This window comes from Pseudoalteromonas sp. SR45-1 (assembly GCF_014163655.1).
Lineage (GTDB): Bacteria > Pseudomonadota > Gammaproteobacteria > Enterobacterales > Alteromonadaceae > Pseudoalteromonas > Pseudoalteromonas distincta.
The window spans coordinates 115,344-173,014 of the sequence record NZ_JACJDR010000003.1; the positions used below are offsets into that span (position 1 = coordinate 115,344).

Consider the following 57,671-nt stretch of genomic DNA (forward strand, 5'->3'; position numbering starts at 1 on the left):
TTTACTCAATAGTAGCAGGGTGGATGCTCTCGTACGCTATTGAACCCATAACAACCTTTTTGGGTTTCACAGGCGCAAGCGAATTTTTACATAGCGACTCAGTGCTGCGTAATTTTGTATTTACGCCACTTATGCTTATTTTAACTGCCAGTATTATTTTAAAAGGTGTTAAATCGGGAATCGAAACCTGGTCGCGCCGTTTAATGCCACTGCTACTCGTATTGCTTGTTGGTTTAATTGCCTACATCGCAACACTCGATGGCGCAAGCGAAGGTTTTGCCGCGTATTTAATTCCTGATTTTAGCCAAATACTCGATCCTAATTTAATTATTGCCGCAATGGGGCAAGCGTTCTTTTCGCTCTCGCTAGGTGTGGGCTGTATGATGATTTACGGATCGTATTTACAGCCAGATGCTAATTTACCAAAGCTCACCGCAGGTGTTGCTTTACTCGATACCAGTGTCGCGTTTTTAGCGGGCTTACTTATTATTCCTGCTATTTATGTGGCGCAGCACAACGGTGTAGAGGTATTTAGTGGTGGTAAACTGATTGGCGAAGGGCAACTTATTTTTGCTATTTTACCTGAGCTATTTAGCACCATGGGCGAAATTGGTTTATTAGTTGGTTTATTGTTTTTTGTATTAATGTCTATCGCATCGGTTACGTCAACTATATCGACAACTGAGATTCCGGTGGCGTTTTTAGTCGAAAACCACAACGTTAGCCGCACCAAAGCAACATGGGCCGTTAGCGCCGTTGTACTTGTGTGTGCAAGCGCAATTATACTAAATTTTGATTGGTTATTTGGCTTAGTTATTATGCTATTTACTCAATACCAATTGCCGCTTATGGGCTTGTTTTACTTTATTACAGTAGGGTGGATGTGGCAGCGTGGTAATAAATTACACCAAGCAACAACCGGCGTACATTACTGGTTTGCTCAGTATATTCGTTTTGTTTGCCCAATATTAATGACCTTGGTATTTGCAAATGTTGCGTTTGGTTAAGCTCTATTTAAAGTGAATTTTTAAACAAAAAAAGCGAATAGGGCTCACCTTATTCGCTTTTTTTGTGCCTGTTATCTAGGTATAGCCAAGGTCTTTATAAAATCTCATTAGTTAGAGGCCTACCTTCACTTACTTCAAGCGCGTTAAATACGGTTGTGTTTGCTATTTCGGTAAGTGCTTCTTGCGTAAAAAAGCCCTGATGGCCTGTTACTAAAACATTTTTAAAGCTCACTAAGCGCGAGAATATATCGTCTTGGTTTATTTCGTCGCTGTGGTTTTTAAAAAAGAGCTCCGACTCTTGCTCGTAAACGTCGAGTCCCAGGTAACCTAGCTTTTTAGTTTTAAGCGCGCTAATACACGCGTTACTATCAAGCAATGCACCGCGAGAAGTGTTAATGAGCATAACGCCAGTTTTCATTTTACTAAATGCCTCATCATTTATTAAATGATGAGTTTGCTCGTTCAGTGGGCAATGTAAAGAAATCACATCGCTTTGGCTAAGTAAGGTGTCTATATCGGTAATTGTATAATTGCCAGGTTGCGCGTATGGGTCGCACACTAATACTTTAGCGCCAAAGCCATTTAAAATGCTGCACAGCGCAAGGCCAATTTTACCGCAACCTACAATACCCACGGTTTTGTTGTGCAAGTTAAAACCTAGTAATCCGTTTAAATCAAAGTTGTCTTCGCGTACACGGTTATACGCTTTATGCGTTTTGCGGCTAAGTGTTAGCATAAGCGCTATACAGTGCTCAGCTACGGCTTCTGGGCTGTAAGCCGGTACGCGTAATACTTTAATTTTATGTGCTTTTGCTGCAGGTAAGTCAACGTTATTAAACCCTGCACAACGCAGCAAAATAGTATTAATGCCTTGGCTTGCCAGTTGCTCAATAACGGCGGTATTTACGGTATCGTTAACAAAAACACATATGGCATCAAACCCGCTTGCTAAAATAGCCGTTTGTTCGCTCAGGGCTTGCTCAAAATACGTTATTTTTATAGCGCTGTAATCGCGTGTACTTTGTTCAAAAAAAGGCAGTTCGTACTTTTGAGTACTAAAAAAAGCAATGTTCATGGTAATAGCCTCGACGCTTAAGTATTTGTAGGGTAGTTAACCTTTAATACATTAAACTACTTTACAAGTAAGCGCCCAAGTAAAACGTATTTTATTGATTTAAATTAAGCCTTAATCGGAGCCTTACTTGGGGTAAACAAAGGTATTTTTGACGATACTTTTTTACCACCTTTAGCAGCGTTTAACTTTGCGGCTTGCAGTAGGTTGCTTTCTATTACTTGTATAAGTGTTTCGGGCTTAGTTCGCGGTGCATAACGCGCAACAAGTTGCCCTTGTGAATTAATTAAAAACTTAGTGAAATTCCACTTAATAGCACGATTTTGCGAAATACCCCGCGTATGCGATTTTAAATAATTAAACAACGGGTGTGTTTCTGGCCCATTTACCATTACCTTGCCAAATACCTCAAACGAGATATTAAATTGATCTTGGTAAAAGTCTTTTATGGCTAAATTATCGAGCGGCTCATTTTGGCCAAACTGGTTACACGGAAACGCAAGCACAGTAAAACCATTGCCTTTGTATTGCTGATAGAGCTTTTCGAGTGCGTTTAATTGCACCGAAAAATTACACTTACTCGCTGTATTAACAATAAGGACGGTTTTGCCCTGTAACTGGCTAAGAGAAAAATTTTCGCTGTTGTAAAGTGGTGCATTAAATTGATAAATACTGTCCATAGGTTACCTACTTACCTTTCCCGCTAAGGAAATTTTATAAAGACTTTCATTCGCTTTTTTATCGACCGATTGACATAATCGTGGTCTAGTTTCTAAGTTATCAGTTTAATAGGTCATTTTTATGTCAATGAAAGTCGCATTTATAGGTTTAGGCGTAATGGGTTACCCAATGGCGGGGCATTTAGCAAAAGCAGGGCACAGCGTATGCGTTTATAACCGCACTCAAGCTAAAGCAAAAGCGTGGACTGCAGAACATTCAGGAAGCTTTGCATCAACCCCGCGCGAAGCTGCCAGCAATGCCGACATCGTATTTATGTGTGTTGGTAACGATGATGATTTACGCTCAGTAGTGTATGGCGACGATGGCGTGTTAGCGGGCATGCTGCCGCACACTGTTTTGGTTGATCACACCACAACCTCTGCTGAAGTAGCCCGCGAAGTGGCTGCAAAAGCGGCTCTGCAAAATATCGACTTTATAGATGCGCCTGTATCGGGCGGGCAAGCTGGCGCCGAAAACGGCGTATTAACAGTTATGGCGGGTGGTAGCGAAGCTGTATTTGCTAAAGTACAGCCAGTTATGGCGGCATTTAGTCGTTTTAGCCAATTACTAGGCGGCGTTGGCTCGGGACAACTTTGTAAAATGGTCAATCAAATTTGTATTGCTGGCGCAGTGCAAGGTTTAGCCGAAGGCTTACATTTTGCCAAGCAAGCTGGGCTTGATGGTGAAAAAGTAATAGAAACAATATCTAAAGGCGCTGCCGGTTCGTGGCAAATGGAAAACCGCTACAAAACTATGTGGGCAGGGGAATATGAGTTTGGCTTTGCCGTAGATTGGATGCGTAAAGACTTAGGTATTGCACTCGATGAAGCTAAAAACAACGGTGCTACTTTACCAATGACCGCAACGGTCGATCAATACTACGCCGACGTACAAGCACTAGGCGGCGGCAGATACGACACATCAAGCTTACTAGCACGTATTGAAGCACTGCATAAAAAATAACGTTTACGTTGAGTATGTCGATGTAGACTGCAAGCTTGCTTGCGTATAAAAACGGAATTTTTAAAATGGCGCAGATATTAAAAGCTGCGCTTTTCACGTGAGCAAGCTCTACGTCTACCGCCGGAGTATAAGTTTACGCCTGTTTTGTAGACGCTAAGCTTGCTGGCGTGATGGGCGAAGCCCATAAAAATTCAAACAAAAAACGCGACGCTTAAATTACTATAGCGTCGCGTTTTTATATGCGTTGTATAAGCGCGTCTACACCAAATTACATGCTTTGAGCGTAATTATATAGCGCCTTTAAAATTGTAAGATTTTTTTCGCTGTCGTCATGTTCATGCGCTAAGTTTTCAAGGGTGATCATAAAGTCTTGTGCGTTAATCGACGGTTGATCTTCCCCGTGCATTAACTTGTTTTGGCAATACTGGCGCCATTGGTCAAGCTCTTGCTGGTTTAACGTTTCAGGCCAGTTACGAGCGCGGTATCTAAACAACAACGTATTAAACTTTTTATCTTCAAAGTCTAACTTCAACCCTGCTAATTCATCTGGTTTTGCATCACGAATAATCGCAAACTTAGCTTTATCGGCATGGCTTGTAAACCCAGCGTAAAGTAAGTAGTCAACGTTAGTGGTTGCGCTGTAATCGCCTTGTTCGTTAAACACTTCCGTTACTTTATCGCGAAGGTCGGTATTGGCTTTTAAAATAGCTAAGTTAGCTAAGCACTGCTCGCGGTCAATGCCTAAACGAGCTGCGTTTTCAGGTAATAAGGTTTTAGCTGGGGCTAAAATAGGGCACTTGTTTAAATGCACTAGTTTTAAGCCAACAGGTAAATCGTCCTCGGCTAAATCTACACGTTTGGTGTATAAGCGTTTGCGTAACTCTTCTACGTTTAAATCAATGAGTACTTGCGGGTTTTGGGTTAAATCAAAACAAATAACCGCGTTTTTATTAACCGGATGAAAGCTCATTGGTGCAACCCAGCTTGTACAGCCTTGTGTTGCAGGTATGCGCGACGTGGTATGCACTAGCGGCGTCATGTTAAATACATCAACCAATTCAGCAAGGGCTTTTTTATTACGCAAACCAAAAAAGAAGTTATACAGCTTTGGTTGTTTTTCTTTTATTAGTTTAGCCAGTGCAATAGTGGCGGTTACATCGCTTAGCGCATCATGCGCTGCGGCGTGTTCAATACCATTAGCTACCGTTAAATGCTCTAGCTTAAAGCTTGGGCTGCCATCTTCTTTTAACGGCCACTCAATGCCTTCAGGGCGCAGTGCATAACAAGCACGTACTAAATCAATAATATCCCAGCGGCTATTGTTATTTTTGTATTCATGCTCGTATGGGTCGTAAAAATTACGGTAAAAGCTATAACGGCTTACTTCGTCATCAAACCGAATACTGTTATAACCGGCAACACAGGTGTTTGGCACACTAAATTCGGCATGAATTTTTGCTATAAACTCAGCTTCAACTAAGCCTTTTTTCATCGCCACTTGTGGCGTAATACCTGTAATTAAACACGCCTCAGGGTGAGGTAAGTAATCCGCTTGCGGCTTACAATATTCAATAAGCGGCTCACCAATTATATTTAAATCAAGATCGGTACGAATACCCGCAAATTGGCTCGGCTTATCCTTTTGAGGGCTCGCCCCCCACGTCTCGTAGTCGTGCCAATAGATTGTTGCTTGATTTTGCTCTTGATATGCCATTTGAAAACCCTGAGTAGTTAACTTAAAAGCGCCTAAATACGCGCCAAGTTACTAAAATAATGAATTATTTAGATTATGGCATATGGGCGAAGGAGTTTATAGGTTTGGGTGATAAATGAGGTGTTTAGTGCTTTTTAGTAATGAAATAATAAAAACTGTTTACATAAGTAATCAAGGTGTACTAATATAGGTTCGTGGGTGCTAATCGCCCATTTGCTTTGTTTTCTATCGTGTATTAAACAGAAAAACGACGCTCTAACGAGCGAATCAATAGTAAATTACCATTGATTCTTGACCCGCCTCCGCGCACTTAGGTTCCTTTTGACCTGCAGCTGTTTTAGCTACAAAAGGACACCAAAATAAGCGACGGTTGTCTGGCATTGATTAGAGAGGTCGGCCCAAAGGTCATTATTAAGATTTCTGTAAACGTTTTTATTGGTCTGGCAGACAATTAAGTCAAAACTAATAAGGAACAAAAAATGTATAAGTTAAAACTACACATTATTTACACGAACAAAAATGAAAACACAGATATTAATATTTTAGTAAATGTTGATAAATCTGAACAGCAAAATGACCAGGGCCTAAAGGGTAAACTAGGACTAGTTTTAGACTATTTCCCTTTGGTTGTTCGATTATTAAGTGTCGCACCAGTAATCTTGGATGCAATCTCTAAAATGATTTAATAGCTGATCTCTCTTTTTCACTTTATTTTGGTACCTTATGGATAAGCCTTTATACCCATGCAAGCCTATTGGTTCAATAGAAGTTCTTGCTAAAACTCTTGGTATACACACTAGTAAATTACAGAGTATCTCAAAAAAAATTGAAGAGTCATACACCCCTCACACACTTAAACCAAACTCTAGTACGGGTAAAGTCCGAAGCGTTTTCGACCCAAAATTTGAATTAAAAAAACTCCAAAAACGAATTAACTCAAGAATTTTTGAAAATATCAAATTCCCGGAGTATTTACAGGGTGGATTAAAAGCTACAGCATCTTGCAAACGTGATTATGTAGAAAATGCAGAAATTCATGGACGAAGCAAAACATTAATCAATCTTGATGTAAAAGATTTTTATCCCAACATTAAAGTAGATACTGTAAGAGATATATTTAAAAATTTTTTTCGATTTAGTGATGATGTTGTTGATATTTTAACTGTGATTACGACATATAGAGGTTGCTTACCTCAAGGTGGGTGTACTTCAAGTTACTTAGCTAATTTAGTTTTTTATAACAATGAATATCGTTTATTTAGTTCACTTAGAGGTCGAGGTTTAAGATATACAAGATTACTTGACGACATTACAATTTCATCTAAAACGGCTATTGATAATAAAGTTCGAGAAAAAGCAATTAAAGATGTTGCTGCAATGCTTAAGAAGAAAAATCTTAGGTTAAAATCTAGTAAAACTAAAATCACAGATCGCACTGAGATGCATAAAGATTTTGAGGTGACAGGGCTATGTGTTAGAAGTCGCTTGCCCAACATACCCAAAAAAGAACGAAAATATATTAGGCAATTAGTTTTTAATTGCGAAAAAATCGGTAGAAATGACAAGACAAGTAAAGAATATCATTCATTGTGGAATAAAACCTCAGGATTAGTTACAAGATTAGGGCGGTTAGGTAATACACAAGCTTCAGACTATCGTTCGCGATTATCTGAAGTACTCCCCGAGTATGATGAATACGAGGAGGCTAAACTTGTTAAAAGGTCAAATGCTGCTTTAAAAGTTCCTCAAAGTGAGCACCTAAAATGGGGAGTGATCAAACGGTATAATATTATAATTTATCATTTAGGAATTTTAACAAGAACTAAAACTTTGTTAGCTAGAAATTTGAGAAATAAATTAAAAGAGCATTATAGTCTAGTTCCATCGGTTAAAGATTTTTGGGAAAAATAAATGTCAAAAGAACAAGGATATATAAATGCATTCAATGACTTTAAAGGTTTTGGATTTATAAGAAGGGAAAAAGGTAAAGATGTATTTTTCTCAATTGATGACCTTGAAGATGGTTTTGATATAGATTCCGTATTAGTAGGTATGAGATTAAATTTTAGTATAATTGATACTTCAAAAGGCCCAAGAGCCACAAGTATAAAAATCAAATGAGCAGTTTCTTATCGCCTGGATATAGTTAATAGGTAACTAAGTGTTAGACTAAAGTCTATAGGTTAGATTTATTCACTTGTTAGGTTTGTTTTAATCGTTTGTCGGTTTTGTGTTAATTCTCTAAAGTTTAGTTGTCGGCAACAAGTACGACTAACTTAACAGGACAATAATCATGAAACTTACTCTTATCAAAACTATCGCTCTTAGCTCACTACTTACATGTTCAGCTGCTGCAATGGCTGATCAAAGTGATTACAAATTAATGGTTATTGAAACTGCAACAGCGCCACAGCCACTTGAGCAATCATTTAATAGCTGCGCACTGAATGTTAAGTCAAAAAATTACGCTGAAGCTGAAGCAATTTGTACTAAAGCAATCGCACTTTTAAAAGACGCAGATGGCCCTAAATTTAAAGTACGCCAACTTACATCGTTTGCATTAAGCAACCGTGGTGTTGCACGTTTAAAAGCGAATAACGACACTGCTGGCCTTGCTGATTTATACGAAGCAAATGAAATGTCTAAAAGTGCAATGGTATCGCATAACTTAACTCGCGCTAAAGAAGACTTATCTTTGATAAGCGCTTTATAAAATACTTAAAAAAGTATGATATAAAATAGCGAGAGTAAAAAAGCCCATGTTAGGTTAATTCCTAACATGGGCTTTTTTGTTTTATTTAACGCGTGAGTTAATACTTTAAATACGTTAATTGAGTAGGGTGTGTATTTATAATTACTATTTTGGGTATGCTTGTTTAGGCTACACGAATATAATACGAGATAACCGTATAAAAAATAATAACCTTTCTGCTTTGCTTGTTTTGAGCAAGGCATCATTAAATAAATATTGAGATTTAAACCATGGCACCAGGAACCAGCCTAAGCGTACTTGAAATAAGTGCGATATTTTTATCAATTACCGCGTTACTCACCTATGTAAACCATCGCTTTATTGGGTTGCCAACAACCATTGGCGTTATGGTTATTTCGATGCTTTTATCTATCGGCGCTATATTTTTGGGCTTTTTAGGGTTTGATGATCTTATAGATTACGAAGTGAGCTTGCTCGATCAGTTAGATTTTACTGAAGTTTTGCTTGATGGCATGCTCTCTATGCTGCTTTTTGCAGGGGCGCTGCATGTAAATGTTAGCGATTTAAGACGCTATAAATTACCAATAGGTATTTTGGCCTGTGTTGGTACGTTGCTATCTACGGTTATTATTGCTGGGGCGCTTTATTTAGTACTACCTTTGCTTGGTTTTGATTTAGCGTTTATTTGGTGTTTACTGTTTGGTGCATTAATTTCGCCAACCGATCCGATTGCGGTAATGGGTATTTTACAATCTGCGGGTGCGCCTAAAAGTATTGAAACCGTGATTGCGGGTGAATCGCTGTTTAACGACGGTATAGGCGTGGTCATTTTTGTGCTTTTATTGGGTGTTTTATCAAGTGGTGATATTCCTACAACTTATTATGTAGCGCACACGCTGGCGGTTGAAGCCGGTGGCGGTATTGTTTTTGGTTTGGTATTAGGTGGTATTTTATATTACTTACTCAAAAGTATTGATAGTTACCAAGAAGAAGTACTACTTACTTTAGCGGGCGTTATTGGTGGTTATGCACTTGCAAGCCATTGGCATTTGTCGGGCCCACTTGCAATGGTAATGATGGGACTAATGGTGGGCAATCATGGTCGTAGTATGGCTATGAGCGACAAAACACGCCATTACGTTGATTTATTTTGGGAGCTGATTGACGAAATTTTAAATGCCATTTTATTTGTACTCATAGGGCTTGAGGTCGTCATGATTGCATTTTCGAGTAATTTATTTATTGCTGGTGGCTTAACAATTTTAATAGCGTTACTCGCACGTTTAATCGTTGTGGGTATAACAACCACTACATTTAATAAGCAATTAGAGTTGCCATCTGGCGCATGGAAAGTTTTAACCTGGGGTGGCTTGCGTGGTGGTATTTCGGTTGCACTGGTATTGCAACTACCTGATGGGAACGAGCGCGATATTTTATTAGCTCTCACTTATGCGGTTGTGGTTTTTTCTATTTTAATTCAGGGTTTGAGTATTGGTAAAGTAGCCAAAACTATCCGTTAAATATAAATTGGTTAGACTAAACCTGTTAAATGTAATTTTTAAAAAGCGTGTGAAATAGCTGTATTTCACACGCTTTTTATTTTTCTTATAAAACAAAAGGGCAATTAAAACGTAAAGCTGAGCTGCACACCGCTGTAAATATGTTCTTGTGCTTCCCAGTAGTCGCCATCTATTTGGCGTGCTCGGGTAAATACTTCTATTTTAAATGGCTTAAAATGATAACCCGATCCTATACCTGCGTAGCCGTCTATGTCGTTGTTCGATTTTTCTATTTGGTAGGTGTTATCGCCTCTATCGTTTTTAAAGGCGAGTTCGAACAGATCTAAGCCAAGCTCGGCGTATATAAAAAAGTCATTGAAATAACCAAGCTTCATTCCGTTGTCCCACGTTATAAATTCTTCTTGCTCGCCTTGTTTATTATCGATTACTGCCGCGCCAATTGCGCTTGTAAAAACAACACCAAAGTTACTGTAATTTTGCTTAACCATCATTTCTACACCCGCAGATGTAATGCTGCTATCGCCATTAAATTCTGATTTTATAAACATACCGGTGTTAGGCATGTTGTTACCGAGCAAAAGCCTTGCGTTAGCATTTTGGCTAAATGATAAAAGCGTGCTTAATAAAATAAAAAGAGAAAGTGTGTGTTTCAAAAAAGTTAACCCATTAATGATGAAAAGTTACCAGAGCTGCAATTATAAATACATAACTTAGTATTGCATGTAATTAAATGTATAAATTTGTTTGAATGTTAGTCAGCTATGCCAAAGTAAGGTGTTTAAAATAAAACCAACTAAAAAAATGCATAAATAATTATATACATTTTAAAACGTAAAGTAGCGATTTTAGGCACGTACGATGATGCGTAAGCTATTTAAATATATAGAAAAAGTTCAAACGTATTAGACTAAGGTCTATAGGTTAATTTTCTTCACTTATTAGGTTTGTTTTAATCGTTTGTCGGGCTTGTGTTAATTCTCTAAAGTTCAGTTGTCGGCAACAAGCACGGCTTAACTAATCAGGAATATAACCATGAAAACACTTATCAAAACTATCGCTCTTAGCTCACTATTAACATGTTCAGCTGCTGCAATGGCTGATGCAAGTGATTACAAATTAATGGTTATTGAAACTGCAACAGCGCCACAGCCACTTGAGCAATCATTTAATAGCTGCGCACTGAATGTTAAGTCAAAAAATTATGCGCAAGCGGAAGAAATTTGTACTAAAGCAATCGCACTTTTAAAAGACGCAGATGGCCCTAAATTTAAAGTACGTCAACTTACGTCATTCGCATTAAGCAACCGTGGTGTTGCACGTTTAAAAGCGCATAACGACACTGCTGCACTTGCTGATTTATACGAAGCATCAAAATTGTCTAACAGCACGATGGTATCGCACAACTTAACTCGCGCTAAAGAGGAATTATCGTTATAAAAAACCTTTATAACGTGTTTTATAAAGTGCTTACTAAAGCATAATATAAAATAGCGAGAGTAAAAAAGCCGATGTTGGGTTAAACCCCAACATCGGCTTTTTCGTGCTTATTAACTTTGTATTGTGTTATACCAATCCGCAATAATACTTAATCATTTTGCGGGGCTAAACGTGTCGCTACCTGCTTTAAAAAATTCTCATTTAGAACAACCAAATAGCGAATGTTTTGCCTAGCTATCAACACGTTTTTTCATCCTCAAAATAGATCACTTAATTAAGCGAATTGGTATTATTAAAAAATAATAAAACTGTATTCTGTTATTTATTGTTCAGTGATTTGCATGGTTTTAACTGGTTGTAATTAATAAGTATTTTTACAGGTGTTAGACTAAAGTCTATAGGTTAGATTTATTCACTTATTAGGTTTGTTTTTATCGTTTGTGGTAATTGAGCTAACACTCTAAAGTTAAGTTGTCGGCAACAAGTACGACTTAACTAATTAGGAATATAATCATGAAATTTACACTTTTAAAAACCATCGCTCTTGGCTCATTATTAACTTGCTCAGCTGCTGCAATGGCTAACCAAGGTGATTATAAATTAATGGTTATTGAAGACTCTGTAACTGCAGCACCTGCATTTGAAAAATCATTTAATAGCTGTGCTTTAAATGTTGAATCAAGAAACTACGAAGAAGCAGAAGCTATTTGTACACAAGCAATTGCATTACTTAAGCAAAGCCATGGTCCGCGTTTAAAAGTACGTGAACTTACATCGTTTGCATTAAGTAACCGTGGTGTAGCGCGTATTAAGGCTCAAAAAGACACTGCTGGTATTTCTGATTTATATGAAGCGGTTCAAATTTCTAAAAACTCACTTGTAACACATAACTTAACTCGCGCTAAAAAAGAGTTATCTTTATAAGAATGCTTGCATAAAGCGCTTATAATTTAGCGAGAGTATAAAAGCCCATATTAGGTAGCACCTAATATGGGCTTTTTTTGTATGCTTGCATAACCATAGTTACCTATTAAATACACTCTTTTTAATAAAGCAGTTTTACTGAATAATAGTGCTTTTAAGAGTGATTTTTAAAGCTTTGTTTTACTAATTTATAGTAGTAAGTACTTGTTACCTAAAGCATAGGTCTATAAATATAGAAACATAGGTAAAAATATTATTTTTTGACGTGACTTAACTGTGCAGTAAAACGGGATTATTTTATTTAAGTGGTTGTTTTTAATTGATAATAAAACCTAATACCTTTGACTTTAGTCCGTTTTTATTTAAAAATCGAAATGATATATATTTTATAGTATTAACGACACGTGAATGCTAATCATTGTTTTGTGATAAATAGCTAGATATTACCTTTGTTTTAATTTTTAGTCCCACCTCTACATTACTAATAATTAAACACGGAATAGAGTAGTTATTAACTTGCGCAATAAAAATAAAAAGCGCAAATAAAGGGATTTAAAAATGCAATTCAAACTAAAAAAAATAGCTGCCTTGTTATTCGGGGTGGGTATTAGCCTTTCTGTATTTGCCGAAGATATAGAACTATACGTAAACCATAATGTTGAAACCGACGAAAACCCTCGCGTACTTATTATTTTTGATACTTCAGGGAGTATGGGAACATACATTGATTATCCAAATGAGACACGTTTAACTGCTGCAAAAAGCGCTATGAAGCAATTAGTAGATGATAACGCGACTATTGATTTTGGGTTAATGCGTTTCAATTATTACTCTGGTGGGTATGTAATGGCTGGTTTAGGAGCTGAGCATTCCTCTGTAAAAACTCAACTACAAAATTTGCCAGCGAATGGCCATACGCCCGTTACAGAAACTTTATGGGAAGCTTACTTATACTTAACAGGCCAAAAAGTACATTATGGGTATAGCTCAACTATTTATAACCGCGATTACAAGCGTGACTTAAGTGCTGAAACTGCCACTGATTATAGCCAAAGTAGTTCTTCTTATATCTCTCCTTTTAAACAAGTAATAGGTGCCGATGAGCGCTGTGATAACTCTATTAATTTGATTTTAATGACAGATGGCGACCCCGTAAGTGATAACGAAAGCGATAGTTCTATAAAGGGTTTATACAAATCTACTTTTGGCTCAAATCCTGCTAAAACAAGTAATAGCTATCTAGCCGCTTTAGCTCAGATAATACATGGTACAAGAGATGTTGAGGTGGACTTGTACGACACCACGCCAGAAGTTGCCGATACTGGGCGAGTTTTTACTATCGGTTTTGGTAGTGGCATGAGTACAAATGGTAAAAAACTATTAGAAAAAACCGCTTTATTGGGAGGAGGCGAGTACTTACATGCAGATACATCAACTGAACTTTCTGAAGCGCTTAATAATACAATATCGAAAATACGCGAAGTTAACGATAGTTTTTCATCTCCAACGGTAGCAAGTAACAATGTTGACCAAACTCGTAGCCGAGAGTCAATTTATTTTGCGATGTTTTACCCAGAAACAGGCGCACGCTGGAGCGGGAATTTAAAAAAGCTTAAAGTGTCTGGTGCAAATATTGTAGATTCAACTGATAAAATAGCTTTAGATAATAATGGGTTGATTGATGAAAAAGCACGAACTTTTTGGCTGCCAACTAATAAGCCTGCAGACGGCAATTTAGTGGCTCAGGGGGGCGTAAATTTACTTTTATCAACCCTAGACCCTGATAGCCGTAAAATTTACATAGATAAAACGGGCAGTATTATTGATTTTACTTTTGATAAAGTACAAACCATTTTAAATTTAGCGACAAGTACAGTTACCGATCTTGCCCCTGATTTGATTCCTAATATTGGGTTAACTTTAGAGGAAGATGATATTAGCTGGGCACGAGGAGTTGATGTTGATAATGAAGATGGAGATGACTCATCAGTCGATCAGCGAATCAATATTTTTGGCGACCCTTTGCATTCAAAACCGGTATCTATAGATTACGGCGATGGAAGTATTCATATACTTGTTGGTACCAATGCCGGCTTTTTACATATGTTTGAAGACAAAGGCGATACTGTTGAAGAAAGGTGGGCTTTTACACCTGCAGCCTTATTAAAAAACATTCCGGCTTTGCGGAGTAATCTCGCAAATACAAAAGTGTATGGCATGGATGGCCCTATAAGTGTGTTCTTTAATAATAAAAGTTTAAACACTGATGGTTTAAATGATGGCGTTGTTAAAGCAAGTGAGGGCGATGAAGTTTGGGCATTTACAGGCATGCGCCGAGGCGGTAAAAATTACTACGGCCTGGATATAAGTGACCCAGATAAACCTAAAAAATTATGGAATAAGCCAATTGTTGGTGGCTCTGAAGAATTTAAATATTTAGCACAAACATGGTCTAAGCCCCAAATTGCGTATATTAAAGCGTTTGGTGAGGATCCATTGCTGATATTTGGCGCAGGCTACGATACAAACAAAGATAATGCGATTAGAACAACAGATGAAACCGGGCTAGGTATTTACATTGTTAATGCTAAAACTGGCGAAAAGGTATGGGCGCTCACTCCAGATGAACATGGTTTTACCGGTGAGCACAGTATTGCAGCGGATGTAACTACGCTTGACTCAGATTACGATGGGTATATTGACCGAATTTATGCAACCGATACTGGCGGTAATATTTGGCGTGTAGATATTCCCACCGATGATGAAGATGAGATTACTCACTTTAAACTTGCGGAGCTTGGCAGTACATTAGCGTCACAAGACAGACGTTTATTTTATAAACCGTTAGTTGCTAGAACGCTGTTTAGTAAAGTTACTAAGACCAATTATGATGGTGAAATGATCACGACTCGTTTAGACACCCCGTACGACGCAATTGTGATAGGCAGCGGAAATCGCTCAAACCCACTTGCTACTAATGAGCAAGATCAGCTTTATATGATCCGTGATGAAAACACCTTAACAAAAATATTTACTGAATTTCCAGATCCAATAGTGCCAGATGATTTAATGAAAATGAATGAAGACCCATTTGGTAACGCACTTGATGACGTTGAGAAGTTTGTTAATCTTGAAGTTAAGTTAGCTGAATTTAAAGGGTGGCGATATGAATTAGGGACAGGTGAAAAGTCCCTTGCTGCAGCTACGGTCGTTGGTGGGGTTGCTTACTTTACTTCCTTTACGCCCGCATCTTCCTCATCAACTCAAAACCAATGCTCGTTAACAGGTGGCGGTGGGTCGCTTTATGCCTTTCATTTGCATTACGGAACGAAGGTTTATGACGATGTGAAATTTGCAACAAGTAATGATGTACCAGATACACCACAACTATTTTTTGGAGAAGGACCTTCGTGTGAAGATAGTGATGCCAATGGTAAGTGCGATTGGGATGATGCAACGGATGTAACGCAAGTTAGTCAGTTTTATTTAATAGGCCCTGGGGTTAAAGGTTCTGATAAGCCGATAAAAGCTATTGAAATACTTGGGCCAAATTTAAATGTTGAAGGTGGAAAAGTTAAGCTAGTAAATGGCGCTGAACCAATTGGTTTTGGCTTTAAAACCCAACAAACATATATTTATAAACGCGAAGAAAACGATACTCAGGCACTTTAAAAAAACACAATGCAATAAACATAAGCCACCTTAGTTAGGTGGCTTTTCAATTTTAAGAGCGAATCAAAAATGCTAACGGTTTGCTTATATAATTGGTTTAGAGTTTTCGAAGGGCTCTAAACCAACCCATGTATAATACACATTCATTTACAAAATACTGCCTATCACTCAAGCCCTTTAGATTGGGTGCCTGTAGTCCATATTGGTTAATAATAGCTGGCATTTGTTATATTTAATTAACAAATGTAAGAGCTAAATATAACATCCTGTGTCACTATATAGGTACAGGGCATGTTAACTTGTTGCCATCCCCCCATAAAAATTCAATAAATTTCTGTTGTTTAAATTTATACCAACCTGCATAAATCTTTGAGTAATTTAACAAATTAAATTGCACTATAACGTCGTTAAAATTTTATTTAGAACAACTAGATACAAAAATTTTTGCCTCGTTCTAGCATAATTTTCTTAACGTTAACTAGATCCCATATATAAGCAGATTGGCATTACTTATTTTGTATTAAAGTAACTTATAACAATATGATTTTTAATAATAATTAAAGTGCAAAAAAGGAAGTCTTTGTATGTTTTTTAAAAAAAGTCAGTTAGCTATTTCATTAGCGTTTACGCTAGGCCTTGTTGGATGTGGTGGCGGTGATAAAGCGGCCGTTGTAGAGCCAGTTATAGCTAAGCCAGATCCTATAAAAGTAGACCCCGTAGAAGTTAACACTATCTCTCTTACAGGAAAGGTTATTGATGGTTATGTATCTGGTGCAATAGTATGGCTAGATATTGATGGCGATGGTACTTTTGACGAGCAATCAGAACCTTCTGTAGTCTCTGAAGAATCGGGTAATTATAGTTTTAATTTTACAGAAGAGCAGGCGCTGTGTGTGCCGTATTCAACTATGTATGTTGATGTACCAGTTGGCGCAATTGACGAGGATTTAGGGGAGGTAACACAAGCGTATCAAATGTCATTTCCACCCTCAATTGAGATTTTGACTGATGAAGATATTCGAAATATATCACCTTTAACAACCGTTATTTGGGAGCAGTTGAGCCTTCAATTACAAAAAAGTGGTAACAATAATTTAAGTTGTGATGCACTTAAAGAAAATACTGAGTTACTTGCAAACCTTCAAAGCGAAATAACAAACGTAATGCAAAACTTGGTTGCGCATTATAATTTGTCGACAGAGCAAATTTACTCAGATTTTATCGCTACTAACGACAGCGATGCTTACGACAGAGCACAAGCAATTGTTAAGGGACTAAAAGCGGCCTATAAATTCAAGCAAGAGCTAGATGCTCAGTATCCTGATGCAGAAGAAGTAAGAGCAGTGATTTACCAAGACACAGCAAAAGATGCAGAGTATGGGTTTGAAAATGCATGGTACCGCGATAAAGTTATTTTTGCAGGCGCTGAACTTATTTATGAGCAAGTAAAGCTTCAAAATACAGACGAACTCGACAAAATTGACGTTATTTTGTCTCGATTGGATTCAACAGATACGCCTTGGGGCGAAGAATCGTTAAATGGAAAATTAACAGTTAGAGACGATGTTTACATTAACGCCGATCGTACTTACCGATGCTCTAGCATTGAGAACGTTAGTTTTGAGCAAAGCAATGTGCTTTATGGCGTTACTAATACTAGCCCATCGGTTAACTTTCCAACAGCGGATGAATGCGTTAGTGCTAATTTAGATACACCGTTCGAGCGAGGTTTTAGCATTAGCTATACTGAGTCAGGATCGTTTTACCAAACTGACTTTGCCTTTAGAGAGGAAAATGCCGACTTTCAAACATTATCTGATTGGGTAAATGTTAAAGACAAAGCTACTGACTTAGAAACTCAAGATTTAGTGACCGTACTCGCTGCTATGCCCTATAAGTTTGATGACGAAACATCTATTGATGCTAGCTTTTGGCGTAAATACAAAACCACAGACAACGTACGTATTATTAAAACAATTGAAGGGAAATGGTTTAGAGATACCCGCCGAGAAGATGGAACAACGCTGTATGAATGCGGTGAAAACGGTGTTGATTGGGGGCCATGCGAATAATGTAAAAAGCACTTTAATGAATATTGACTTAGTGCCAGTCAGTTAATAACTGACTGGCATTTTTTGTTTGAAAAAGCTTACTTTTATGTGCGGTTATAACTGTATACCTGATGAACTTTATTTTTAATCTGTTTTTTACTCGGGTTTACTGTAAAATTACTGGGTTAACATTTGTTAAGTAATACTTACAATTGTTATTGCTCATTAAGTATTTAAACTAATTTAAGTAGAGCTTATGATTTTTTATATTATAGGGTTAAGTTTACTTGTTATTATTTTATGCGTTGCACTTTATGTAATTTACAGCAACGTACATAAAAGTCGGGTAAGAAAATCCAAGGAATACAACGTACTGTTTGATAAAGACACGATAGTTGATGAACTAATCACTCAACTAACAGAAAAAAATCAAACACAAGAAAACCAAGATAAAACAGCTAAAGGTAAAGAAGAAATCCTTGCAACATTTGTTGAGTTACATCGCTCTGGTAGCTTTTGCGCACATTTGAGTGAACAGGAAATTATTTACTTTGTTAAAAAGAAATTAAACATGGAGAGTAATAAAAATGGATAGCGAAAAAGCAGTCCCAGCAGTAAAAAATGACTCATTTATGAGTCGATTTGGTCGTCGTAATGTAATTATAGTGTCATCAATTATTGTTGTATTGGTAGTGATAGCAACCCTTACATCGCAAGTTGTTTCGTGGAATGAAGCAGATGAGCGTTTAGTACATCAATCGGCTTTTACAGGTAACTTAACCGTAATAAATCAAGCAGGCCCTTACTTAAAAGCGTTTGGTAGTACATCCGCTTATAAAAAAGTAATTTCGATTAACTTTACGGGCGATGCCGGTGCAACAGCAAGTGCAATTGTGCCGTTAATTCCGATTCGATTTTTAGATACCACAACAGGTGGCGCACGAGGTGTTTCTCGTTTTAGATTGCCAGGCAATGTACCAGCAGCAGAATCGGGTGCTTTACGTGGTTTACTTAAAATACACGAAGAGTTTGGTTCACAAGAAACATTAATATCTAATTTATTAATGCGTGCAACCACTGAAAATGTAAAAGCGTCGGCGCGAATGATGTCGGTAGAGCAGCATTACTCTGGTGGTAATGGTCAATTAAGCCAAGATTTTGCTGATCAATTAACCAACGGTATTTTTGTTACTGAACAAATTATTAGTACGGGTGAGCGCGATAAATCTGACGACTTAGGTAATTTAAGTAAACAGCAACGTGTCACTATTAATATTAAAATGGATGATGAAGGTAATACACTGCGTAATGCACCAATTTTAGGCGCTTACGGTATTACAGTAGTTGATGCCAGCATTATTGATATTGACTACGAAAGCAAAGTAAATGCTCGCCTTGAAGCCCAAAAGCAAGCTGCTGCTGATGAAGCGCTAGCGCGTCAAAACCTTAAAAAAGCAGAGCAACAAGCGCGTACTGAAGTGGCCTTAGGTGAACAAGCAATTGCTAAGCAACGTGCTGAATCTGAAAAGCTAAAAATAAAAGAGCAAATTGATGCTGAACGAATTAAGGCAAATGCTATTATTTCTGCGCAGCAACGAGTGGCTGTAAAAGCGGAGCTTGCAAAAGAGCAAGAAGAGATTTTAAAGCAACAACGTTTAGAAGCATTAGGTATGGACGTTTTAGCTGAGGCTCGTTTAAGAGCTAAGTCTGCTGCACTTGATCCAAAGTATGTATTTGATGAAACGCTAAAAGCAGAAGTTAAAATTCAAACCGCTTTATTTACAAGCTTAGGTAATAGCCGTTTAGTGCCTGAAATTGTAATAGGCGCAGGCCAAGGCGAGCAAAGTAATGGCTCTGAATTTATGCGTTTATTAGCCGCCGATGCTGCATTAAGTCTTAAAAAGCGTTTAGAAAAAGAGAAAAAATAAACGATTAGTTAAGTATTGCACAAACAATAAAAACGTTGGCTGATTCGCATTGGCCAGCGTTTTTTATTGCGTAAATTTTGTTATTGTATGGTGCGGCTTAGCTTGTGAAAACAAGCTTTTTAAATTATTAAATAAAAGAGTGAGCAGTACTTATGGACCCCAGTAATCAGTTTATTTTAGATTTAGGACAAGAGCATATTACCATCCAGCGACGATATGAAGCGCTGGGAGCGTTTAACGATTTTTTGATTGCTGTGTGGTTTTTAATTGGCAGTTTTTTCTTTTTAAATGACTCACTAATAGAAAGTGGCACATGGTTGTTTATAGCGGGCAGTGCTCAATTACTTATAAAACCTGTTTTGAAATTGATCAGCTTAGTACATGTTAGTCGGGTATTTCATTCAAATAAAACTTCATAAATAAAACCATAAATACGACTCATGATGAGTTCAGTTATTATGGCTAATAATTTACCAGTATAAGTTATTTAAATATCAAGGATAGAAAAGTGAAAGTACTTAAGTGGATTTCAATTGGAATAGCTACTTTACTAATTATAGGCTTACTAATTCCCGAAAAAATAATGATTCCGGTACAAGGTGCCACAAGTAAAGATTGGAACCATAACACGTTTTGGTACGAGCCTTGGGGTAGGTCGGGTGTGCACAAAGGAATTGATATTTTTGGCATAAAGAACACTCCTGTAGTTGCCTCAACAAGCGGTGTTGTTATATTTGCAGGTGAGTTAAGCCGAGGTGGTAAGGTGGTTGCGGTGCTTGGGCCTAAATGGCGCGTGCATTATTTTGCACATTTAAATAACTACTCGGTAAGTACAGGTGATGTAGTAAGCATAAACAGTCAAATTGGCTTACTGGGCGATACCGGAAATGCCGCAGGAAAACAGCCTCATGTGCATTATTCTATTTTATCGTTAGTGCCCATGCCGTGGCTTTTTACAACGCAAAACCAAGGGTGGAAAAAGATGTTTTTTTTGAGCCCACATAAAAAACTCACTGCTAAATAATAGTTTTAGCTGTTAAATCAAGATGTTTAACAGCTAAAATCCGTTAATAAGCAAGCGTGTATTTAAGTTAAAAATTAGCCTGCAACTGGGGTTTTACCCGCGCGAATATTTTTAATGCTTTTAATAAACATATAAATACAGGTAGTGATTAAACAGCCTGCTAAATAAAACACAATACCATTGGGTGCATCAGATAAATTTGCAGCAAGCATAGGACCAAATACCGAGCCAATACTGTAACTCAAAAGCATTACCTCAGTTGCCGATACTATTTTTGCCATTGGCAATGAGTCGCACGCAAGTGTTATAGCAATCGGGTAAAGTGCAAAGCTGCATGCGCCTAGCATTAAGTAGCTTACTATTAATCCTGCTAAAGTGTTTGCTTGTAGTATACCCACAGCACCGGCTGCGCCTGCTAAACAAAACATACCCATCAATAAGCTTTTTTCAAGCCGAGTAGATAAGTAACTCACAAGCGGCTGCACGACCATGCCGCCTAAAATAATAACCGCCATAAGTGTTCCAGTGTACTGAGCTTGATCAGCTTGTGCTGCAATATAAACCGGCATTAAGCCGTAAATAGGGCCCAGTAATAAGCCCGATGCTAAGCATCCGAGCATAGCTGGGTGGCTTAATGTTTTTATTTCTTTTAGTGGTAGTTTTTCAAGGTGCTGTTTTTCGGGCTGACCTTTAGTTATTAATAAAGGCGCCAAAATAGCTAAAAATAATAATGAGGCTACAAATAAATAAGGCGTTGAACCTTCGGTGCCAAGCGGCCCTATAGCAAGTTGACCTACGGCGCTGCCCCCATAAAGTGAGGTCATGTATAAACCCAAACGTTTAGCCCGCGACTTTGCTGTGTTGGTCATTAACAACCAAGACTCAACAACGACAAACACACCGGCAACAGCAACACCTGCTACAAATCGTGCAATTAACCAGTTAACGGTATTTGGTAGCGCAAGTTGTGCAAGCACACTTACTATTAATAAGCTTAAAAATAATATAAAGGCGAAGCGATGACCCATTTTTACCACAATGCGCTCTATTGTGGTGGCGCCAATAAGTAAGCCAAAGTAAAAAATGCTCGCAAGCCAAGGCGCTAGATTTTCATCAAGTTTAAATGCAGGTAACGACAGCGGAATAAGGCTCATTAAAAAGCCTGATGCAATAGCAAAAAATGACAGCCCGATAACGGGTGCTAAAGGGTTGTTAGAGGTGCTTGTGGCGGCTGATTCGGCCATGTGTGTTTATCGACTCATCAAGGTAAATAACCACTGTTTTAAAGTTTGAGAGGTTACTTTAATAATAAAATTTGCGCGAATTTAGAGCCAAATTAAAAATAAGTAAAGTGATATTTTATTAAATAATATAAATAAACTTTAAAACGATATTTTTGGTAAATTATCGGATCTATTATGCTTTTTATTGTAGTTTTTTCATGTGGATATTGTTTTATATTTGTGAGCATTTATGTCTGAATAGGTTTTTTGTAATGCAAGCAGACAGGCACATATCGCATGCTGCACGTAACTTTTTAAAGTTTGCGCAGCAGCACGTAGAGCAATATTTAAATACGCAGTGGGTGCGAAATGAATTACATAACTTAGATTTAAACTAGATTTAAATTAGGTTTAAAGTTAATTAATATCGGGTGTTGAGTCTCTTAAAATAAGCTTTGGCTGAAACACGTGCTTTACTGTTATGCCGCTTTTTTTATAAATGTCTTTAAGTACTAAGTTAGCCGCAGCTCGGCCCATTTCGGGAACTGGGTTATCTATTGTAGTAAGCGTTGGGTAGAGGTAATTGGTAAAAATTACGTTATCGAACCCAATAATGGCTAAATCTTTTGGTAGGTTAAAACCGTGTTCGCGGGCGTATTTCATAGCACCCGATGCCATTTCGTCATTGGCACATACAAGAGCAGTTATTTGCGCTTTATTTTGAATAAAATGCCTTAAGCCGTCGCTGCCACCAGTTTCTTTAAAGTCACCTACATAATATAAGTTTTCGTCAAAGGTGATGTTGTATTCTGCTAGTGCTTGTTTGTGACCTTTCAAACGATTTGACGCATCTTCTTTAAACTGCGGGCCTGCTATGTACGCAATGTTTTTATGACCTTTGTTGATCATGGCTTTAGTGGCTAAGTAGCCGCCCATTACGTTGTCGAGGCTAATGCAGTTTTCTTCAATTTCTTTAACGTAGCGGCTCATTAAGTAAATAGGGGTTTTGCCTTTACTTAACTCAATTAAGTACTCATTTGATACTGCTTCTACGTGGGCAATAATAGCGTCGCAATTACGGCCTATTAAAAACTCAAAGCCGCTTTTTTCTTTTTTCTCGTCGCTGTGCCCAGGCGTAATAATAACGTGTTTACCTGCAATACGAAGGTGCTCTTCAATGGCTGACATCATTTGACCAAAAAACGGACCATCCAACTCAGAAACTAAAATACCGACGCTGTTTGTAGTGCTAGACGCCAAAGAGCGAGCAATAGAACTTGGCTGATAGCCTAGCTCTTTCATTGCTTCTAATACCTTTTTTTTAGTTTTTTTGCTTACGTAGTCGTTGTCGTTAAGTACCCTTGAAACAGTTGATAAAGACACACCTGCCATTTCTGATACTTGATAAATTGTCGCCATTGATGTCCTAGCTTATATGTATTTTTACTCGCACTTTATAAAAAATATAAAGTGCGAAGGGTCATTAAAAGTTAATTTACACATTACTGCGTCTAATTGCTAAGTCTTCTGTTATTTTTTGCGTCATCGCTGAGGTTAGCGGATAAATAAGCATCAATGCGGCGCCTAAAAAAGCAAATGCGGCGGGTATCCAGCTCATAAGTAACTGCATACCAGGTAGGGCTTGGGTGATTGTTAGCTCATCCATACCGTTATAGCCGTAGCCTGCAAGTACCACTAATACTAATGCACCTGCAAAACCACCACCGGTTTTTTGCACAAATGTACCCGCTGAATAAATTAAGCCTGTAGCGCGGCGTTTGTTTTTCCACTCTGAATAATCGGCTGAATCACCAAGCATACTAAAAAATAATGTTGGCATCATCGCGGCAAAAAATTCAGCAGCGCAACCAAAGGTAAATACAGCAATAAGGTTATCACTAGGTACCCAGTAAAATGCAGTAGTGAGTATGCCGCTTAGCATTAATGAAGCAATAAAAAGGTTTCGTTTACCCATAATTTCGGCCAGTTTACCTGTGGCAAGTGCGCCAAATATAGATACAACCAACAAAGCAATAAAGTATTGCCCAGCCATGAGTTCATTGGCTACGTGATACTTAAAGTAGTACGCAATTACACCGTATTTTATGCCATTAAACATCATGGTTAAAAAACCAATGCCGAGTAACACCAACCAAGGTTTGTTGGTCAGAAGATCAACCATGTCGCGCTGTGATCCCGTTAAGCTTTGTTTATCTTTATTGAGTAATTTTTTAATAACGAATGTCATTGCAGCCATAACAAGGGCAAAAAATACGCCGCTGTATAAATCGCGGTAATAAAAAAACAGGGTGGTAGCAAGCAAAGGTAGGATTATAAATGGCAGGCTTTTGGTTAAATCAAACAACTCTGATTTTAAATTCCCTTCATTTGAGGCATGCGGTGTTACACGCTCTTTGGTGGTCGCAAACGTTAGAATCATTAAAATAATAAGTAAGCTGGCAAATAAGTACATAGTAAGCTGATAGCCTTTGGCGTTGTCGCCACCGCCAAAAAATGCCACTAGCTCAGGTAAAAAACCCATAACCAATAAGCCACCAGTAAACGCACCTGCAAACCTAAAACCAGAGAGCTTTGTGCGTTCTGTATCGTCTGGTGTCATTACGCCCATAAGTGCCGAGTAGGGCACGTTACTTACGGTGTAAGCAAGCGTTAAACCAATGTAAGTTACGTAAGCATAAATAAGTTTGTTTGTGGTGCTAAAGTCGGGTGTAGTAAAACACAACACCATAAACAAGCCCAAAAACGGTGCCGAATAGAGTATCCACGGGCGAAATTTACCAAAGCGCGACTGCGTTCTGTCGGCAATCATACCCATAATAATATCGGTTACGCCATCAGATAGCCTTACCACCAAAAATAACATGGCAGCGGCGGCTGCCGATATGCCAAATGTATCGGTGTAAAACACCGCTAAATAAGCAAGCGCACCGCGCCATACTAAGTTAGCACCGGCATCGCCCATGGCGTAACCGACTTTTTCGTATAAAGGGAGTTTGTTCACAGTGTGTGTTCTTATTGTTATAAGCCGATAATTTATCGGCTTGTTATGAGTTTAGTGTACGCCTTACCGCTGGCTTTAACAGTTCGTTTTTGTGTGTTGTAGTCTACGTGTACTATTCCAAAACGTTTTAAATATCCTTCAGCCCATTCAAAGTTATCCATTAGGCTCCAAGCAAAGTAGCCATCTACTTTTACACCTTGCTCAGCTGCGTTATGTAGGGCATTTAAATGCTCGTGGTAATATTCAATACGGTCGTTATCTTTGATTTCACCGTCTTTAAATTCGTCAGCCATGGCTGCACCGTTTTCGGTAATATAAATAGGCGGTAGGGTGTATTTTTCGTTTAACGATACAAGTAACTCTGTAAGTGCTTTAGGATAAATTTCCCAGCCTATATCGGTCATTGGCGCTTTATGTGGCAGCTCATGGTAAAAGTCGGTTTCGCTTGCTTGATAATGCATGCGGGTATAAAAGTTAACCCCTAAATAATCTAGTGGTTGAGCAATTATTTCCATGTCGCCATCCAAAATATCAGGGCGGTGGGCTTTAGGTAATTGCGAAATGATATCTGGGTACTTACCTTGCATTACAGGCTGCATGTACCATTGGTTTATGTAGTCATCAGCAAATGCAGTCGCTTTTAAATCTTCTTCGCATTGGGTAACTGAGTAACAAGGCGTAAAGTTAAGTACAATACCGTTTAGTGTATTTGGGCTATTTTTAGCAAGTACTTGCATAGCCAATCCGTGGCCCAGTAATAAGTGATGCGCAGCTTTACGACCAAACTCGCGACCTACAATACCCGGCGCATGTACGCCTATTTCGTAACCTAAGTAAGAGCTACAAAACGGCTCATTTAAGGTGGCGTACGAGTGTACGCGGTCACCAAATGCTTTTGTAATTAAATCTGTGTAATGCGCAAATTCGTAAGCGGTGTTACGGTTTAGCCAACCGCCTTCGTCTTCAATATGTTGTGGTAAATCCCAGTGGTACAGCGTTACAAAAGCTTTAATGTTACGGCGTTTTAATTCATCTAAAATGTCGGTATAAAACTTAACGCCTGTCGGGTTTAGGTGGCCATTTTTAGTCATTACGCGCGGCCACGAAATAGAAAGTCTGTAGGCGTCTACACCTAATGACTCAATTAAGTTTATATCGTCTTTCCAGCGAGTGTAGTGCTCGCAGGCTACATCGCCATTTGAATTATCGACTATTTTGCCTTCTTTACTGCAAAAGGTATCCCAAATACATGGCAAGCGATCAGCTGCGCCGCCTTCAATTTGAAATGAGGCCGTAGCTACACCATAGGTAAAATTTTTGGCTAAAAGGGGTGAGCCACTAGGTAAAGATAATTGTTTCATTAAGAGAAAACCTCTGCTTCTTTTTGGTAAAGGTTGCTTTGTATATAGCGTGTATTAAATCCAATATTGGAAGCGCTTCCATATTTAATTTGATTAATCACTAAGGATGGTATTTAATAACTTTAAGGAAGCGCTTCCATATTTAGGTTAGTGGCTATTGTTAAACAGGTCAATAGTTAAATTTAAATAACAAATAGGCGCTCACAAAATCACACTGACACAACACAGGGCTATAAAAATGAAAAAAAGCTTAAACACTAACAGGTTACACATGCTCCCCATTTTAATTGCAGGATTGTGCGTTTTAAGTGGGTGTAACAAACAAGAGATTAACGCAAATAATAACGAAAGCGCCGTAGTCAAAAAGGCTGAGCATGAGCAAGGTGATTTATCACTTTGGCCAACGCTTAAAAGCAAAGTAGTTAAAACGCCTGAAATTGAAAATACGATTGCACAATATTTAAAAACAATGACGCTTGAGCAAAAAGTAGCGCAGATGATCCAACCTGAAATTCGCGATATAACCGCTGCCGACATGCGCAAATATGGCTTTGGTTCGTATTTAAATGGCGGTGGCTCGTTCCCGAATGCTAATAAGCATGCAACGCCTGCCGATTGGATAACACTTGCTGAAAGTATGTATCAAGCATCGGTTGATGACTTAATTGATGGCAGTAAAATTCCAACTATGTGGGGCACTGATGCGGTACATGGTCATAATAATGTGATTGGTGCGACGTTATTTCCGCATAATATTGGTTTAGGTGCTGCTAATAACCCCGCATTAATTGAGCGAATTGCAGCAGCTACTGCAATAGAGGTAATGGCAACAGGCATAGATTGGGTATTTGCACCGACTGTTGCGGTTGTGCGCGACGACCGATGGGGCAGAACGTACGAAGGCTACTCAGAAGACCCTACAATTGTACGTGAGTATTCAGCCGCAATTGTAAACGGATTACAAGGCAGAGCCGATGAAGACTTTTTAAGTGACAAACGCGTAATTAGTACTGTTAAGCACTTTTTAGGCGATGGCGGCACAGTAGATGGTGACGATCAAGGCGATAACATTGATAGCGAAGAGGTGTTATATAACATTCATGCGCAAGGTTATATAGGTGGCTTAACCGCAGGTAGTCAGTCGGTTATGGCATCGTTTAATAGCTGGAATGGTAAAAAAAATCACGGCAATAAATACTTACTTACCGATGTATTAAAAACAAAAATGGGTTTTGATGGCTTTGTTGTAGGAGATTGGAACGGACACGGACAAGTTGCAGGCTGTACAAATGAAAGTTGCCCGCAGGCTGTTAATGCGGGGCTTGATATTTTTATGGTGCCAACGGGTGCTTGGAAACCACTTTATGAAAATACAATTAAACAAGTAAAAGCGGGTACAATAACAATGGCGCGAATAAATGACGCCGTAGCACGTATTTTACGCGTTAAATTACGTGCGGGTTTATTTGATAAACCAAGCCCCGCAAATCGAAAATATTCAGGTAAATTAAAACTAATAGGTGCGCCAGCACATCGCGATATTGCCCGCCAAGCGGTACAAGAGTCGCTAGTACTGCTTAAAAACAACAACCATTTATTACCGCTTAACCCATCAAGCAACATACTTATAGCAGGCGATGCGGCCGATAACATAGGCAAGCAATCGGGCGGTTGGAGTATTACGTGGCAGGGAACTAATAATCAAAATGCAGATTTTCCTGGGGCAACGTCTATTTATGCGGGGTTAAAAGCGCAAATAGAGGCTGCTGGCGGTAACGCTATTTTAAGCCCAACGGGTGAGTTTAATACCAAACCCGATGTAGCCATTGTTGTATTTGGTGAAGAACCATACGCAGAGGGACATGGCGATAAAGACAACCTTGAGTTTGAACGTAACAATAAACGCTCTCTTAAAATATTAAAAACATTAAAGCAGCAAGGTATTGCGGTGGTGTCGGTGTTTATATCGGGCAGACCAATGTGGGTTAACAGCGAGCTAAACGCGTCAGATGCATTTGTAGCAGCATGGCTTCCTGGCACTGAAGGGCAGGGTATTGCTGATGTTTTACTAGCGGATGCAAGTGGGCAGGTACAATACGACTTTAAAGGTAAGTTGTCTTTCTCGTGGCCTAAATCGCCACTTCAAACCGCAGTAAATAAGGGCGATGCTGATTACTCGCCATTATTACCCTACGGCTTTGGCTTAACGTATAAAGATGAAAGTACGCTTGCCAATAATCTAAATGAAGACTCAGGTGTTGATGTTAGTAACCTTGCGCCGTTATCTATATTTAATGGCAGCTTTAAAACACCGTGGCGTTTGTTTTTAAATTCAAACAGCGAGCAGCACCAAGTAGCAAGTAACAGTGTAAAGCTTGGCGGCATTACTTATCGCACTGAAGACAAAGCGATTCAAGAAGATGCGATGCAATTTAATTTTGATGGCACTGCACCCAGCTATATCGAAATTAATAGCAACTTTACCGAAGACAAAGTGGCCTACATTGAAGCAAATTCGGCCCTTAGCTTTAGCTATAAAGTAAACCAAATACCTAGCTCGCAAACATACCTTGCAATGAAATGCGAACAAGGCTGTGGTGGCGAGCTTGATATTACCCGTGATCTTGAAAATGCTGATTTAAATACATGGCAAACCATGAGCATAGATTTAACGTGTTTTGCTAAAAAGGGTGTTGATTTTGCCAGAGTAACCAGCCCTTTTATTATTAAAACGGCAGGCGAGCTTAACGTTTCAGTTGCAGATATTAGCTTTGAACCACAAGGCGCTAAAAGCGCCGTGGTTAAGTGTGAGTAATAAAACGTAAAAGTTGTTGTGTGTAACCAAAACCCTGAGGGCATGTTGATCTTTGTGGATTGAAATTTGTTCAATCTAGGGGCAATTTAATCGCGGCGAGAGGTTTGTAACCTAGTGGGCTAAGTAAAAACCGAGCAACAAAGAGTAAATTACCCCTAGGCAGAACCCTACGGGCAGCGCATGTTTGGCATTTATGCTACGTTATCGCCTATTTGTGGGGAATAACTACACTACATAGGCTCTGCCTTGCCTAAAAACCAAACATACTGCTGCGAATTCAACCACCAAAGAACAACACGCCCTAATAAGGGTTTTTTATGCTGGGCAATACTGCTTTAAAAACTCATGATGAGGCGGTAATTGGCTTACGCGTTGCTCTATTTGTTGCTTAATACCGTGTAAAAAACGGGTGAGTTCTTCATCGCTCATCATGCTGGCTATTAAATGATGTTGATTAGGCTCAATACCCTGACCAAGCATAACTTGCACCCACGAGTCGACTCTAAAAATGTCGCCATCGTCTAAAAATACACGGCCGGTTTGTTTAAATAAATCAATTTTATGTTGAAGTGTTTTTGGCACCTCCATGGCGCTACAGTGTTGCCAAAACTCACTGTCATCGCGATTAGTTACTTTGTAGTGCAGCACAATAAAGTCGCGAATATTTTCTATTTCACTTTTAAGCTGTTTGTTGTATTCGTCAATGGCATGATTGGTAATGCCATTAAACGGAAATAAACGCATAAAGCGAATAATACCCGACATAATTAAGTGAATGCTGGTGGACTCAAGTGGCTCAACAAATCCGCTAGCAAGGCCAAGCGCTAGGCAGTTTTTGTTCCAGCCTTTTAAGCGCCGCCCTGTTTTAAATTTAATAATACGTGGCTCTGTAATAGCCTCACCTTCAATGTTATTTAATAGTAGCGCTTTGGCTTGTTCGTCATCCATATATTGGCTGCAATAAACTAATCCGTTACCTACACGGTTTTGCAGCGGTATACGCCATTGCCAGCCGCTTTTGTGGGCAATAGAGCGGGTAAGTGGCAATACGGTATCGCTGGTAGATTTTGTTTGCACGGCAATGGCGCTGTTACACGGTAATAAGTGCGACCAGTCTTCGTAGCCAGTATGCAATGCTTGCTCTATTAATAAGCCTCTAAAGCCTGTGCAATCAATAAAAAAGTCGCCATTAATATACTCGCCACTATTTAAAGTTAATGACTCTATATGGCCTGTTTTAGTGTTTTTTACTACTTTTTGTATTTTGCCTTCAATACGTTTTACACCTAACGGCTCTGAAAATTCACGTAAAAACTGCGCGTAACGCGTGGCATCCATATGGTATGCATAGTTAATGGGGTTTTGCTGATTAAACGCAAATTTACCGGCTTTAGCCGCTTGCAGCTCGTAGCAGTAATCGTCAAATGGGTTGTTTATTCCAAGTGCTTTACCTTGCAGCCAAAAGTGATGAAATTCACCCGCCCAACATTCTTTGCCTGTTGCGCCAAATGAGTGAATATAATGCGTGTTTTCATCGCCCCAGTTTTCAAAGCTAATACCGAGTTTAAAACTGGCTTGAGTGGCTTTCATAAATGCTTGCTCGTTTATACCCAGCAATTTATGAAATGTACGAATAGGCGGAATTGTTGCTTCGCCAACGCCCACAGTGCCAATATCGTCAGATTCAACAAGGGTTATGTTTATATTGTTGCCAACTAATTTAGCAAGTGCTGCTGCAGCCATCCAACCTGCAGTGCCGCCCCCAGCAATTACTACGTTTTTAACAGCGTTTGTTTTAGTCATTATGTGGCTGCCCATTATTTGATAAAAGATGATTTAAAAGCGCGCGATTACTTGGCAGTCCATTTAAGTACTGCGCTATTTTTTCGCGGTTTTGCTGATAATAGTAATCCCCAGCACGTGGGTCGTTAAATGTATTTTGTGCAGATACAGTTTGCGTATTAAAGCCCATGCCATATAAAACGTATTGGTAACTGCTTGATGAAAACATTTCTTCGTTTTCAATAAAATCAAAGCGGCTAGGGGGTTGAAATTGCCAAAGTTTAAGTAAGTTTTGCAGGCGCTCGGGTGCGGTATTTAAATTACTAATATCTTGCCAATAGGGAGTGTCGTCGCGCTCGCTTAGTACATAATGAAGTTTTAAAAATTCAATAACGCGCTGCCAACGAGTGCTAAAGCGGCTGTTAAAACGACTTGCAAGCTGGCTCATGTGGGTGCGGTTTTGTGGTAGTTGCTCGCTTATCATGCTAATTGAAAGTTCAACCATAGCAAGAGCTGACGCTTCAAGCGGCTCTAAAAAGCCAGCTGACATACCCACGGCAACACAGTTTTTAATCCAAAATTGTTCCCTGTAACCAGGGCTGAATTTTAATACACGGTAGGTAAGTTGCTCAGCTTGTTGCTCACTGGTGCTTTTGGCTATGTAGCTTTTTAGTGTATTTGTTGCGCTTTCATCGCTTTGATATTTACTACTAAATACATAACCTGTACCACGGCGTGTTGGCAGGGCTATATCCCAAATCCAGCCGTTACTTTGCGCTGTAGATAGTGTAGCAGAGGCAATTGGTTGATTGATGTGTGCATTAGGTATTTGCGCCGCAACAGCGCTGTTATTAAATAAAATATGATCTTGCGCTATAAACTCACTATTAAAATGCTCACCAATTAAACGAGCACGAGAGCCTGAGCAATCTATAAATAAATCACCTGTTATATTGCCATTATTATTTGTTTTTAATGAAGTAATATAGCCATGTTCGTCGTTAATAACCTCGGTTACATCGTCAATAATATGTGTAACGTTTAGATTTTTAACACAGTGATTTTTTAAAAACTCTGCAAATTTACCCGCATCTAAATGATAGCCATAGTTGGTGGCCGCTGCATATTCGGGTGTTTGTAATTGTTTTGGTGCAAGTGCTGCTTGGCATACAAAGCTTTGCATATTAACAACGTCGGCAAATTTTTGATCAGGTGCAATGCGTTGCCAGCTGGCGTGTAAATTAGTGTGCTCGTAGCCTTGTGGATTCATAAAAGGGTGGTAGTAGTTTTCTCCCTCGCTGAGGTTGCGCCAATTTATAAATTTAGAACCTTGCTTAAATGACGCGTCGCACTGGGTTATAAAATCAATTTCTTTAATGCCAATGCGCTGCAGCGTGTTACGCATTGACGGCCATGTGCCTTCGCCGACGCCCAATATAGGCACATTTTCCGACTCCACTAACGTTACATTAAGGTGCGGGTGTTCGGCAGCTAATAAGCCTGCGCTTAGCCAACCGGCAGTGCCACCGCCTAAAACGACTATTTTTGTTATTGGTTTGGTCATGAGTTAACAGCCTAAAGTTGATAACAATTAAACTAGCATTAATACTGTTTTAAATACAAAAAAGCCGCTAGTAAAAACTAACGGCTTTACTTTGTATTACCTTTAGAAGTTGTAACGCATACCAATATTGTAACGTGCACCTAGCTGTTGTAGGTTCCACAATTGTACTGACGTACGGCCATGTTCGCGGCTGTTTTGTTCAGTAATGTTAAGGCCTTCAACAAAAAACGATAGTTGTTCGCTGTAGTTGTACGCAACATTAAAGTCGATTTGATAATATTCTTCAGTAAAGCCTGGCTCGTTTACGTATCGAGCTGCGCTATTTAAAAACTTATCACGCCAGTTGTAAGCAATACGTGCTTGAAAATCATCGTTTTCGTACATTGCAATAAAGTTAGCTGTATCGCTTAAACCCACTAGTGCAAATTGTGTTGTAGTAGGGTCAGCGTTTACATCAAAGTCTATGTCGCCATTAACAGTGGTGTAGTTTGCTTGCACACCAAAACCGCTTTCACCAAAAAAGTGCTGAAAGGCAATTTCAAAACCATCAATAGTAGCATTTTTATTGTTGGTAGGTACTTGCGCTGTAAATTCTAGTAATGGGTCGTCGCTGTTAGCAATTACATCGTAAGCGGCTTCAAACTCTTCGTAGGTCATAGAGTCAAAATCAACGCCATTTTCTGTTGCGGCAACCATTTGAAATAAGTTTGAATCGGTTAGAGCAAGTCCGCGAGATTCTAGCTCAGCAATGGCAGCTTGAGCGCGAGGACCCGCTGTTGCATCGCGTAATCCGTAGTAGTTTTGCGTCATTGGTGTTAAACCAATAAAGTTTTCGATGTCTTTAGTGTAATAACCTACCGACACATAACTTGTTTCTGCAAAGTACCACTCAGCCGATACATCAATGTTATCTGACTCAAGCGGCACTAAACCAGGGTTACCCGTTGACGCAGTAGCCGGTGAAGAACCCGCTAAAAGAGTAGGGGCGCCCGGTACACCAACAGTCGCTGCTGAACTTAAGTTATCGTAAGTTGGGCGAGCAATTGTTGTGCTATAAGAAAAACGCGCTTTTACGTTTTCAATTACTTCTATGTCAAAGTCAAAGCTTGGTAAAAAGTGATCGTAGCTAGATTTAAGCGTGAAATCTTCTTTAGCTGAGCCAAAACGAACATTAAAGTCGTTATTACCTTCCCACGCTACTGCGTTAGGTAAATCGATATTAGCCGTTGAGGTAATGTCGGTAGACTCTTGGCGCGCGCCAATAACAATGTTGTATGGCATATCGCCAATGTAACCATTGTAAGTAAATTGCACAAACGCAGCGGTTATGTCTTCTTCAATGGTGCGGTTTGTTGCAAATGCGCCATCGGCTGCAAAGTTAAAACCGTATTCTTCACCTGCCCAGTAACCAATTTGAGATGCGCTGCCAGTATAACCTTGGTTGAACGAGCCCGATGTATCGTAGTCGTCAAACTCAGCTAAAAAGTTTGTTGGGTTTAGGTAGCCATCAGGTAGTTCGCCTGGGTTTTCTATACCCCAGTTACCCATTGTATTACGTGTAAGTGATTGCAGTGAATGGCTTTCCATAGAGCGAGACTCTATACCAAAGTCAATTGCCCCGTTTTCAATTTCGTATTTACCATGGATTCTAAATTCTGTGATTTCAGATTCTTGGCGAGCAAAGTTAGAATCTAAAATAGACGTACCCACATCAGAGGCATCTAATGTGTTATTACAATTTAGGTTGTCTCGGCGGCAATCATCAAAATCGATACTCATTGATGGAAGCTCGCGGCTAAAATCAACTTCTTGTGCGTTAACTACGTTTGCGCCTAAGCCTGCGTTTACCCAGCTGCCGTAAGGTGCATCTGGTTTGCTAGTGGCTTTTGAATTGTGCGCATCAAACATAAAGCTTAATTCTGAGTTGAAATAGTACTCAACGTTTAAACCAATAGAATCGTTTTGGTTAACTTGGTTTAGCTCTTGAAACGCTAAACCTAAATCGCGTGTTTGCTGATCGCGACGTTCTTCTCGGTAATAAATAGGGGTTTTTACCGTGTTGTCGTCAAATGTTAGCGCGCTTTTGTAGTTATCCATCCAAATTGATTGCTCAGCACGGGCTTCGAATAAATCTTGCTTAGAATATGTGTAATCAAGCGTGGCTGTTAAATCGTCAATAGGGCTGTATTGCAGCGTTAATTGCGCGTTTGTACGAGTACGTTCTCTGTCGGCAATGGTGTAGCGCAAATCTGATGGCATTGAATAAAGCTGGCCAACGGCGGGTGCATTAGTTAAAACAATATCGTCTGCAGCTTGTGGGATTGTGCCGTCAAAAGCTGATGTATTCCATTGATTTACAAACGCACCTGTTGATGAGCTATCGCGTTGTTGCATGCTTGCAGTTAACGAGGCACCAAATTTAGCTTCACTGTCGGTCCAGCTAATTAAGCCCGAAAGCTCAGGTGTTATGTCATCACCAACGCGGTTTGTTGAGTCGTGTAAAGCTTTTACGCCAATGCTTGAAACAAAGCCTGGGTTATCAAGTGGGCGAGCGGTATTAATATTAATTGTTGCGCCAATACCACCTGATGCAATGCTTGCTTTACCAGTTTTATATACTTCAACCGATTTAACGCTATCAGACGCTAAGTTTGCAAAATCAAATGCACGAGAGCTGGGTGTACCACCGCCTGCAGGCAAAGATGCCGCCGGCATTGTACGCCCGTTTAGGGTTACCATATTGTAGTCGGGGCCAAAACCACGAACCGTTACTTTAGAGCCTTCACCATTTGAGCGATCAATCGACACACCCGTAATACGCTGTAGCGACTCGGCTAAGTTGGTATCTGGGAATTTACCAATATCTTCAGCTGATATAGCATCTACAACACCGGCGGCGTCGCGTTTTAAACGAGTCGACTCTTTAATACTGCTTTTAAAACCAGTAACTTGGATTACTTCAACATCTGTATTTGCTTCTTGTGCATATACAGGCAAAGAGATTGATGCACCTAAAATCAGAGATAGGCTGGTCGCTATCTTTGTTTTTCTTACAATATGGTTGGACATTCGGTTTCCCTCGCGCTTTTATCATTATTATTAACAGCTTGTATGGGGCTGTTATTGTGTAGTTATAAACATTGTCAAATGTGTGGAAGCGCTTCCAGAAAGTTCTGTTTAAATGGATTTTGTGGAAGCGCTTCCAGAAATGCTAGTTTATATTTTGAATAGGGTCAACTGTTGTTTTAATAAAATGAGACTAAATTGTTTTTAAAATGTATGTTTTTTGGATTTAATTTTATTTAAATCATAAATTACAATTGGTTATAAAAAGCCGTTTGCAATAGTGCTGTAACAACATTTTATTATAAGAAAACCAATTATTGATTAATTTAGTTATTTACACATTTTTATAAGGTGTTTAAATCAGCTTTTAATACTAGCTAAAATTAATAAATCGGCCGTTGGTCACTCAACAAAAAATAGGTACATTTGCTAACTTAGCGAAAATGCCGATGTAGTGATTATGTACAACGCAATTGATGAAAACGCATCAAGCGGCGGTTCTATCTCAGTTTATTAATCGGTCATTAAAAACCAGTAGTTGTTTAAAAAATCGTTAATTAAATCACTAAAAAGTAACGTAGTTTTTGCAGAAGATGGTTTAAAAATAAACTTATAAAGTATTGCGCATAAGGTGTTGCGAGTCGCTAGTTTTATCGCTATTTTAAAGGCTCTCTCATAGATGGATTTTATTATGCGCATTAAATTTTTAGCGAGCTTTTATTCTTTCTTCTTGTTTGCTCTGTTTGGTTGTGACGACCAAAGTATGGCAATTCAAGGTAGTCCTCAGCTAAATAATAATGTAAGTAACTCACCCTCTAATCTCAAAGTAAACACGCTTTCAGCAGCTCAAACACACGAACCCGCTTTAGTGGTCGGTATGCTAGCAACACATTGTAAAAGTAATGAAGCAGCCTACATTAACGCAAAAATGCATAAAGTTGTGCGTAACCCAGATGAAAATACAGCCTACAAGTTAGAGCCTACCGATAAAGTGCTTTCTATTTGTGTTGCAAAAGATGACTCATCGCTTAGTTATCGATTTGGTAGAGTTAATGACATAGGGCTTGAAAAAGAAGCTACACCAGATGCACCATTTGGTAGTTACTACAGGCAAGTAGGGCGTATTGGCGAGAGTATTTTATTTTTTAGTAACGGCGAATATCACTACTATATTATTAACTCAGGCGGTATGGGCAGCGGTGTAACCGTTAATGTTTATGAAAACGATACATTAATAACTGAGCTGTTTTCGGGTAATGATCCTTACGATGATTTTGTTATAGCAACCGATTTAAATTTCCCTAAAAAATTGGTTATCGAAAAACAGCCATTTAATAAGCAAATGCAGTAAATAATGACTCCACAGCAGCAAAACGTTATAGAGCAAGGGCATTGGTTTAAAAACCGTAGCGCTTATTTAAAAAGCTTTTTATTAACGCAGGGCAAAACGCTCTCACTAAAGGCTCAGCAATCATTATTTTTGCGAGGTGATAAGCACGATGGAATTTATGCAGTGCTTAGCGGCGTGGTGCGTATTAGTGGCGTAAGTAACGAAGGCAAAGAAGCCGTATTGAGCTTTATTGATTCATCACTGTGGTTTGGCGAAGTTACCTTGTTTGATGGTGGCCTGCGCACTCACGATGTATATGCACAAACTGATGTTGTGCTTTTTTACGTGCCCCAACGCGCGCTTGAACAGCTATTAAACGAACAGCCACAATATTGGCAAGAGTTTGGTTTATTGCTGGCACAAAAGTTACGCCTAATGTTTACCTCAATGGAAGATCACGCATTACTAAGCGCTGAGCAAAAAGTATGCAATCGACTTTTAATGCTCAGCGAGCATACAGAGCACTTAACACCACTTGTTTTATCTCAGCAGCAACTTGCTGATATGACCTACCTAACGCGCCAAACTATTAATCAAATACTGCAACAGCTTGTTAGCCTACAAGCCATTAGTTTGGGGTATCAACGCATAACTGTTTTAGATAAACAAAAGTTACAGGCGCGTGCTACACAAGCTTAAATAGAGACTTTTTTATTTAGTTGGAACCAAAATTGCTACAGATAATGTAACGCAACAATGGATTTGAGCTAATGACTACAATAACCTTTAAAAATCAATATAGTAACTATAACTCTCCTGCATTAAATAAAGCGGCAGGACTAAGCGAAGTTGCGGCAACTAATACCCTCCCTAACGAAAAAACAAATGATGTTAAAGGCATTACCTCAGCCCCTAAAGAACCAACGTTTTTAGAAAGTGCTCAAGAAGCGCTGGTTTATCAGCGCTTAGGTGTAAACAAAAACAAAATAGACGAGCTAAAAGCAACAATAGAAGAGCTCATTAAAGAACAGCAAAGTGAGGGCGCAGACCCTAGCGCAATTGCTGATAAAATAGAGGAACTCCAAAAAATGCTTGAGCAAGAGTATCAAAAAGGGCGCGAGCGAACGGATATGCAAGGTGAGCATGAGCCGGGTAAAATAATTTCTGCATTTGTTTAATTTACAAAATGTCAGATACCTGACATTGTTGCTGTGCTTACTTTTGCTAAAGTAAGTTTTATATATAAAAATAAAGGCAAAACAATGAAAACACTTCAACAGCAACTTGGTAAATATGGTTTGTATCATCGTTCTAAGCGCAATGTACTAACGCACTTTTTTGGTATTCCGCTCATTGTATTTGCAGCGTTGTGTTTACTAGCGCGCATTCAAATACCCCTTGGTAGCGTAGTAATTGATGGTGCACAACTTTTTGTATTAGCGTCGGTTGTTTATTATTTTATGCTAAGCTTTTCGCTTGGCTTTATTATGGCCGTGATATTTACTTTACTCCTTGTTGGTGCTCAGCCTATTGCGGCAATGGCGCTTTGGCCGTGGTTGAGTATTGGCGTAGGTGTGTTTGTATTTGGCTGGGTACTGCAGTTTATTGGGCACTATTACGAAGGTAAAAAACCTGCATTTGTAGATGACCTAATGGGCTTAATTATTGGCCCTTTGTACGTAACTGTTGAACTACTATTTTTAATGGGTTTTTACAAAACATTAGAAGATGAAGTAAACGCGATAGCTGGTCCTACAAAGGCGTAAAATACTTTACTAAGTAACTTAATAAAACTTAATAAATAACAATAAAAGGCAGATAGGGCATGCAATATAATAATAAAACCGTGTGGATCACCGGCGCATCATCAGGCATTGGTAAAGAGCTTGCTATACAATTTGCTGAGCTTGGAGCGCGTGTTATTTTATCGGCGCGCAATGTAGATAAACTAAACGATTTAAAAGCAACGCTTAAAGGCGAAGGGCACTTAGTTATACCGCTTGATTTAGCCCAGCCAGAACACGTACTGAGCACAATAACAGCAAAAATGAACGAGCTTCCTGCAATTGATATTTTAATTAATAACGGCGGCGTATCGCAGCGTAGCTTATTTTTAGAAAACGACTTTAACGTGTATCGCCAATTAATGGAGGTTAATTACTTTGGCTTAATTGCACTTACTAAAGCTTTACTGCCTGCTATGGTGGCAAAGCGCAGTGGCTCAATTGTGTCTATTAGTAGTGTGGCGGGTAAAGTAGGTTCAAAATTTAGAACGGGTTATTCGGGTTCTAAATATGCGGTTGTTGGTTTTATGGATTGCCTACGTGCAGAAGTAGCACAACATAACATTCATTGTTTAACAATTTGCCCTGGCTCTATTAAAACAGCAATTGCGCATAATTCACTAAACGAGCAAGGCATAGCGCAAAATAAACCAGAAGAGTCGATAGAAAATGGGATGGATGTAAGCGTAGCGGCTTCAAAAATGATTCGTGCCATTAGCGATAAAAAAGACGAAGTGATTATTGGCAAAGGTTTAAGTGGTTGGGCGCCTACAATTAAGCGCTTTTTTCCTACTTTGTTTAATCGCATTACTGCAAAAACAAACTATAGGTAGCGTCGTTTATTTCAAAGGCGTAAAATGCCGTAAATTTGATCAATTTAGAAAAGGATTCTAAATGAAGTATTTATGGCTGAGCCTGTTTTTTATTGTATTAATTTGGTCTGGTATTAACCCAAAAGATCAATTTACATGGCTGCTTGAAGTTATCCCCGCAATTATTGGTTTAGTGCTGCTAGCAAGTACCTATAGCCACTTTAAACTTACTCCTATTTTATATACATTTATTTTAGCGCATTGCATTGTGCTGATGATTGGCGGGCATTACACCTACGCCGAAGTCCCTTTTTTCGACAACCTATTTGGTAGTGAGCGTAATAACTACGACAAAGTAGGGCACTTTTTTCAAGGGTTTGTACCTGCACTACTAGCACGCGAAATTTTACTGCGCAAAAAAGTAGTAAATGGTCGAGGCTGGTTAATCACCTTTGTTATTTCGGTATGTTTAGCATTTAGCGCCTTTTACGAATTAATAGAGTGGTGGGTTGCAGTGTTAAGCGGCGAAAACGCAGAAGCGTTTTTAGGCACGCAAGGTTACGTGTGGGATACCCAATCAGATATGGGACTGGCGTTATTTGGGGCTATTTGCTCGCTATTAGTACTTTCAAAAGTACACGACAAACAGCTAAAAAACGTTAAAGATTATTTATAGGCTATAGGAACGTTCTATAGAAATGTTTATAAAAACATTGATAAAAAAGACTACTAACGTATGACAGCAAAAATTAGTAACTACTCAATCAGCACAGATAAAAGCAAACTTAACTTTAATGTTATTTATAACTTTATTGCTAACAGCTATTGGGCCAAAGGCATCCCTAAAAGCGTGATGCAATCGGCTATTGATAACTCAATGTGCTTTGGTGTTTACAGCGCTCATAACGAACAAGTTGGCTTTGCTAGGGTAGTGACCGATAAAGCAACCTTTGCCTATTTAGCCGATGTATTTATTGCCCCGCACTTGCAAGGAAATGGGCTGAGTAAGTTACTCATTAAAACGATAGTAGAGCACCCTGAGCTACAAGGGCTCAGGCGCTTTTTATTAGCGACTTCTGATGCGCATAGTCTTTATGCACAATACGGGTTTAAACCGATAGACAATCCCGCACTACTAATGCAAATAAGTCCTGAGAATGTGTATGGTGATAGTAAGTAGAGAGTACTTTCTAAAGTGGGGTTATTATTTTTATGATTCACTATATAGCTAATTAGTAAGCTGTTTTTTGATGTTATAAACTTTTTGGCGGTAGATATTAATACTCTTTTAAATACGATATTTTTTCTTCATTGATAGAGCATAAGAAAGTACAAATAGAGCCACCCACCAAGCAGCAAATACCCACAATCCAGGCTTAAGTTCACACCATTCTTTAATGTTAATAACACCATATATAAACAAACCTAGAGAGATGAGTGGTAAAATAAATAAGGAGTAAAAAAGATATTTAATAAAGTTTGATAGAAGTTTTTGATACAGTTTATGCTCATTATCAGAGCGAAACTCGATCATTAAAAAAATACATTGTGAAGATATAAGCAAAAGTATTACTTGTAATAAACACCAGCCTAAAGCCGCCAAAATTGCGATCCATTGCATTGTCATTTTCGTTTTCCTTACCTTTTTACTTTAACAGATTGCTATAAAGCTATTGGTATATTTTACCTTTGTGTTTTAACCAACCACCAACATGATATCCGTTGGGATCTTTATGAGTCCAGTGTACTACGGCCACTTTTTTATTCCACTCATACTCTCTATAAAATTGAACATTATCACTTTTCGAAATCAATTTAATTTTTGGGGCTAGGTCAATGTTATGTGCGATTAAAATAGTAATGCTGAACTTAATTTAAGAATAAACTTTTGATGACGCCAGCCTTTATTATCGACGTTTAATATAGGAATCTTTTCGTCAACGACTGAGCATTAACGGATGAATATCAAGCGTCTTAGCAACCTCCTTTATCAAGACATCGTCTCGTAAGCTTAGTTCGACTGCTTTGATTTTGAAATTAACTGGGTAAAACCGTGTCTTTCTAGCTTGAGTATATCTAGGCATTTTAGTCTCCTCATAGTGATGAGGAGGTGTCCACTAAAACGGGTGAGGAGCACAGTCCTTTTGAGTGACTTGTTATACGTTTTTGCTGCGCTCTTTCAGTAACCGTCCCTTTGCAACTGATTCATTTTTTAAAAAGTTAACCATGAAATGATAATCAGGGTGTGTTTTTAAACTACGACTAACAAAATAAACGTTAGTTGTATTAATAGAGAATGTTTCTCTAATATCCGCCCCTGGATTGTTGCCTGCTAACAGGCTAAATTTGAGTCCAGGAATATTAAACACTATATGTTGGTAGCCATCATGGTTTTTAACTGTTGGAAAACCCATTGTTGGTTTATCTACTATTTGATTATCAACATATACAGCTAGGTATGTATTTGCAGGAAATTCAGTATTTCCTAATAGGTAATCTGAAAAAGCAACCATGCTTTCTTCACGAATTGAATTCTTTGTATCAGGAATACCGTACCCGCTCCAATCTGTTACGGACAATCTCCAAGCAATGCTTACAGCAAAGTACATGAAATTAAGTGCTATTTTATCGTTGGAAGGAAAATACCATCTTTCATCTTGTACATGAGACAACGCTTTAAATTTTTTTATCTTTGTAGCTAGTTTAAAACCGTTAGGTCGAGCCATAAAAGAAATTACTTTTTCTTCCCCATTTTTGGAGAATTTCAATTCACAACTTTCACAAAGTAAATGTTTTTTAGCTTGCTTGTCTGTATAGGCTGCTGATTTATCTGAGCCATTAATCAAAACAATGTTTTGTCCGTGTTCAGGGAAACCTTTACTAATTGATCGGTAAATAGCTTTAGGCATAAAGTGACTATCTTTAAGCTTCGCTGATTTTCTACACAATGCACAGAGTCCGTTCACCAAACCTCCTTAAACGTATAACGCCTACGTAACCAGCCAGAAATGTGGCGGGCAGTTTGTGTGAAAATGGGCGCAGCCCATACACAAATTGAGCGACGCATTTCTGGTCTGGTTTACGTACTTGTTATACGTAGCTACAACGGAGACCAATTTTTATATTTTTGTTTTCTAGCTAACTCAACGGCATTAGTTATTTCGTCACGTTTTGAAGTTGCGCAGAAAACCAAGTATTCCTCAATCTTTTTACCTGACCAACCAGGAGCAGCAGCTAATACCCAAAAGTGCATTCCATCATTTTTGTTTTGAGCGGTAACATAATTAATTATTTTTTCTATATGTAGATCTACTGGAACGATCTTGAGCATTGCCATTGCTCGAATAGCTCCGTCAACTAGCATATCGTTACCTGAATCTATGGCATCAAATACCGCTGTAACATCCTGTTCATTTTTCATTGATAATCTTTGGATTGCATCACCGATAGCAACATAGACCATTGTTGCTTCGAATTTTCGGTGTCCCAGTGCTTGAAGGAAATCTAGGGCAGGTTTATAGCCGCATTCACCAATGGCCATAACCATTTGGTACTGAGTTTCCCAAGTACGCAAATCTTTAAGTTCTTCTTCCAAAGCACTTAATAGAAAAGGGCCTGCATCGATATTTTTAAGTTTGCGTAATTTCTTAGCCGCAGAGCGTCGTTTAGGTGACTTTTTATCTTTAAGCTGAGAAATAATTTCATCTAGCACAAAACTCTCCAGTACGTATAACGCCCACAATAACAGGCTAAAAGTGGTTGGCTAAAATTTAGGAACGATGTGACTAAAGCCAACCAGTTTTAGTCCTTGTTGATTTGCCTTGTTGATTTGCCTTGTTATATGTTTATTTGCTGGAGTAGTGCTCAATAGAGTTCCTAAGCATATCCTCATACATTTCAATATACTCTGTAATATTAGCTTCGAGGTTGTTTGGGGATGATTTATCAAGAATGTTTTGAGCATTGTAGCAAGCGGTAGCAAATAGCATTGAAGAGCTTGCTTGAGACATTGAAGTCTCAGTTTCAACTTCAATCGCTTTTTCTAAATACCGGCCGACTACTTCTTCAAATTTTTCATCCATACTCTGAACATTCCCTAAACATATAATAGCTTTATCAGAGGACACTTTCCTCTTTTTATGAGCAAAGTATGTCCTCTTAGTTATTTTTAATAGTAATAGCAAATCTTGTAACACATTGCCAGTTATAAACTTTCAGGCGGGTTGTTCTTTTAATGATATGCACAAATGAGGAAAACGTCCTCATTTTTTGACTTAGGAGGAAAAACGCCAGTACTGTACGTAAATGCAGCAATTACATATTTAAAATGAAAGCTAAAAGCCTTTTTAAATGATTTAACAGCCACTAAAAAACGGCGGCGATAATGCAAGTAACCGCTTTAAGTACACTTGTTTGTGTAAGCATATTATAAAAGGTGGTTTACTGGTGGTGGAAGTTGTAAAAACGAGGTCATTAATTATTTAGCTTTTTTTGCCTCTAGAGTTTCTATTTCACTCCAGATTTTTTCGGCTTCTGCACTTAACATGGCGAAGCTTTTAATGTCGCCTTTTCTTTGTGCCTGCATGCCTTGCTCTAGTTTTACGTCGTATTCTTTACGCAGTTTTTTTACGGGATCAGGCTTTAAAAATGAAAACATTAGTATTCTCTTAATTTATTAAATTATATGTATTTAGTGTACGCATTAATTGGCTTAATAGTTCTTTGTTTGGTGAAAATGTTTACTTTGCGCTTTAAAAGCGCAAAGTAAACGCAGTGTAATTTTGCGTGCCAGTGCTAGTGCTTACGTTTCTGGCTCTAGGCGTTTAATACCTTGGCCATCAATACCTAAATAAATAAAACCATCGCTGCCTTGGGCTAGGCTACGTACTCTGCCAATGCCATCGAGTATTTTATATTGCTTAACAACCTTGCCCTTTGAGAGTTCCAGCGCGCTAATAAATGCAAATTTCATGGAGGCAAGTAATAATTTACCTTTTAACTGTGGGTATTTATCACTCGTTACATACAACATATCGGAGGGCGCAATAGAAGGGGTCCAGTGTAATACGGGCGATTGCATGCCGTCTTTTTCTTTAAGGTCTGTAAATGTGGTACCGCTGTAGTTAACGCCATAACTTACCAAAGGCCATCCGTAGTTAGCGCCTTTTTTTATTATATTAAGTTCATCACCGCCGCGTGGCCCATGTTCATGAGACCATAAAATATTATTTTGATTATTAAACCACATACCCTGTGGATTACGGTGCCCATAAGACCATACCGCATGTTTTGCATCTTTTTGTTTAACAAACGGATTGTCGCTTGGGATATTACCATTTTCGTGTAAGCGATAAATTTTACCGCCGTCCCGCGTGAGATCTTGCGGGTTTATGTCGCGCGAGCCGCGATCGCCAATTGAAAAATAAACATAACCTTCATTATCAAACACAATACGACTGCCATAGTGTTGGCCTTTAGTGCTGTTATGCTCGCCTTTGTATAGCAATTGTTGATCAGATAACTGCGTGTGATCGTCACTTAGCTTAGCGCGCATTAAGGCGGTGTTACTGCCGCTTCCTTTGCCCTCACCACTTGAGTAACTAAAGTACAGCCATTGGTTTTGCTTACTATCGGTGTGTAGTGATAAATCAAGCAATCCGCCTTGGCCATTTGCATCAATGTTTGGTAGGCCCTTCACTTTAGTTAATGTAGTGGTATTTTTAGGCAATAAAAATAACGTTCCGCTGCGCTCAGATATTAATAAGTCACCGTTAACTAAAGGTTCAATAGCCCAAGGTATAACCACACCATCTGCCGCTGTTACTGCGTTAACGCTAAGCGATAAAGTATCGAGCTGTTTATAGTTTTTTACGTAATCGCTTTTTGCATTTGCGGGGGCGTTAGTAGCAAACATAGCAACGGCTAAGCCTGCACTTATTAGTTTAGGGTGAGTGTTATGTGACCTTAAATTTATCATTATGGCTTCCAAAATTAATCCAATCTTACATAACCTTATCATGGCATAAATAAATTTGTTAAGTGTTGAGTTGAATGAAAAACACACACTTCTATTTATAAAATTACCTCTTCACAGGAAATTGTTTTAGCAATTAGCGCTAATAAAAAAATTGAATAATTACTCTATTGGGGTTGAAAACTTGAAATTTGAGCGTACACTTGTGCGCTGAAGTTTGGGCGTACACGTGTAAGTTCAAAGCAATTAAGATTTGATAGAGATTTAACCATGATGACTCAAGTATTAAACCAATTTTCAAAATGGTTTTTACACCATCAAAGTTTTGCAGGCTACATAGAGCCCGTAATGCAGGTGTTTAAACCTGCTTGGCGTGCAGGGCAGTTTAGAGCGCAAGTAGTTAGTACAGCTGTACTTGATGGCGGTTTTTTAAGTGTGCAACTTAAGCCAAGCAAACAATGGCAGGCGCATACGTCAGGGCAGCATATAAGTTTAACGGTTGAAATTAATGGGCGATTATTAACACGCGTTTTTACCGTGGCCTCAAGCGCTCAGCAATTTAAAAATACAGGTTTGGTGCGCTTACTAATCAAAACAAATGCGCAAGGGCGCTTTACAGGCTTACTCAGCAGTGCATTAAAAGCGGGGTTGTGGTGCAATATTTCTGCGCCAAGCGGCGACTTTGTGTTTAAAAACACACACACGCCAGCCACTTTTATTGCAGGCGGCTCGGGTATAACACCTATGCTGGCTATGCTTGATGATTACTTAAGCCAAACTACGCAAAAAGTGTCGTTAGTGTATTACGCAAAAGCCACTGAGCATCAATGTGTTGATGAGCTAAGTGAGTTGGCGGCGCAGTTTGAGCATTTTTCGTTTTTATTATTAACGCGTGAGCAATCAAGCGATATAACCAGCAATATTAAGCCGTGGGAAAACCCAGATATTTACTGCTGTGGCCCTGCAGCATTTATGCAAACGGTGAGCGATTTTGCTAAAACGCATAAGCTAAATTACTACCAAGAAGCCTTTGGTTTAGCGTTGCCTAGCTTAAACGACGACAGCCAATTTAATGTAAAAATTAACGCCAGTGCCCATGTTGTATCGGGCAACGATGTTTTACTGACTCAGTTTGAAGAAAAAAAGCTCCCCGTTAAACGCGGTTGCGGTATTGGTATTTGCCATCAATGCCAATGTATTAAAAAGTCAGGCGTGGTACGTAATTTAAAAACAGGTGAATTGAGTGACAACGGCGAGCAATTAATACAACTTTGCGTAAGCCAACCTGTTAGTGATTTGGAGTTACAATTATGAAAAACATTAACTATGACATGCTCGCAAGCGAGCTAGATGCCATTAAAATGGACACCCTTGGCAAAGTTGGCCAACAAGATGCTGACTATATTCGCTCTGTTGTGCGCAAACAGCGAGTGTGTGAATGGAGCGGGCGAATTTTGCTTATGCTTGGTTTTATTCAGCCACTATTGTGGGTTGCAGGTGTGCTGCTATTAGCGCTTGCTAAAATTTTAGACAATATGGAAATTGGCCACAATGTAATGCATGGTCAATACGATTGGATGAACGACAAGCAACTTAACTCACAACATTATGAGTGGGACATAGCGTGCGATGGACAAAGTTGGCACCGCGTTCATAACTTTGAACACCATACGTATACTAATATTATTGGTAAAGACAGAGACTTTGGTTATGGCTTGTTGCGTTTAAGCGATGATTTTAAATGGCGCTTTAAAAATGTATGGCAGTTTTTTACGTATATTAATTTGAGTGTGTTATTTCAGTGGGGCGTGTCGTATCACGAGTTAGCTGCAGAGCGTGTTTTTATCGGTAAAAAGAAAGAAAACCGTGAAGGGCTTGTATCGCACTCTACATTAAAGCAACGCTTTTTTAGTAAAGGCGCTCGCCAGTTAATTAAAGATTATGCGATATTTCCGTTACTTGCAGGCCCTTTATTTTTATGGGTATTGGCGGGTAATTTAGTAGCAAACTTAATCCGTAATTTATGGACATCAACCATAATATTTTGTGGTCACTTTACTGAAGAAACGCAAACTTTTAAACAAGAAGACTGCGTAAACGAAACGCAAGGACAGTGGTATTATCGCCAAGTACTGGGCTCGTCAAATATTGAAGGGTCGCATTGGTTTCATGTTTTAACGGGGCATTTGAGCTGCCAAATAGAGCATCACTTATTTCCTGATATGCCGTCTTCGCGCTATCAAGAAGTTGCACCTCAAGTACAAGCCGTTTTGAAAAAACACGGTATTGATTACCATACAGGTAGCTTTTTTAAACAGTATACTTCGGTGCTAAAACGTATTATTAGATATTCGTTCAAGTAAATTATTTACCTTTAAGAATCGGCTAGTGCAACTGCATTAGCCGATTTTTTTGTTTATAGCACCCAATGCGGTTGATTAGTAAACAGCACTTGCAAAAATTTCTCATAGTTAATTAAAAAAGCCTTACTTTAGCTATGGTTAAATAGCGTGTGATTGTCATACAATGGAGGAAAATAGACCACACAAGAGAGATTAAAATGGCCGCATTTGGTACCGTGTTTATGCCGCAGATGATTCAAGCTCGTTTTTCTGATAATAAATGGAGCGAAAGCTCAATTGTCCCTTCCGATAAACTTGAACTTCATGCTGGTGCGCACGTTCTTCATTATTCAAGTACATGTTTTGAAGGCTTAAAAGCCTTTCGCCATGAAGATGGTTCTGTTTATCTTTTTAGAATGGATGCAAACATTGCACGCATGCAACAAAGCTCAGCGCTATTAAGCTTACCGAGTTTTGACAGCGATATGCTAAAAACGATGATTATCGATATTATGCGCGAATACGCAGATGAAACGCCATTACCGCCGGGCTCTATGTATATTCGCCCAACGCACATTGGTACTGAGGCGGCAATTGGTAAAGCAGCAGCGCCATCAATGAGCTCGCTTTTGTATACGTTACTATCGCCAGTAGGAGATTACTTTGCCGGTGGTGCAACTGCACTGCGTGTACTGCTTGAAGAAGATGGCATGCGCTGCGCTCCGCACATGGGTATGGTAAAAAGTGGTGGTAACTACGCCAGTGCTCTAGCACCTATTAGTGCTGCACGAACTAAGTATCAGGCAGACCAAATTTTATTTTGCCCAGGTGGCGATGTACAAGAAACCGGTGCTGCTAACTTTATACTTATTGATGGCAACGAAATTATTACTAAAGCGCTTGATAGCACGTTTTTACATGGTGTAACGCGTAATAGTATTTTAACCATAGCCAAAGATTTAGGTATGACGGTAAGCGAGCGTAACTTTAGCGTTACTGAGCTATTAGAGCGTGCTGCTAAACCAGGTACTGAAGCCGCGCTTTCGGGCACTGCAGCTGTGCTAACTGCTGTGGGTACATTTATTCATAACGATAAAGAATACAAAGTAGGTACTGGCGAGCCAGGCCCAACGACCGCGCGCCTTCGCCAAGCATTGAACGATATTCAATGGGGTAAAAGTGAAGATAAACACGGCTGGTTAACTAAAATCTAATTATAGATTTAATCGCAACTCGCATTAAAAAGCCACCTAATCGGTGGCTTTTGTGTGTTTGGTTACTTTAAGCTGTGCTTATTAAAACTTCATTTCTATTTTACCGTACACGTAGCGTCCGTTAAATCCATACGGCGAGAAGCTAGAGTAAGCAAATAAACGTGAGAAGGTGGTTACATCGTCAACATTTTCACGGGTTGCATCTGGGTAAACATCAAAAATGTTATTAGCCCCTAAGCTCAGCGATAAGTTTTCGCTAAGCGAGTAGGCGACATCTAAGTCGGTTATCCATTTAGGCTTAAGCACTTCGTTACGTTCTGGGATATCTGAAGGGTCTTGAGTTTCGCCGTAACGCGTTGTTCTAAGCGTGGTGCGTATGTCGTCGTTAGTCCATGTTGCGCTTAAGTTGTACTTATTACGCGGTGTGCTTACTTCAAAACGACGCAGCTCAGTGCCTGAGAACAGGTTGTCTTGATCGAACCCTGCACCTTGCAGCTCTGCTGGTGGGTCGATAATATTTGTTACTTCATTTTTACCGTAGTTGTAACCTAGGTTAAAGGCTAAATCGCCATAACCATCAGTTGCTACATTATAAGAGGCAACCACATCCACACCACGGGTTTTACTGTCAATTGCATTTAAGAAGAAACGACCTTGATTAGCACCTGTGCCTTGAAGTAAATCGGCAATAGCATCGCCCGATAAGTTGTTTGATAACACAATACGGTCATCAATTAATATTTGGTAGTAATCAACCGACAAGCTGAAATTAAAGTCGGTAGACCATGTAAAACCAACGCCGTAGTTTGTTGCTTCTTCTGCATCAAGACCAGGTGAGCCCAGTGCTTTTGCTACATCGCTGCTTGGTGCGAACGTACCTGTTTCGGTTGGTTCGCCATCAACAAATACAGTGGCCACTGAGGTAAAGTATTGTTGCTGCAAAGAAGGTGCTCTAAAGCCTGTTGATACAGAGGCGCGCAGCGCTAAGTCTTCAGTTAATGAATAACGAGTCGCAACTTTACCGTTAAGTGTATCGCCAAAGTCTGAGTAATCTTCATAACGGGCGGCAACCGCTAAATTCCAATCGTCGGTTAGGTAGGTTTCAAGGTCTATATACAAGCTCACGTTATGGCGGCTATTATCGCCCTCTGATTCGGGTGTAAACCCCGGGAATACTTGTGCGCCCGCTGCGCCAAATGGGCCATCGACTGGGTCGGTTACTGCGCCTCCTGGGCCAAATGTGCCTTGTGCATATGAAGCTTCTTCGCCTGCATCTATTTGGTATCCTTCGCGGCGATACTCAGCACCTACAGCTACACTTACCGAGCTTTCTAAAAAGCTGACGTCTACTTCGCGACTAAAATCAACGTTTAAGGTAAGTTGATCGTAGGTAAGTGTTCCGGCATCAAAGCTTGTTTGGCTAGTCGGGCCGTATGAGGTATTTAAACTATTTATAACACCAAACTCAAATGCATCTTGACCATATACAGCCGATACATCGTAATTCCATTCACTTACAAAACCTTTAGCGCCAAGTGCCAGTGAAAAGTCATCTATGTCTGAGGTGATAACAGGCAAAAAGCCATCAGGGTAAACTTCTTCTATATTACGGCTATCGCTTGCACGGCGATAAAAACCACCGCCTTCGCCTTCGCGTTTGCTGTAAGAGCCAAACGAATATAAATCTACTTCGTTTGTTAATTGGTAACCTGCGTTATAAAACACTGAAAAGTCTTCAACATCGCCATTACCAAAGTTATGGTTATATCGATTTACGGTAAGTTCACGAGGGTCTAACGAGCCATCATCTAATCGTGCGTAGTTTTCACGATTATCGTAGTCAGAGCGGTTAGTTGAATGGCGGTCGCGGTATTCTGTTGAAATGTTTAAAAAGCCATTATCGCCAAGTTCAAAACCCATATTACCTTGCAGCGTTAGTGTTTGGCCGTCTGTTAAAGAGCGATCGCCCCCTTCAGTAAAGGCTAAATTACCATCACTGCCTTCAGATACAGACTCAAGCTGTGGTACACCGTCCATTTCGGTTACGTTAGCACCATATATAGCCGCAACTGAACCACCGCTGCTGGCACTTTTAAGCACAATATTAATAACACCGGCTATAGCATCAGAGCCATATTGGGCTGCTGCACCATCACGTAATACTTCAATGCGGTCGATAGCATTTGCTGGAATAGCATTTAAATCAACTGATGATGAACCACGACCCGTTGAGCCATTTAAGTTAAGTAATGCATTACTGTGGCGGCGTTTACCATTAACAAGCACTAAAGTGTGATCAGGTGCTAAACCACGAAGTTGAGCAGGGCGTACATGGTCGCTACCATCAGTAAGTGATGCTTGCGGGAAGTTAAAGCTAGGTAATAAATTGCTAAGTAGGGCATTCGTTTCAGTAAAGCCTGAATTTTTAAGTGCATCTGCACCAATTATATCGATGGGTACTGCACTGTCTTCTACTGTACGGCCTAATCGGCGAGAGCCAATTACGCTTATTTGTTCGATGTTTTCTTCTGCTTTGGTTTCTTGCTCTGCAGCATTTACTGAGAGCGAACCAACTAGTGCAGCTGATGCACTCATGGCGAGTAATATTTGTGGTACCGACTGCTGTAATTTTAATAACGGTTTTCTATTCATGCTGTATTTCCCCATACCCATTGAATTATTTTAGTTTATTACAAAAAGATAAAGATTAAACCTCTTTGTTACCTTGAACATATACTTAATTAACAAAGTCAGTCAATTGAATAACATTCAATTAATTTAAGGTTTTTTATAATTACATTTGGTTGTTTTTTATAATGACCATTGTTTTAGTTATATAGCGAAGGTGATTGCTAAGTAATTGATGGATAATGAATTATATTTAAAAATTAAATTTAACGTTTAATTAACTGGTAAGATGAGGTTGGTAGATTTAACTAATTATTTGTAGGAAGCCATTTTTATTGGGCTGGCAATAAACAACTGTTGAGCTATAAATATTTTTAAAAATATAAAATAAAAATACACCCATTAAATGTTAACTAAATTAACATTTAATGGGTGTATTATAAATTATGTACTACTTATTAGAACCTATACTTTAAAGCATGAAGTAATTTTGTTTTTATAAGTAATTGGTATAAAAAAGAGTGCTAGAAATAGTGTTAAAATTTAATTTTTCCAATAAGTATGTCTTTAAACATTACCCAATCTCCCCACAAACTGTAAAAAGGGTGTTTAAAAGTAGCAGGGCGGTTTTTTTCAAAAAAGAAATGCCCGACCCACGCAAACCCATATCCAATAACAGGTAATAGCCACAATAAACTGTAGTGTTGTTTTAATAATGCTATTGCGATTACAACAAGAACGAGGGTGCTTCCTATAAAATGTAAGCGGCGGCAAATCACGTTGCGATGCTCTTTTAAATAATAAGGGTAGAAGGCTTTAAAGCTTTTAAACGTGGGGTTTGTACTTTGCATAGTGTGCTCTTTTATTGTTTTTTATTTTAATGAGGGTAATGCTATTAAAGCGTAAGTTTACATTTGTTTACAGCGATAAATGGCGCTTAACGCATCTATATAGACAAAAGGGCTAAAAGTTAATAGCTTAGGCGCACTATTAATAAATAAGAATGGAACTCGGGATGTTTAAACATACTCTAGCGTGTGCTGTAATTGTAGCGCTTAGCGGCTGTTCAGAGCCAACTAATACGGTAACTCAAGAAGAAGTAAAAGCACCTATGAAGCAAGTTAACGCAGTTATATACCCAGAAACAAAAAAAGGCGATATCGTAGACACCTACTTTGAAGAAACCGTTAGTGACCCATATCGTTGGCTTGAAGATGATATGAGCAGCGAAACTGCCGATTGGGTTAAAACGCAAAACAATTTAACGTTTTCTTATTTAGAACAAATACCTTATCGCGATAAGTTAAAGCAGCGCCTTGAAAAACTAATGAACTACGAAAAAATAGGCCCTCCTTTTACTGAAGGCCATTACACCTATTTTTATAAAAACGATGGCCTGCAAAATCAATATGTTTTGTACCGTAGTAAAGATGGCGGCGACGTAGAAGTATTTTTAGACCCAAACAAGTTTAGTGAAGATGGTACGACGTCTATGTCGGGTTTATCGTTTTCAAAAGATGGTTCATTGCTCGCGTATCAAATATCTGAAGGTGGCAGCGACTGGCGTAAAATTATTGTTATTGATGCACATACTAAAGAGCAAGTTGAAGAAGCGCTTGTTGACGTTAAATTTAGTGGCATTGATTGGTTAGGTAACGAGGGCTTTTATTATTCAAGTTACGAAAAACCTAAAGGCAGTGAGCTGTCGGCTAAAACAGATCAGCATAAAGCGTATTACCATAAGCTAGGTACTGCACAATCTGCAGATAGTGTTGTATTTGGTGAAACTGATGAACAAAAGCATCGCTATGTAGGCGCTGATGTAACTCATGACGGCCGCTACTTACTTATTTCAGCTAGTACGTCTACTTCAGGCAATAAGCTGTTTATAAAGGACTTAACAAATAAAAACAGTGAGTTTGTAACGGTTGTAGGAAATACTGATTCAGATACATCAGTTATTGATAACGAAGGCAGCAAGCTGTTTTTAGTTACTAACCTTAATGCACCAAACAAAAAAGTAGTGACGGTTGATGCAAGTAACCCAAGCCCTGAAAATTGGGTTGATTTAATTCCTGAAACCAAAAACGTACTAAATCTTACAAAAGGCGGCGATACCTTTTTTGCCAACTACATGGTTGACGCGATTTCGCAGGTAAAACAGTACAACAAAAAAGGCGAGCTAATTCGCGAAATTACATTGCCAGGCGTGGGTACAGCACGTGGTTTTGGCGGTAAAAAAGATCAAACAACGCTTTATTATTCGTTCACTAACTACAAAACACCAGGTACTACTTATACGTTTGATGTAGCTACGGGTGAATCGGGTGTTTATCGTAAGTCGGCTATTGATTTTAATAGTGATGATTACACGTCTGAGCAAGTGTTTTACACATCAAAAGACGGCACTAAAATACCGATGGTAATTACCTATAAAACAGGCATTAAGCTTGATGGATCAAACCCTACAATTTTATACGGTTACGGTGGTTTTAATATTAGTTTAACGCCAAGCTTCAGCCCCGTTAATGCAGTATGGCTTGAGCAAGGTGGCGTATACGCCGTCGCTAATATTCGCGGTGGTGGTGAGTACGGTAAAGACTGGCACAATGCAGGCACTAAATTGCAAAAGCAAAATGTGTTTGACGACTTTATTGCGGCGGCTGAGTACTTAAAAGATAAAAAGTACACATCTAAAAAGCGCTTAGCACTTCGCGGTGGATCTAATGGTGGTTTGTTAGTTGGCGCAGTGATGACGCAGCGCCCAGACTTATTTCAAGTGGCTCTACCTGCTGTAGGCGTACTTGATATGCTGCGCTACCATACATTTACTGCCGGCGCTGGTTGGGCATACGACTATGGTACCAGTGAGCAAAGTAAAGAAATGTTTGAATACATTAAAGGTTATTCACCACTTCATAATGTAAAAGCAGGTGTTGAGTATCCAGCTACTATGATCACAACTGGCGATCATGATGACCGCGTTGTCCCTTCGCATTCGTTTAAGTTTGCAGCTGAGCTTCAAGCAAAGCAAACAGGTAATAACCCAACGCTTATTCGTATAGAAACAAACGCAGGGCATGGTGCAGGTACACCAACGAGTAAAACAATTGAGCAGTACGCTGATATATTTGGTTTTACGTTATACAACATGGGCGTAGAGTCGTTATAAAAGCGCTTTAACAAAATAGCTAACTTTAATAGCTGAGCAAAAAGGCCGAGTAAATTAAATTTACTCGGCCTTTTCAATGTTAGCAGTTAGCAGTTAGCTACTGCATAGGTGAAAACAATCGTTGGTATGTTTTATAGGCGTACTCGTCGGTCATTCCACTCAAATAATCGCAAATTATACGCATCCCTTGGTTTTGCTTTTGCGCTTCTATGTATTGTGCTTGTGTTGTTTCGGGCAATAAACGCAGCGGATCGCTAGCAAAAGCGGTAAATAACTCTATTAGCAAATTTTGACCTTTAAATTCTATTTGCTGCATTTCGGGGTCACGTATTAAACGTTGAAACACAAAATGCTTAAGTATTTGCAATACACTATCGTATTGGGCATCTAATTTAGCGGTGTACTTTAAAATAGGGCATTCAAAGTTATCGTTTTGAATATCCAAATGTATATGAATAATAAAGGTATTAACCAGCTCACCTATGGCATCTTTTCGCTCATAATCATTTTTTGAAAACAAGCGCTGGGTCAGCGATTCAAGCATGTCGTTTAGCCAGTCAAAGTTTAGTGCTTTTAAATGGGGCAGAGCATGGGTTTGCCAATCGTCTAATGTGAGTACGTGGGTTGCAATGGCATCTTCTAAGTCATGTACCGCGTATGCTATATCGTCGGCATGTTCCATTATGGCGCTGTCGAGCGATTTATACGTTGTTTTAGCGCGGTACTTATCAATAGCGGCATGGTTACCTAGCAATGTTTTATCGTTTTGACTCAGTGGTTCTACTATCCAATTGAATATGGCTGCATCGTCGTTGTATAACCCTTTGGCAGGGCGCCAATCATCTGCTTTTATAAATGCACGACCGGTTGTGGCATCGGGAATGGTATGCCAAAGCGTATTAATAAACGCGGGGTATTTTATAAAACCTAATAAAGTACGACGAGTTAGGTTCATACCGTGCCCATTACTATAGGGCTCAAGTTTTGCAACTATGCGCAGTGTTTGTGCGTTACCTTCAAAACCACCGTGATCGCGCATCATGTAATTTAGCGCTATTTCACCACCATGACCAAAAGGCGGATGGCCAATATCGTGCGCCAAACACAGTGTTTCTAGCAGTCCAGTTGATGGAAAGTGCGTAAAGTCGCTATGTTGCGCTTTTAAATGGCGCAATATGCCGGTACCAATTTGCGATACTTCTAAAGAGTGGGTAAGGCGAGTGCGGTAAAAATCGTTTAGGCCAATACCCATAATTTGGGTTTTAGCTTGCAAACGCCTAAATGCTGCGGCATGAATAATACGCGAACGGTCGACCTGCCACGGCGAGCGGTTATCGTTAGGACGATGTTTATATTGCTCTATTATTCGGCTTTGCCATTGTTTATCCATACTGCTTACTCACACATAGTTAATATTATTAAACTTTGCTCAGTATACCCATGGACTTATAAATTGCGAATGAACAAATGCACTACATAGGCTCTGTTTTATCTAAAACCCAAATCCACTGCTGAAAATTCAACCGTAAAAGGTCATCAAATCCCAGTTATTCGCGTTTATAAAGTGGCTTAGGTATAATGCGCCTTCGTATGCTTGTGTATTAACCATGCATAGTTGTTGTTTCAAAGAGAGAATACATGTTAAAAACGATTTTTAAGCTTTTACTAACCGTGTTTTTTGTATGGGCGCTTGCATATCCGTTTATACAAAATGATGATGTTGAACTAGATGAACAAACGTCAGAACAACCAAAAAAAGTGAAGAAAAAAGAAAAACCATTACATAATGTAAAACTGCCAAAGTTTTCAGAATTTAGTGATGTTAAAGAAAAAAAACATGCATTTTTTAGCTTTATTCGTCCGCACGTTGAAGCCGAAAACAAAAAAATATTACAGCAACGCGCTAAGCTTGAAATAGCACGCATGATGCTACAAAACGAATTACCTTTAGAAAAAAAGCAAAGCAAAGATATTGCAGCAATATTAAAGTCGTACGGCTTACCAACCACCATTGATACGCTAATACTTACGCAAGCACTACGCCGTGTTGATATAATCCCTAAAGAATTAGCGCTTATGCAAGCTGCAAATGAATCGGCGTGGGGCACATCGCGTTTTGCACGTATTGGCCTTAACTTTTTTGGTCAGTGGTGTTACACAAAAGGTTGTGGCATGGTACCAAAACGCCGTAATACTGGAGCTGCACACGAAGTTGCTGCGTTTAAATCGGTAAGAGCTGCTATAAACTCTTATTTTAAAAACATAAATACGCATCCTGCTTATAAAGATTTACGCGCAATACGTGAAAACTTACGTCTTGAGCAAAAACCAATTTTAGCGACTGAACTTACACATGGTTTAATGTCTTACTCTGAGCGCGGTGAAGCGTATATAGAAGAGCTAAACACGATGATTAGCCAAAATAGAGCCTACTTTGATGAATAAATACATTTTTAATTGCACCAACGCCATTGCGTTAGTGCTGCTGGGCATGAGTGCATTTAATGTTAATGCAAGAGAATTTGTTATGTCGTATGACGGTTTTTATGACCGATTAAAAGTTGTTAACAAAGGCGACTTCCAATATGCGCGAGTTAATTTTTATATAAGTGATATAGCAACTAATGAAGCGTGTGCCATTAAAAGCGGCACTATTTTAACTGAAAGAAACGAGTACCCACTTAACTTCACCGATAAAGCACAGCTATTATTACCGTTCGATAAGCAACTTGATACAGATAAAGCCGTCATTGTGGTGCAGCCACAAAATCCAGATCATGATTGCCAATTAAAACTTCAAATAGAAGCAAACGAACTTGAAGATTTAACATTTTCAA

General features: G+C 39.1%; 50 protein-coding genes and 2 pseudogenes (2 of these 52 cut by a window edge). 30 read left to right on the forward strand and 22 right to left on the reverse strand.

The features are described from left to right. Positions 1-1,007, forward strand: the 3' portion of a protein-coding gene (locus tag H5089_RS04695) for a sodium-dependent transporter (protein ID WP_182711588.1). It extends 316 nt beyond the left edge of the window; 1,007 of the gene's 1,323 nt are visible here — the last part of the coding sequence; the start codon falls outside the window, past its left edge; its stop codon occupies positions 1,005-1,007. 94 nt (positions 1,008-1,101) lie between these two features. On the opposite strand, the gene H5089_RS04700 is transcribed toward H5089_RS04695, so the two are convergent. Then, positions 1,102-2,082, reverse strand: a complete 981-nt coding sequence (locus H5089_RS04700; protein WP_182711589.1) for a 2-hydroxyacid dehydrogenase — start codon at positions 2,080-2,082, stop codon at positions 1,102-1,104. Positions 2,083-2,186: 104 nt separating this feature from the next. Beyond that, complete coding sequence (locus H5089_RS04705; protein ID WP_182711590.1) at positions 2,187-2,759, reverse strand: glutathione peroxidase; 573 nt, start codon at positions 2,757-2,759, stop codon at positions 2,187-2,189. A 121-nt stretch (positions 2,760-2,880) separates the two neighbouring features. Here H5089_RS04705 and H5089_RS04710 point away from each other — a divergent pair, with 121 nt between their 5' ends. After that, entirely contained in the window at positions 2,881-3,762 is an 882-nt protein-coding gene (locus H5089_RS04710) for an NAD(P)-dependent oxidoreductase (protein WP_182711591.1), read from the forward strand. A gap of 268 nt (positions 3,763-4,030) precedes the next feature. On the opposite strand, the gene sbcB is transcribed toward H5089_RS04710, so the two are convergent. Then, a complete protein-coding gene (gene sbcB / locus H5089_RS04715) occupies positions 4,031-5,476 on the reverse strand; it encodes an exodeoxyribonuclease I (protein WP_182711592.1) in 1,446 nt (481 codons plus the stop codon). 479 nt (positions 5,477-5,955) lie between these two features. On the opposite strand from sbcB, the gene H5089_RS04720 reads away from it, so the two are divergent. From H5089_RS04720 to H5089_RS04740, 5 genes are all read left to right on the forward strand, one after another. Next, positions 5,956-6,162: a hypothetical protein gene (locus H5089_RS04720; RefSeq protein ID WP_182711593.1), complete on the forward strand. Its 207-nt coding sequence runs from the start codon at positions 5,956-5,958 to the stop codon at positions 6,160-6,162. Positions 6,163-6,199: 37 nt separating this feature from the next. Next, entirely contained in the window at positions 6,200-7,387 is a 1,188-nt protein-coding gene (locus H5089_RS04725) for a reverse transcriptase family protein (RefSeq protein WP_182711594.1), read from the forward strand. Next, positions 7,388-7,597, forward strand: a complete 210-nt coding sequence (locus H5089_RS04730; RefSeq protein ID WP_182711595.1) for a retron Se72 family effector protein — start codon at positions 7,388-7,390, stop codon at positions 7,595-7,597. A 172-nt stretch (positions 7,598-7,769) separates the two neighbouring features. Next, entirely contained in the window at positions 7,770-8,189 is a 420-nt protein-coding gene (locus tag H5089_RS04735; RefSeq protein ID WP_170070705.1) for a hypothetical protein, read from the forward strand. Positions 8,190-8,458: 269 nt separating this feature from the next. Beyond that, the gene (locus H5089_RS04740) at positions 8,459-9,709 is read left to right on the forward strand and encodes a sodium:proton antiporter (protein ID WP_024590868.1); all 1,251 of its coding nucleotides are present in this window, start codon (positions 8,459-8,461) and stop codon (positions 9,707-9,709) included. A 104-nt stretch (positions 9,710-9,813) separates the two neighbouring features. On the opposite strand, the gene H5089_RS04745 is transcribed toward H5089_RS04740, so the two are convergent. Next, positions 9,814-10,362, reverse strand: coding sequence for a hypothetical protein (locus H5089_RS04745; protein ID WP_182711596.1), 549 nt, complete (start codon positions 10,360-10,362; stop codon positions 9,814-9,816). Between the two features lie 379 nt (positions 10,363-10,741). On the opposite strand from H5089_RS04745, the gene H5089_RS04750 reads away from it, so the two are divergent. The 8 genes from H5089_RS04750 to H5089_RS04785 all read left to right on the forward strand — a co-directional run bounded on the left by H5089_RS04750 (position 10,742) and on the right by H5089_RS04785 (position 20,745). Continuing rightward, positions 10,742-11,146: a hypothetical protein gene (locus tag H5089_RS04750; protein ID WP_182711597.1), complete on the forward strand. Its 405-nt coding sequence runs from the start codon at positions 10,742-10,744 to the stop codon at positions 11,144-11,146. Positions 11,147-11,659: 513 nt separating this feature from the next. Then, the gene (locus tag H5089_RS04755) at positions 11,660-12,070 is read left to right on the forward strand and encodes a hypothetical protein (RefSeq protein ID WP_182711598.1); all 411 of its coding nucleotides are present in this window, start codon (positions 11,660-11,662) and stop codon (positions 12,068-12,070) included. Between the two features lie 558 nt (positions 12,071-12,628). Then, positions 12,629-15,742: a pilus assembly protein gene (locus H5089_RS04760; protein ID WP_182711599.1), complete on the forward strand. Its 3,114-nt coding sequence runs from the start codon at positions 12,629-12,631 to the stop codon at positions 15,740-15,742. 584 nt (positions 15,743-16,326) lie between these two features. Then, a complete protein-coding gene (locus H5089_RS04765) occupies positions 16,327-17,814 on the forward strand; it encodes a hypothetical protein (RefSeq protein ID WP_182711600.1) in 1,488 nt (495 codons plus the stop codon). A 235-nt stretch (positions 17,815-18,049) separates the two neighbouring features. Next, the gene (locus H5089_RS04770) at positions 18,050-18,388 is read left to right on the forward strand and encodes a hypothetical protein (RefSeq protein ID WP_024595217.1); all 339 of its coding nucleotides are present in this window, start codon (positions 18,050-18,052) and stop codon (positions 18,386-18,388) included. Continuing rightward, positions 18,381-19,721, forward strand: coding sequence for an SPFH domain-containing protein (locus H5089_RS04775; RefSeq protein WP_182711601.1), 1,341 nt, complete (start codon positions 18,381-18,383; stop codon positions 19,719-19,721). The genes H5089_RS04770 and H5089_RS04775 overlap by 8 nt, the downstream gene beginning before the upstream one ends. A 152-nt stretch (positions 19,722-19,873) precedes the next feature. Beyond that, positions 19,874-20,140, forward strand: a complete 267-nt coding sequence (locus H5089_RS04780) for a YrhK family protein (RefSeq protein WP_002961829.1) — start codon at positions 19,874-19,876, stop codon at positions 20,138-20,140. 89 nt (positions 20,141-20,229) lie between these two features. Then, positions 20,230-20,745 (forward strand): M23 family metallopeptidase, encoded by a 516-nt coding sequence (locus H5089_RS04785; protein WP_182711602.1) that lies wholly within the window; start codon positions 20,230-20,232, stop codon positions 20,743-20,745. 74 nt (positions 20,746-20,819) lie between these two features. Here H5089_RS04785 and H5089_RS04790 read toward each other — a convergent pair whose 3' ends face one another. Next, complete coding sequence (locus H5089_RS04790; RefSeq protein ID WP_182711603.1) at positions 20,820-21,989, reverse strand: MFS transporter; 1,170 nt, start codon at positions 21,987-21,989, stop codon at positions 20,820-20,822. Positions 21,990-22,231: 242 nt separating this feature from the next. On the opposite strand from H5089_RS04790, the pseudogene H5089_RS04795 reads away from it, so the two are divergent. Continuing rightward, positions 22,232-22,366 (forward strand): annotated as a pseudogene (locus tag H5089_RS04795) (LysR family transcriptional regulator); the annotation flags it as partial. 19 nt (positions 22,367-22,385) lie between these two features. Here the strand turns inward: H5089_RS04795 and H5089_RS04800 are convergent. From H5089_RS04800 to H5089_RS04810, 3 genes are all read right to left on the reverse strand, one after another. Next, entirely contained in the window at positions 22,386-23,387 is a 1,002-nt protein-coding gene (locus H5089_RS04800; RefSeq protein WP_024594396.1) for a LacI family DNA-binding transcriptional regulator, read from the reverse strand. Between the two features lie 76 nt (positions 23,388-23,463). After that, complete coding sequence (locus tag H5089_RS04805; protein WP_182711604.1) at positions 23,464-24,990, reverse strand: MFS transporter; 1,527 nt, start codon at positions 24,988-24,990, stop codon at positions 23,464-23,466. A gap of 32 nt (positions 24,991-25,022) precedes the next feature. Then, the gene (locus H5089_RS04810; RefSeq protein WP_182711605.1) at positions 25,023-26,351 is read right to left on the reverse strand and encodes a GH1 family beta-glucosidase; all 1,329 of its coding nucleotides are present in this window, start codon (positions 26,349-26,351) and stop codon (positions 25,023-25,025) included. 238 nt (positions 26,352-26,589) lie between these two features. Between H5089_RS04810 and H5089_RS04815 the strand changes: the two genes are divergently transcribed. Continuing rightward, positions 26,590-29,166: an exo 1,3/1,4-beta-D-glucan glucohydrolase gene (locus H5089_RS04815; RefSeq protein ID WP_182711606.1), complete on the forward strand. Its 2,577-nt coding sequence runs from the start codon at positions 26,590-26,592 to the stop codon at positions 29,164-29,166. Positions 29,167-29,481: 315 nt separating this feature from the next. Here the strand turns inward: H5089_RS04815 and H5089_RS04820 are convergent, their stop codons facing one another. From H5089_RS04820 to H5089_RS04830, 3 genes are all read right to left on the reverse strand, one after another. Then, positions 29,482-30,969, reverse strand: a complete 1,488-nt coding sequence (locus tag H5089_RS04820; RefSeq protein ID WP_182711607.1) for a tryptophan halogenase family protein — start codon at positions 30,967-30,969, stop codon at positions 29,482-29,484. Then, positions 30,962-32,512: a tryptophan halogenase family protein gene (locus H5089_RS04825; RefSeq protein WP_182711608.1), complete on the reverse strand. Its 1,551-nt coding sequence runs from the start codon at positions 32,510-32,512 to the stop codon at positions 30,962-30,964. The genes H5089_RS04820 and H5089_RS04825 overlap by 8 nt, the downstream gene beginning before the upstream one ends. Positions 32,513-32,614: 102 nt before the next feature. After that, entirely contained in the window at positions 32,615-35,581 is a 2,967-nt protein-coding gene (locus H5089_RS04830) for a TonB-dependent receptor (RefSeq protein ID WP_149602463.1), read from the reverse strand. 676 nt (positions 35,582-36,257) lie between these two features. Between H5089_RS04830 and H5089_RS04835 the strand changes: the two genes are divergently transcribed. The 7 genes from H5089_RS04835 (at position 36,258) to H5089_RS04865 (ending at position 40,684) form a co-directional block, all read left to right on the forward strand. After that, positions 36,258-36,929 carry a hypothetical protein gene (locus H5089_RS04835; RefSeq protein ID WP_182711609.1) on the forward strand — a complete coding sequence of 224 codons (672 nt, stop codon included), beginning with the start codon at positions 36,258-36,260 and terminating at the stop codon, positions 36,927-36,929. A 3-nt stretch (positions 36,930-36,932) separates the two neighbouring features. Then, positions 36,933-37,607, forward strand: a complete 675-nt coding sequence (locus H5089_RS04840; protein ID WP_182711610.1) for a Crp/Fnr family transcriptional regulator — start codon at positions 36,933-36,935, stop codon at positions 37,605-37,607. A 71-nt stretch (positions 37,608-37,678) separates the two neighbouring features. Continuing rightward, on the forward strand, positions 37,679-38,086 hold the full coding sequence (locus H5089_RS04845) for a hypothetical protein (RefSeq protein ID WP_182711611.1): 408 nt from the start codon (positions 37,679-37,681) through the stop codon (positions 38,084-38,086). An 84-nt stretch (positions 38,087-38,170) separates the two neighbouring features. After that, positions 38,171-38,674: a DUF962 domain-containing protein gene (locus tag H5089_RS04850; RefSeq protein ID WP_182711612.1), complete on the forward strand. Its 504-nt coding sequence runs from the start codon at positions 38,171-38,173 to the stop codon at positions 38,672-38,674. 59 nt (positions 38,675-38,733) lie between these two features. Beyond that, positions 38,734-39,525: an SDR family oxidoreductase gene (locus H5089_RS04855; RefSeq protein WP_182711613.1), complete on the forward strand. Its 792-nt coding sequence runs from the start codon at positions 38,734-38,736 to the stop codon at positions 39,523-39,525. A 61-nt stretch (positions 39,526-39,586) separates the two neighbouring features. Continuing rightward, complete coding sequence (locus tag H5089_RS04860; RefSeq protein ID WP_007583339.1) at positions 39,587-40,180, forward strand: DUF2238 domain-containing protein; 594 nt, start codon at positions 39,587-39,589, stop codon at positions 40,178-40,180. 60 nt (positions 40,181-40,240) lie between these two features. Next, positions 40,241-40,684, forward strand: coding sequence for a GNAT family N-acetyltransferase (locus tag H5089_RS04865; RefSeq protein WP_182711614.1), 444 nt, complete (start codon positions 40,241-40,243; stop codon positions 40,682-40,684). Between the two features lie 108 nt (positions 40,685-40,792). Here the strand turns inward: H5089_RS04865 and H5089_RS04870 are convergent, their stop codons facing one another. From H5089_RS04870 to H5089_RS04905, 8 genes and pseudogenes are all read right to left on the reverse strand, one after another. After that, positions 40,793-41,131, reverse strand: coding sequence for a hypothetical protein (locus tag H5089_RS04870; protein ID WP_024597909.1), 339 nt, complete (start codon positions 41,129-41,131; stop codon positions 40,793-40,795). 43 nt (positions 41,132-41,174) lie between these two features. Beyond that, positions 41,175-41,318 carry a DUF3465 domain-containing protein gene (locus tag H5089_RS20485; RefSeq protein WP_232007048.1) on the reverse strand — a complete coding sequence of 48 codons (144 nt, stop codon included), beginning with the start codon at positions 41,316-41,318 and terminating at the stop codon, positions 41,175-41,177. A 126-nt stretch (positions 41,319-41,444) separates the two neighbouring features. Next, positions 41,445-41,588, reverse strand: a pseudogene (locus tag H5089_RS04880) (transposase); the annotation flags it as partial. Between the two features lie 72 nt (positions 41,589-41,660). Continuing rightward, on the reverse strand, positions 41,661-42,470 hold the full coding sequence (locus H5089_RS04885; RefSeq protein ID WP_182696445.1) for a hypothetical protein: 810 nt from the start codon (positions 42,468-42,470) through the stop codon (positions 41,661-41,663). Positions 42,471-42,604: 134 nt separating this feature from the next. Beyond that, entirely contained in the window at positions 42,605-43,216 is a 612-nt protein-coding gene (locus tag H5089_RS04890; RefSeq protein ID WP_182711615.1) for a HEAT repeat domain-containing protein, read from the reverse strand. Between the two features lie 133 nt (positions 43,217-43,349). After that, on the reverse strand, positions 43,350-43,586 hold the full coding sequence (locus tag H5089_RS04895; protein WP_024600116.1) for a DUF3144 domain-containing protein: 237 nt from the start codon (positions 43,584-43,586) through the stop codon (positions 43,350-43,352). 395 nt (positions 43,587-43,981) lie between these two features. Further along, the gene (locus H5089_RS04900; protein ID WP_007375469.1) at positions 43,982-44,161 is read right to left on the reverse strand and encodes a DUF6435 family protein; all 180 of its coding nucleotides are present in this window, start codon (positions 44,159-44,161) and stop codon (positions 43,982-43,984) included. A 144-nt stretch (positions 44,162-44,305) separates the two neighbouring features. Continuing rightward, the gene (locus tag H5089_RS04905; protein WP_182711616.1) at positions 44,306-45,481 is read right to left on the reverse strand and encodes a PQQ-dependent sugar dehydrogenase; all 1,176 of its coding nucleotides are present in this window, start codon (positions 45,479-45,481) and stop codon (positions 44,306-44,308) included. Positions 45,482-45,748: 267 nt separating this feature from the next. Between H5089_RS04905 and H5089_RS04910 the strand changes: the two genes are divergently transcribed. The 3 genes from H5089_RS04910 (at position 45,749) to H5089_RS04920 (ending at position 49,034) form a co-directional block, all read left to right on the forward strand. Next, complete coding sequence (locus H5089_RS04910) at positions 45,749-46,792, forward strand: flavin reductase family protein (RefSeq protein ID WP_182696447.1); 1,044 nt, start codon at positions 45,749-45,751, stop codon at positions 46,790-46,792. Continuing rightward, positions 46,789-47,841, forward strand: a complete 1,053-nt coding sequence (locus tag H5089_RS04915) for an acyl-CoA desaturase (protein WP_182711617.1) — start codon at positions 46,789-46,791, stop codon at positions 47,839-47,841. Before H5089_RS04910 ends, H5089_RS04915 begins: the two co-directional genes overlap by 4 nt. A 191-nt stretch (positions 47,842-48,032) precedes the next feature. Next, positions 48,033-49,034 carry a branched-chain amino acid aminotransferase gene (locus H5089_RS04920; protein ID WP_257983256.1) on the forward strand — a complete coding sequence of 334 codons (1,002 nt, stop codon included), beginning with the start codon at positions 48,033-48,035 and terminating at the stop codon, positions 49,032-49,034. An 81-nt stretch (positions 49,035-49,115) separates the two neighbouring features. Here the strand turns inward: H5089_RS04920 and H5089_RS04925 are convergent, their stop codons facing one another. Both H5089_RS04925 and H5089_RS04930 read right to left on the reverse strand, forming a co-directional pair. After that, positions 49,116-51,686 (reverse strand): TonB-dependent siderophore receptor, encoded by a 2,571-nt coding sequence (locus H5089_RS04925; RefSeq protein WP_182711618.1) that lies wholly within the window; start codon positions 51,684-51,686, stop codon positions 49,116-49,118. 512 nt (positions 51,687-52,198) lie between these two features. Further along, positions 52,199-52,513: a DUF962 domain-containing protein gene (locus H5089_RS04930; protein ID WP_182696450.1), complete on the reverse strand. Its 315-nt coding sequence runs from the start codon at positions 52,511-52,513 to the stop codon at positions 52,199-52,201. Positions 52,514-52,677: 164 nt separating this feature from the next. Here H5089_RS04930 and H5089_RS04935 point away from each other — a divergent pair, with 164 nt between their 5' ends. Then, on the forward strand, positions 52,678-54,834 hold the full coding sequence (locus H5089_RS04935) for a prolyl oligopeptidase family protein (RefSeq protein ID WP_182711619.1): 2,157 nt from the start codon (positions 52,678-52,680) through the stop codon (positions 54,832-54,834). 97 nt (positions 54,835-54,931) lie between these two features. Here H5089_RS04935 and H5089_RS04940 read toward each other — a convergent pair whose 3' ends face one another. Then, positions 54,932-56,224: an anti-phage deoxyguanosine triphosphatase gene (locus tag H5089_RS04940; protein WP_024606442.1), complete on the reverse strand. Its 1,293-nt coding sequence runs from the start codon at positions 56,222-56,224 to the stop codon at positions 54,932-54,934. A gap of 248 nt (positions 56,225-56,472) precedes the next feature. Between H5089_RS04940 and H5089_RS04945 the strand changes: the two genes are divergently transcribed. Both H5089_RS04945 and H5089_RS04950 read left to right on the forward strand, forming a co-directional pair. Further along, positions 56,473-57,279, forward strand: coding sequence for a glucosaminidase domain-containing protein (locus H5089_RS04945; protein WP_024606443.1), 807 nt, complete (start codon positions 56,473-56,475; stop codon positions 57,277-57,279). After that, on the forward strand, positions 57,272-57,671 hold the 5' portion of the coding sequence (locus H5089_RS04950) for a DUF2987 domain-containing protein (protein ID WP_259396044.1). The gene runs 269 nt beyond the window's last position; 400 of the gene's 669 nt are visible here — the first part of the coding sequence; it begins with the start codon at positions 57,272-57,274; its stop codon lies off the right edge, out of view. Before H5089_RS04945 ends, H5089_RS04950 begins: the two co-directional genes overlap by 8 nt.

What these genes read in the sequence shown, in the direction of transcription:
- H5089_RS04940 (WP_024606442.1), bottom strand. Translation starts at nt 56,224, where the DNA reads ATGGATAAACAATGGCAAAGCCGAATAATAGAGCAATATAAACATCGT.
- H5089_RS04780 (WP_002961829.1), top strand. Translation starts at nt 19,874, where the DNA reads ATGGACCCCAGTAATCAGTTTATTTTAGATTTAGGACAAGAGCATATT.
- H5089_RS04865 (WP_182711614.1), top strand. Translation starts at nt 40,241, where the DNA reads ATGACAGCAAAAATTAGTAACTACTCAATCAGCACAGATAAAAGCAAA.
- H5089_RS04725 (WP_182711594.1), top strand. Translation starts at nt 6,200, where the DNA reads ATGGATAAGCCTTTATACCCATGCAAGCCTATTGGTTCAATAGAAGTT.
- H5089_RS04895 (WP_024600116.1), bottom strand. Translation starts at nt 43,586, where the DNA reads ATGGATGAAAAATTTGAAGAAGTAGTCGGCCGGTATTTAGAAAAAGCG.
- H5089_RS04910 (WP_182696447.1), top strand. Translation starts at nt 45,749, where the DNA reads ATGATGACTCAAGTATTAAACCAATTTTCAAAATGGTTTTTACACCAT.
- H5089_RS04755 (WP_182711598.1), top strand. Translation starts at nt 11,660, where the DNA reads ATGAAATTTACACTTTTAAAAACCATCGCTCTTGGCTCATTATTAACT.
- sbcB (WP_182711592.1), bottom strand. Translation starts at nt 5,476, where the DNA reads ATGGCATATCAAGAGCAAAATCAAGCAACAATCTATTGGCACGACTAC.
- H5089_RS04870 (WP_024597909.1), bottom strand. Translation starts at nt 41,131, where the DNA reads ATGACAATGCAATGGATCGCAATTTTGGCGGCTTTAGGCTGGTGTTTA.
- H5089_RS04845 (WP_182711611.1), top strand. Translation starts at nt 37,679, where the DNA reads ATGACTACAATAACCTTTAAAAATCAATATAGTAACTATAACTCTCCT.
- H5089_RS04705 (WP_182711590.1), bottom strand. Translation starts at nt 2,759, where the DNA reads ATGGACAGTATTTATCAATTTAATGCACCACTTTACAACAGCGAAAAT.
- H5089_RS04710 (WP_182711591.1), top strand. Translation starts at nt 2,881, where the DNA reads ATGTCAATGAAAGTCGCATTTATAGGTTTAGGCGTAATGGGTTACCCA.
- H5089_RS04800 (WP_024594396.1), bottom strand. Translation starts at nt 23,387, where the DNA reads ATGGCGACAATTTATCAAGTATCAGAAATGGCAGGTGTGTCTTTATCA.
- H5089_RS04735 (WP_170070705.1), top strand. Translation starts at nt 7,770, where the DNA reads ATGAAACTTACTCTTATCAAAACTATCGCTCTTAGCTCACTACTTACA.
- H5089_RS04915 (WP_182711617.1), top strand. Translation starts at nt 46,789, where the DNA reads ATGAAAAACATTAACTATGACATGCTCGCAAGCGAGCTAGATGCCATT.
- H5089_RS04835 (WP_182711609.1), top strand. Translation starts at nt 36,258, where the DNA reads ATGGATTTTATTATGCGCATTAAATTTTTAGCGAGCTTTTATTCTTTC.
- H5089_RS04775 (WP_182711601.1), top strand. Translation starts at nt 18,381, where the DNA reads ATGGATAGCGAAAAAGCAGTCCCAGCAGTAAAAAATGACTCATTTATG.
- H5089_RS04925 (WP_182711618.1), bottom strand. Translation starts at nt 51,686, where the DNA reads ATGAATAGAAAACCGTTATTAAAATTACAGCAGTCGGTACCACAAATA.
- H5089_RS04900 (WP_007375469.1), bottom strand. Translation starts at nt 44,161, where the DNA reads ATGTTTTCATTTTTAAAGCCTGATCCCGTAAAAAAACTGCGTAAAGAA.
- H5089_RS04860 (WP_007583339.1), top strand. Translation starts at nt 39,587, where the DNA reads ATGAAGTATTTATGGCTGAGCCTGTTTTTTATTGTATTAATTTGGTCT.
- H5089_RS04740 (WP_024590868.1), top strand. Translation starts at nt 8,459, where the DNA reads ATGGCACCAGGAACCAGCCTAAGCGTACTTGAAATAAGTGCGATATTT.
- H5089_RS04930 (WP_182696450.1), bottom strand. Translation starts at nt 52,513, where the DNA reads ATGCAAAGTACAAACCCCACGTTTAAAAGCTTTAAAGCCTTCTACCCT.
- H5089_RS04750 (WP_182711597.1), top strand. Translation starts at nt 10,742, where the DNA reads ATGAAAACACTTATCAAAACTATCGCTCTTAGCTCACTATTAACATGT.
- H5089_RS04815 (WP_182711606.1), top strand. Translation starts at nt 26,590, where the DNA reads ATGAAAAAAAGCTTAAACACTAACAGGTTACACATGCTCCCCATTTTA.
- H5089_RS04840 (WP_182711610.1), top strand. Translation starts at nt 36,933, where the DNA reads ATGACTCCACAGCAGCAAAACGTTATAGAGCAAGGGCATTGGTTTAAA.
- H5089_RS04820 (WP_182711607.1), bottom strand. Translation starts at nt 30,969, where the DNA reads ATGACTAAAACAAACGCTGTTAAAAACGTAGTAATTGCTGGGGGCGGC.
- H5089_RS04810 (WP_182711605.1), bottom strand. Translation starts at nt 26,351, where the DNA reads ATGAAACAATTATCTTTACCTAGTGGCTCACCCCTTTTAGCCAAAAAT.
- H5089_RS04730 (WP_182711595.1), top strand. Translation starts at nt 7,388, where the DNA reads ATGTCAAAAGAACAAGGATATATAAATGCATTCAATGACTTTAAAGGT.
- H5089_RS04765 (WP_182711600.1), top strand. Translation starts at nt 16,327, where the DNA reads ATGTTTTTTAAAAAAAGTCAGTTAGCTATTTCATTAGCGTTTACGCTA.
- H5089_RS04825 (WP_182711608.1), bottom strand. Translation starts at nt 32,512, where the DNA reads ATGACCAAACCAATAACAAAAATAGTCGTTTTAGGCGGTGGCACTGCC.
- H5089_RS04830 (WP_149602463.1), bottom strand. Translation starts at nt 35,581, where the DNA reads ATGTCCAACCATATTGTAAGAAAAACAAAGATAGCGACCAGCCTATCT.
- H5089_RS04770 (WP_024595217.1), top strand. Translation starts at nt 18,050, where the DNA reads ATGATTTTTTATATTATAGGGTTAAGTTTACTTGTTATTATTTTATGC.
- H5089_RS04790 (WP_182711603.1), bottom strand. Translation starts at nt 21,989, where the DNA reads ATGGCCGAATCAGCCGCCACAAGCACCTCTAACAACCCTTTAGCACCC.
- H5089_RS04935 (WP_182711619.1), top strand. Translation starts at nt 52,678, where the DNA reads ATGTTTAAACATACTCTAGCGTGTGCTGTAATTGTAGCGCTTAGCGGC.
- H5089_RS04760 (WP_182711599.1), top strand. Translation starts at nt 12,629, where the DNA reads ATGCAATTCAAACTAAAAAAAATAGCTGCCTTGTTATTCGGGGTGGGT.
- H5089_RS04855 (WP_182711613.1), top strand. Translation starts at nt 38,734, where the DNA reads ATGCAATATAATAATAAAACCGTGTGGATCACCGGCGCATCATCAGGC.
- H5089_RS04905 (WP_182711616.1), bottom strand. Translation starts at nt 45,481, where the DNA reads ATGATAAATTTAAGGTCACATAACACTCACCCTAAACTAATAAGTGCA.
- H5089_RS04850 (WP_182711612.1), top strand. Translation starts at nt 38,171, where the DNA reads ATGAAAACACTTCAACAGCAACTTGGTAAATATGGTTTGTATCATCGT.
- H5089_RS04700 (WP_182711589.1), bottom strand. Translation starts at nt 2,082, where the DNA reads ATGAACATTGCTTTTTTTAGTACTCAAAAGTACGAACTGCCTTTTTTT.
- H5089_RS04720 (WP_182711593.1), top strand. Translation starts at nt 5,956, where the DNA reads ATGTATAAGTTAAAACTACACATTATTTACACGAACAAAAATGAAAAC.
- H5089_RS04945 (WP_024606443.1), top strand. Translation starts at nt 56,473, where the DNA reads ATGTTAAAAACGATTTTTAAGCTTTTACTAACCGTGTTTTTTGTATGG.